Below are 57,671 nucleotides of genomic sequence, written 5' to 3' on the forward strand. Positions count from 1 at the left end.
CGCCGTCGTCATCGGCAAGGTGGCCAAGAGCGTCAAGGCCGAGGACTACGCCGACTACGTGTTCGGCTACACGATCGCGAACGACGTCTCGGCGCGCGACCAGATGTTCGCCGACGGCCAGTGGGCACGGGCGAAGGGCTACGACACGTTCTGCCCGATCGGCCCGGTGATCGAGACGGAACTCGATCCGGGCGACCAGCACATCGAGACGTTCGTCGACGGGGAGCCCCGTCGCAAGGGCGACACGAAGGACATGCTGCACGGCATCCCGGAGATCATCGAGTTCGTCTCCGACGTGTGGACCCTGCTGCCGGGCGACCTCATCCTCACCGGAACGCCCGCGGGCCTCGGCGGCTTCGTCGACGGTCAGACCGTCGACATCACGATCTCAGGGATCGGCACCCTGTCGAACCCGGCCCGCAACCGTCCCTGACCGAAGGAGCGCCGCGATGCACGATCCCATTCCACACTGGATCGGCGGGCGCGCCTCCGCCGGGCACACGGAAGACCTCGGCCCCGTCTACGACCCGGCGCTTGGAACTGTCGCGCGTCAGGTGCGACTGGGTGGATCCGCCGAAGTGGATGCCGCCGTCGCCGCCGCGACCGCTGCGTTCCCGGCGTGGAGCGACACCTCGATCGCCCGCCGCACGCAGCTGCTCTTCGCCTTCCGCGAGAAGCTCAACGCGCGCAGCGACGAGCTCGCCGCGATCCTCACCGCCGAGCACGGCAAGGTGCTGAGCGACGCCGCCGGCGAGATCGCCCGCGGACTCGAGGTCGTCGACTTCGCGTGCGGCATCGCGCACTTGAGCAAGGGCGAGTACAGCGAGAACGTGTCCACCGGGGTCGATGTGTACTCCCTGCGTCAGCCGCTCGGGGTGGTCGGCATCATCAGCCCGTTCAACTTCCCGGCGATGGTGCCGATGTGGTTCTTCCCGATCGCGATCGCGGCCGGCAACACCGTGGTGCTGAAGCCGAGCGAGAAGGACCCGTCGGCGTCGATCTGGCTCGCCGAGCTGTTCTCCGAGGTCGGTTTGCCGGACGGGGTCTTCAACGTCGTGCACGGCGCCAAGCCCGCCGTCGACCGGCTGCTCGAGCACCCGGATGTCGCATCGATCTCGTTCGTCGGCTCCACGCCCATCGCGAAATACGTGTACGAGACGGGAACCTCGCACGGCAAGCGCGTGCAGGCCCTCGGCGGCGCCAAGAACCACATGCTCGTGCTGCCCGACGCCGACCTCGACCTCGTGGCGGACTCCGCGGTCAACGCCGGCTTCGGGTCGGCGGGGGAGCGGTGCATGGCGATCAGCGTCGTCGTCGCCGTCGAGCCGGTCGCCGACGCCCTCGTCGAGAAGGTGACCGAGCGGATGACGCGACTCACGGTCGGCGACGGCCGTCGCGGCTGCGACATGGGCCCGCTGGTGACCCGCGAGCACCGCGACAAGGTCGCCTCGTACATCGAGCTCGCCGAGCAGGACGGCGCGACGGTCGTGGTCGACGGCCGCGGCATCGAGGTCGACGGTGCGGCGGAGGGCTTCTGGCTCGGCCCGACCCTCGTCGACAACGTGCCGACGTCGTCGCGCGTGTACACCGAGGAGATCTTCGGACCCGTGCTCTCCATCGTGCGCGTGCAGTCGTACGAGGAGGGCGTGCAGCTCATCAACGAGGGCGCGTTCGGCAACGGCACGGCGATCTTCACGAACGACGGCGGTGCCGCGCGGCGCTTCCAGCGTGAGGTGCAGGTCGGCATGATCGGCATCAACGTGCCGATCCCGGTGCCGGTGTCGTACTTCTCGTTCGGCGGCTGGAAGCAGTCGCTCTTCGGCGACGCGAAGGCGTACGGCGAAGACGGCGTGCGCTTCTTCACGCGGCAGAAGGCGGTGACGAGCCGCTGGCTCGACCCGTCGCACGGCGGTCTCAACCTCGGCTTCCCGCAGAACGCCTGACGCTCTCGCAGAAGAGCCTGACGCGCATCCGCCGCCCTCGTCGGCGACGGATGCGCGTGGCGGTCAGGCGCGGGTGAGGTAGGCCTCGATCCGGTCGAAGGCGCCGCCCCAGGCCATCGAGGCGAAGAAGTCGCGCACCTCGGGGGTCGGGAAGCCGGTCTGGACGACGGTCATGAGGGTCTTGCCGTCCTGTTCCTCGAACGTCACGGTGATGTGCGTCGTCATGGTCTCGCCGTCCGGGGTGCTGCCGACGGACTCGGTGACGAGGCGGTGCGGGCGGTCGATCTCGAGGAAGGTCTGCGTCTCGCGGAACAGGGTGTCCGCATCCGGACCCCAGACGGCGGTCTGCTGGCCGCCGACGCGGAGGTCGACCTCGATGTCGACGATGCCGGGTTCCTCGTCGAGGATGCTGAACCAGATCTTCTGTTTCTCGGCGTCGGTGTAAGCGTCGAACACCTCCTCGGGGGTGGCGGGGAGCACCCGCTCGAGCCGCAGTGCGAGGGTGTCGGTCTGTTCGGTCATGATTCCGTGCCTTTCGTGAGGGTGAAGTAGGCGTCGAGACCGTCGAGGCGACGCTCCCAGAGCCGTTGATAGAAGGTGATCCACGCCATGGCGTCGTCCAATCGCTCCGTGCCGAGCCGGCACTGCCGCGTGCGGCCGACCTTCTCGGTGGTGACGAGCCCGGCGTCTTCGAGCACACGCACGTGCTTGCTCATGCCGGTGAGGGTCATGCCGCTCGGCTCGGCGAGTTCGCCGAGCGTCGCAGGTCCTCTACCGAGACGCTCGAGCACGTCGCGACGAGTCGCGTCGGCGAGAGCGGCGAACGCCCGGTCGAGTTGCTGTTGCTGAACCATGTGGTTCAGCGTACGACACTGAACCGAAAGGTGCAACGTTCAGTTCCGCTGGTCGAGTAGGCGCGCGAAGCCGCCGTATCGAGACCGGTCGCGCTACTTCATCCGGCGCACGTCGTTGCCCCGCTCCGCGAGCCGCGTGAGCAGGGCGGGACGGGCGACGAACCAGCCGAGCACCATGACGACGAGCGAGACGGCGAAGATCGCAAGCCCGATCCAGCTCTCGTCGTGGCGTCCCGCGTACATCGCGTTGAGGTTGCGCAGTGCGCCGGTGGTGACCACGAGCGTCACGTGCACGACGGTGAAGGCGAGGAAGTAGACCATGATCGCCCAGTGCAGGCGCCGGGCGGCCGTCTCGGTGAACCGCCGGGTGAACCAGGAGTCCCGCTGGGTGAAGATGGGGGAGAGGCGAAGTCCGGTGACGAGGGCGAGAGGGCCGGCGAGGAAGACCGTCGCGGCGTAGAAGAGCTGCTGCAACGCGTTGTAGTGCACCCATCCGTCGTGCAGCGGCCACTGGAACGCGGCGTACTGGATGCCGGCGGAGATCGCATTCGGGATGACATCCCAGGTGAGGGGCACGAGTCGCAGCCACTGCCCGCTCGCGAACAGCAGCACGAAGTAGATGACGCCGTTGAGTACCCAGAGCGTGTCGACGACGAGGTGCCACCACACGTGCAGGCCGAGCCGACGCGGCGGGCGCTTCGTGGTGATGAGGCCGGTGTTCCGGCGGGTGACGAACGCCGGTGGGCGCTGCTTCGCGCGGATCTGCAGGCCGGACTTGACGATGAAGACGAGCAGGAACGCGTTGAGGAAGTGCTGCCACTGCAACCACGCGGGGAACCCGTACGGCGCCGCCTCCGGCCGTTCGGTCGTGCCGGGGTAGCGGGAGAAGAAGTCGCGCAGGGCCGGGGCGTCCAGCACGGCGCGGGCGGCGAGCACTCCGACCACGGCGATGGCGAGCGCTGCGGCGACGAGTGCGACCAGTCGCCACCCTCGAACGACGCCGGATCGCCTCACGGATCCACCCTACCGAGCGGCGCCCGTGCGGCTGTCCGGGCGTGCGGGTGCCCGCTCAGGTCTCGATCGCGCCGCCGCGCTCTGCAAGATGCCGACGCAGCGTGTAGGTGGGGTCCTGGCGCTGCCTCCGACGGTAGTCGGCGAAGTCGAGCTGCTCGCGCAGGCTCTCGCCCAGGGTCATCCGCTCGGCCTGGGCCTGCTCCGTGTGCTGGATGCGCGCAGCGAGCTCCGCGAGCTCGGCCCACCGTTCCCCGGGCACCACGAGCACCCCGTCGTCGTCGGCGACGATCACGTCGCCGGGCGTCACGCGCACGCCGTCGAGCATGGCCGACCGCATGGCGGAACCGGCCGGCGGAACGCGCCTCGGACCAGAGGGCGTGGCGCCGAGACTGAACACCGGAATGCCGATGTCGCGCAGCTGGGCGGTGTCGCGATGCAGGCCCCAGATGACGATGCCCGCGAGTCCCGCCTCCCGCGCCTCGAGCGCCAGCAGGTCGCCGACGCACGCCTCGTCGAGGCGTCCGCCGCTGTCGACCACGAGCACGGAGCCGGGCTCCGCGTCGTCGATGACCTCGAGGATCACGTCGACGCTGCCGAGGTGGGTGACCGGCTCCGCGCGTCCCGCGATGATCCGCCCTGGGAGCAGCGGGCGGATGGCGGGCGTGACGAACCCGAGCGGGACGCCCAGTCGCAGAGCGGCGTCGGCGACCGGGGCGGTCGCGAGCTGATCGTCGGTCATGCGCTCAGCCTGACGCGTTCATGGCACCGGGGTCGCGGGCCACCCGCCGCGCGCTGGACTGCCGCTCCGACCGGGTGATGGCCTCGGGCGTGCGACGGACCGAGGTGAGCCGCCGGGTAGGGTAGAGTACATAGTCGGTCCGGCTCCGGTCGGAACCGGTGGGGTATGGTGTAATTGGCAACACGGCTGATTCTGGTTCAGTTGTTCTTGGTTCGAGTCCAGGTACCCCAGCCATAGCGTCGATGGGTACATCGAAGCGGTGGACGTTGGCGTGCCGGACTGCGGCGGCACGACCTATGTCAACGACGAGGGGCTTGTTCGGCGGCTGCCGTCCAACTCGCGGGCGTCGTTCCTATGGTGGTACTAGGTGCCTGCCGCACGGGAGTCGCTACTCGTCGGGGACGCCGTGATCGTCGGCTGGCCTGACGTTGATGGCGGGAGTACGCATCTCCCCGAGGTGGTTGTGCGGTCACTGACCGAGCAAAGTGAGCACGGCATTGCGGCCAGGCTCGATGCCCAGCCCGCTCGTGAACTGCATCCGCGCAGCAAGCTGGCCCAGATCGTCCTGCCACTCACGGCGGGAAGTCCGAGCGTGCTCATGTCGTCAGCGCGCTTCGCGAGCTACGCCGACTCCCTGGCGTGGGCCGTGATGATTCCGGAGCGCTGGCCGGATGCCGAGCGGATTGAGGTCGTGCCCGTCGTGAACGGACGGCCGCGATCAGGCTCGTGATCCGTCGCCGCCTCGCCTCGCGGCAGGCAGACAATCTGGCGGCACCGACTGCATAGAGCGCCTTAGCGCACTCCAGCCGATGCCGCCTTCTTCATGTCTGATAGATGCGTGTCGGCCCGCTGGTGTTGACTGTGTCTCAACGGGCTCTGGGGGAGTACATGGTCAAGATCCACGGGTATTTCGAGTACGACGACGACTCGCTGACGCCGGGACAGGCGAAGGACGGTGGCCTGAGTCAGTTGCTTCTCGATAGCGAGGGGAAGCTATCGGATCATGCGTCGTTCCATCCCGAGGATCCGGACGACGAGGACGAGCAAGGCTATGACTCGGCGTCGCCGAGTAGCGTTTCCGATCCGGAAGCCGACGCACAGGCCGCGGCGCTCCTCATCCTGGCCGTGATCGGCGCAGCGGCGGGCGGGTACGTGCTGATCCGTAAGGCGACGCCGCACGTGCAGCGCATGATCAACGAGCAGGCGCTGCCAGCAGTCCGGTCATTCTGGAAGAAGGTGCGCGGACAGGGGAGCGAAGCCGATTTGTCTGACGCGGACAAGGCGAGCGTTATTGTCGTGCAGACGCCGCCCGCCCATGAGGACCCAGCGGCACCCGGAACCGACGTCGCTGTCGCGAAGCCTCAGATGGACCCGGACGAGTGGTACGCCCGCTTCCGGGCGATGTTCGAGGCGCGCAAGTTCGCTGACGAGCAATGGAAACTCCTGTCGTCGGTGCAGGTCGCCGATGACGAAGCGATCGCCGAGCTGCAGCGCGAGATGGCGCGTAACCGTCCGGAAGCGATTGTTCGGCAGGTCACGCTGATGCTCGAGGCAGCGCCGTATTGACTAGGGGACGGAGACAGAGTCGTGATCAAGCGAGTGAAGGACTACTTTAAGGACCGGCGCGCGAGGAAGGTCGACAGCGCTCTCCGTGATGAGCCTGTGGCTCCAGCCTGGGACTTGACCGCTCTGACGCCCGAGTTCATCGAAACTGAACACGCGCAGTACGCCAAGGCCATCGCCGAGAACCTGAAGAAGGACGATGTCCTGAACATCGCACTCTCCGGAAACTACGGCGTCGGTAAAAGCAGCATCTTGGGACGCGTGGCCGAGGATCATGACGGCCGCGTGGTGGAGCTCTCGCTGTCGACGCTTTCGCCAATCGACGACTCCGAGGTCGATGATTCGGTTCCGGCTCAGGCGAGGACGCCGACAAATCGCATCCAGCAGGAGATCGTCAAGCAGCTGCTCTACCGAGAAGAGCCGAAGTCCGCGCGGGCTTCGCGCTTCCGCCGAATCGAACGCTTCAGCTGGGGGAGGGAGGTCGTGCTCGCCCTCATGGGCGGCGTTGTCGTTTCGCTCGCTTTCATGATTCTGGGGTGGGCGGGGACGATCGAACGAACACTCCGACCGCTGCTTGAGCTGGGTCTTTGGGTGTACCCGATCATCGCTCTTCTTGCAGCAGGCGCGATCGTTGCCGCTCGCGCACTTCTTCACGGCCGGATCCACATCCGCCAGTTCTCTGCTGGCCCTGCCGCCGTGACGCTGGATGAGAAGTCGGTGTCGTTCTTCGACCAGTACCTGGACGAAATTGTCTACTTCTTCGAGACCTCGAAGCGCGACATCGTGATCTTCGAGGACATCGACCGCTTCAACGATTCACACATCTTTGAGACGCTGCGCTCTCTCAATGCGCTTCTAAACGCATCGCCGCAGATCAAGAAGCCGATTCGCTTCATCTACGCCATCAAGGACAGCATCTTCGACCGGGTGAGCCTCGAGCACGAGAAGCGGAAGGTTGACGTGGCGCTCTTAGAGATCACCGATCCGGCGCAGGCTGAGGTCGTGCGTGCGAACCGCACTAAGTTCTTCAACCTCGTCATCCCAGTCGTCCCGTTCATCACGCATCGAAGCGCGCGCAATCTGACCACGCAGATTCTCCGCGGCATCGAGCACGACGTGTCGCCAGACCTGATCGACCTCGCTGGCAGATTTGTCCCGGACATGCGTCTGCTCAAGAACGTGCGCAACGAATTCATCGTCTTCCGGGATCGGATCTTCGCAGGAGATGGGGAGCAGCTCAAACTGAGCGAGACGCAGCTGTTCGCGATGATGCTTTACAAGAGCACGCACCTCAGCGACTTTGAGGTCATTCGCCTCGGCAGGAGCAAGCTCGACAAGCTGTACGAGATCAGTCGGACGCTGGTGTCCCAGAACATTCGGCGGGTCGAACGAGAACTCCGCTCTGCTCGCATGGAGATCTCGCGACGCACAGCCGCGAAGCAACGTGCGTCGCGGCTGGGAAAGCTTCTCGTGTCGCGTATCGACTTGATGTTGCGCGCAGGGAGCTACCAAAGGCCCAATGGCTACTACGTGCTCGAAGGCCAAGCCGTCGAGCCCGTCCAGTTTGAATCACTCGAGTTCTGGCGCAAGCTCGCGAGCGATGAAGGAAATCCCACAGCTGGCTGGTATAACCCCCACTACAGCCGCCAACGTATCGAGCTGAGCAGATCCGACATATCTGCGCTCGTCGGTGACGCACTCGACGAGGATGCTTGGCGCCAAGCCGACGATGAGGCGGAGTCCGAGCAAGTGCGCGAATTGCATGAGCAGCTCGCATTCCTGCGTACATCGGACATGGGCGAACTGATGAGTCGGCCCGATTTCCTGGTCGACTATGAGGGCACCTCGCAGTCGCTCGCGGACGTGGCAGAGAAGCAGCTGACCAAGGGGCTCGCGTTCAACCTGATCCGGGCGGGCTACATCGATCGCAACTTCACGCTCTACACATCGACATTCCATGGGGACCGAGTCAGTCCGGCGGCCACGAACTTCATCATCCATCACGTTGAGCGCGGGATCATGGACGAGCAGTTTGTCCTAACAGCCGAGGACGCAGAGGCAGTGATCCGCGAGCGCGGAGCCCGATCACTCGCGGACCCAGCGCTGTTCAATATCGCGATCCTGGACTACCTGCTGGGAACAAATAGCGCGGACGCGGACATTATGATCACGGCTCTGGCACGCTTCGACGCCGACAGCACGCGATTCCTGGAGAGCTACCTGAGCAGCGGTGCATCGCGCGAGGCTCTGGTGAACGAACTCACGGCACGGAGTCCACGCGTGCTCAACTACTTAGTCGCGGACGTCGACCTGGACGACGAGACGAGGATCGCGCTCGTCAGCGCCTGCCTTGAGAGCTTGGCGACAAAGCCGAAGCAGACCGTGACAGAGAAGGCGAAGGCCTTCCTCGCTGCGAACTACGCGCAGCTGCCCGCAATCGCGAGCACTCCGTTGCCTGCTGCGCGAGCCGAACGCATCGCACTCCTGTTCAAGGATGCCGGGCTGTCGCTGCCCGATCTGTCGCGAACCAGCGACGTCCTGCGGCCGGCGTTCGTGAAGCTCGGCCTCTATGAGATGAGTCTGTCGAACCTCCAGGCGGCGGTCGGCGACGAGGCCGGCCTTGGCCTCGACCAGCTCAGGGCTACTCACCGTGTAGACGTCTACGCCAAGGCGCTTGCCGAGCTGCGAGGCTACCTCGACGCTGTCGACGGTCACGCCGCAACAAATCGTGCTGCCGAACGGTTCCATGTAGTTATCGGCGAGGTGCACGAAGCGGCGCCGGATCTCCTCGAGCGCTTCATTGAGGGGGTCTCGGACGAGAGTCGAATCGCGGACGTCGAGGATGTGCCAGAGGAGACCTGGGCCGTGCTCGCGGCGCACGACAAGTTCCCGGCCACGTTCTCGAACGTGACGCGATACATCGAGCGAATCGGCAGTGTGGACTTGAATCTCGCCGTGGTGCTCGCGTCGGCGGAGGAAATCACCGAGCACGAAGATGCGGACGAGGGCGCGAAGCGCAGCCTGGCTACCACCCTGATTTCGACCCCGTCGACCATAGGCGCCATTCTCCGTGCGAAGCTCGCCGAGAGCCTGAAGCTGAAGAAGTACATCGCGGCGAGTGAGCTGCCAGTTGAGTCGGGGGATCTGTACCCAGAGCTAATTGCTCGAGACGTGATATCGGGAACGGTCATGACTTATGAGCATCTCGCTTCGGCGGACTGGGCGACGCGAGAGCGCGTCATCGCCGTGTCGCCGAAGTTCGCCGAGTGGCTGACGCCGGAACTCGTCGGTGCCGACCTGGCAAAGTTGCTTGCAAGCGCTTCGGTGACGGACGAGGCGAAGCGGGTAATTATCGAGAACTCTGACGAGTACACGTCAGCCGGTGGGGCAGCTGGCCTTGTCGAAATCGGGAAGGCTGCACGAAGGCTCGGAATCGTATTGAGCTTCTCGGTCGTTGAACAGATGGCGAATCACCGGATCGGAAAGAGCGAGGTACTACATCACCTCGTGCCGTATCTAAACTCGACATCAGACGCGGAGCTCTTCGGCGTTCTGAACTCCCTTGGTGGTGACTACGGTCAGCTGACGCGATTCGGCCGCGACAAGCCGAGGGTGCCGAACACTGCCGACAACCTCAGGCTGCTCGAGTCCCTGAAGCAGCGGGGCATCGTTACGAAAGTTGAGGATGATCGCAATCCGATGAAGGTGCACAAGCGATACGGCAGCTGAGCGACGTCGTCCTGACAAGTTCGGTGGCTCTCAGTCAAAACGGTGTAGCGCTCGGAACGCAGCGCCATGCGAGAGGTTGTGACGACGTTCGAGCTGAGCCAGCGTTGCGCCAGCTGCGTGCTCCGTCATCATCGTCCGGGCAAGACCGTCAGGCACAGCTGGCTGGCGCACCTTCGTATGCTGCCGGATGAGTCGAAGGAGGGCTGATGTCCGAATCGCCACCACAGCACCTGGCCGGCCATCGCGGTGACGAGCGCGAGGATAACCGGTGCTGCGATCAAGGGGTCGAGCATCCGCTCAGGGTGATGCTCGGCCACCAGCGAGACGTACGGCGGGATGAGGGCCGCCCCGGCGAGTGAGCAGATGTACACGACGATGGCGCGGAGGCGAGTTCGCCGCCGTTCCCTCCACCGTGCGACGAGGTTGGCCGTGTACCGGTCGTCCTCGTCTCCGTTCACCGGCTTCGGCTCTGGTGCCGCACCACGAGCAGCTGCGCGATTGCGCCGAGAGCGCAGCTGACGCTGACGTACGCGGCAAGCAGCCCGTTCGCGTCTCGGGCGTCTAGGAGGAGGGTCACCGACACCGCCGCCGCCCACGGCAGGAGGATCGCCCGTATCTGGATCGCCCATCCCACCGCGGAGAGGTGAGCGAGGGCGGACGACAGCACGGCACCCATGAGGCTGAAGACGAGCGGGTACGCCGAGAACCGCGCGGCGCCGTAGACGATCGCGAAAAGTCCGAGTGGCTCGCCCTGGACGACCTGCGCGCTGCGAAGGGAAGAGTCGGCAGCAGTTCGAGGCCGATCAGCGACACCGACGCGACCGCGCCCCCGATCAGGAGCGGCACCCGCGGCACTGTCCCGCGTTGGCTGCCGTACCAAGTGCGAGCACCTCCGCCGTCGATCGCGCGGTCCGGTGTCGTCAACCGACCAACCGTCGGGCCGCTCACCCTCTGTGGCCTAGTTCGCACCGCTTGACTGCTAGCGCTGGGCGGTTGATGTGCAACCAGTTGAGTTTGTGACGACCCAGGACGCGCGCGCGAGGTCCACCCGCACGTCGTCGATCAGCGGGGTCGACTCCTCGAGGTATTTCGCGTGCATCCTGCGCCGCCGCCGAAACCGGGCGGCCATCTGCTCGCACCACGCGCCACCAGGCGACGTCGTGGCCATTGTTGTGCAGGATGCGCCCCACCGCCCGCGCTCCGTGCCGGTCGCGTGCGCGACATCGCCCTAAGTCATCACGCGCCCCTCGGGAATCGAGGACACCGTGCTCAGAACTCGGTCGGTCACGTCACTCATGGGTGCTCCCTTCGCTGTGGTGTTGCAGGATGAAATCCGCCCGCGGGGAGGGCACCCCGTTCGCCTGCACCATCACGAAGTGGGGCCCCGGATAGTACGTGCGCGTGGTGATCGGGCGGAAGGAATGCGTCTTCGTGAGGGCGACCGTCTCGCCAGGGGCGAGGCGTCTCGACGCGAGCTTGAAAATCTTCGGGCGCACCGTGCCGTCGGCTCGCTGGAAGCCGATCGCGTAGTCGATCGCGACGACCGCATCCGTTTCGCCGCGGTTGCTGACCTCGGCGGTGAATTGCACGGAGCCGTCCCGCGGCACGGTGTCGCTCGCGACGCGGGGTTGCGCCACCTCGATGCTGTCGCCGACGAAGCCCAGCAGCCGCAGTGCGGCGGGGTCCGCCTTCTTCACGAGAGTACGGAGGCCCTGCCGAAGCACCCGGGGCGTGGCGGCGTCGGGTTCGCCCGCCCACGCGGTGGCGGTTCGGATCACGACGGCGGGATCGACACGGCTGAGGTCGTTGAGGTGGTTCGCGACCGAACGCCGCACGTACTCGGCGGGGTCGCGGTAGGTGGCGTCGAGGATGGGGCGCGTCGCGCGCGGATTCACCAGCAACCAGGGCACCCGCTTGGCCCAGGGGAGGTAGGCGCGCGAGCCCTCGGTCGCGAGACGTCGGACCTGCTCGTTCTCGTGCCCGGTCCATGACCGCATGATGTCGAGAGCCCGTTCGGGCCGGGCGATGAGCATGTCGCGGATCGCGAATTCCCCGGTCAGCCCGACCGTGAGACGGGCGAGCAGCGCCATCGCCGCATCGAAGTCGGTGGTGGATCCGGTCTCCAACGCCCTCGAGGTGACGAGTTCCGTGGTGGGCCAGATCATCCAGCCGGCGAATCGTGGTTCCTCGAGCAGATCGAGCGCGATCCGCTCGACCGCGGGGAACTCGGCAGGCAGGTCGCTGCGGAGGGCGTCGCGCACGAGGTCGACCCGCTGACGCAGCCGCGCTCCGCAGACGGCTTCTTCGGCCCGTGCCAGGGCGGCGAGGTCCACGGTCGGGGCGACGTTCTTCAGCGCGGCTCGCAGCTGCGCCACGATAGCGGGACTGATGAGTTCGTCCATGCTTCCCACGGGTGCTCCGTTCCCGGCCGGAGCGGTGTCCGCCGCTCCGGCCGAGTTCTCGGTCAGGCCAGTTCGATCGACAGCGCGGTGATGGCATCGTCGCGCGTGGTGAAGGTGAAGGCGAACTGCAGGGGTCCGCCGGGGAAGTCGCCGTCGACGGATGCCACGAGGCGGTCGCCCTCGAAAGAGGTCGGCGTGATGACGATCTTCGGGTCGATCTGGTGCACCTTGATCCACTCGCGCACTTCGGCCTCGGTCGCGTAGGTGGTGCCGTCGTCGACGACAGAAGCTCCGGGAGCGAAGACGGCGAACAGGGCGTCCGCGTCGTGGGCGTTCGTCGTCGTGACGAACTTATCGACGGCCTCGGGCAAAACATTGACAGTCATGATGTCTTCCTTCTTCCTTCTTGGGGGGTGGGGCAACTGCCTTCACACTAAACCGAAATACTGTCCTGCAGGACAATATCTCTGACAGCGAACCGCACCCGCGTCGACCGTTAGAGTCGTGCAATGCACGAAGGTTCAGGCGCAGAGGGCGGGCCGTCGCTGGCCGCGGGAGACTTCCCCTATCGGTCGCGACTGCTCGCCAATCTGAGCGCTTTGATCCTGCTCTGGGATTCGCCCACCTTGCAGGGCCAGATCCTCGCGAAAAGCGGTGAGTCGCTCGATCAGCCCTCGCACCAGACCCTGCGGCACTTGCTGGCGTGGGGTGCGATGCGGCCGACCGCTCTCGCCGAAGTGCTCGGCACCGGGCCTTCCTACGTGAGCAAGATCGTGCGCCGGCTCGAGAACGACGGGCTGGTGGTGCGGTCGGCGGATCCGCGGGATCGTCGCGCCACGCTCATCAAGCTGACGGACGCGGGGGAGTCCGCTGCTCGCGGCGTCTACGCGCTCGGGGATCGGATGATCGCCGAGGTGCTCGACGGCTGGTCCGCCTCCGATGTGCGCCGCTACACCGACCTGACGGAACGCTTCGTCGCCGACGCGATCACCGCCGCAGCGCGGATGCGCGAGCGGGGGCTCCGGCCGGAAACCTCCTGACGGACCGGGGATCCGGCCGGATCGGACGGCGCGACATGGGCGCTCTCGATACGGATCGCGGCGTTCAGCGAGTCGGCACCGCGGTGGGTGGTCGCCCCACCGCTGCCGCGATCAGGATGCCGGCAGAAGTTGCCGCCGCGACGGTGATGCCTGGTTGGGTCGCGGCCGCCGCGATCGCGGACGCCGCGGCGGCGAAGGAGCAGAGCGCGGCAGCTCGCGGCGACACGAACGCGGCGACGATGGCGAATACCACGGTGGCAAGCAACCAGGTCGCGGCGGCGCCCATCGTCTCGAGCCAGTGCTCTACCACGTTGTCTTTCGGCCAGGTGTTGTGCGCGGCGACCCACGTGCCGCCGGCGATGAAAAACGCTGGCGCCAGGGCGATGAGGTTCAGCGTCGGGCGCGCGCGATCCGACGCGGCCATGAGAGTGATAGCGGCTGCGATGAAGCAGGCGACGAGCGATACACCGAGCAGGGAGAATACCGGCAACAGGTACCCGATGCCGTCCCCGCAGTAGTACTCGCCGGGCTCGTCGCCCATCGAGAGCAATGAACATCCGACGTGCAACTCCTCGCGCAGCATGATCATCGGCGGCGCCCACGACCAGAGCAGCGACAGGACGAAGCCGATGATGATGGCGGCGAGCATGAGGTTGCGTCGAAGGCGTACGCCCGTGAGCGAGGCGCGATTCACTCGTGAGACCATTCCCGCCACTGAGTGACTCCTTCAAGAGGTACGCGGCCGCACGGCCGTTCGGCGTCACAGTACCCGGAGAATCGCTCAGTACGCCGGGCGACTGGGTCCTTGAGCGGGCTCAGAACGGGACCATCTCGGGCGGGGCGCCGGTGAGTGTGATGGTGCCGAACAGGAACGGGTACACCGCGGCCCCGGTGCCCTGTGCGTCGAGCGGGACGCTCCACAACCAGAGATGAGCCGCCGCGAGCGCGATCGCGGGGATCAGGAGTACCGCCACGCGGGCTCGTTGCAGGCGACGTGCCGCCTCTGCCTCGGTGGCTGCCCACCGCAAAGTGTTCGTAATCGCGATCAACGCCGCCACGGCGATGCCGGCGTAGACGAAGCCGGTGGGTGACAGCGTCAGAGTGTGGCACCCGGGCTCAGCGGGAACGGGGCCGGAAAAGACGATCGACTGGTCAGGCGACACCCCCTGCCAGCACACCGTCCTGGTGCCCGCAGCGAGGAGTCCATATGCCCACGCCGCCCCGAGCGCCCAGACCAGCAGCCGGCGCACCGCTGCTAGCGCCGAAGCTCCGGGCAGCGTGGCCAAGGCCGCGGGCGGCACGGATTCGATGCGTTGCGGCATCCGGCCCTCCCACTGTCTCGGAGCCATGCTGACAGGTGCTCATTGATCCCACAACGGACGGATGAAGCCGCGGCCTGCACTGAGCAGTTGGAAATGCCGGTCGGGACCATGAGCCACGCCGAGGGGAGAAACGAACGTGCTTACACAGAGGTGCCCCGGATCGATGGCTCGATCCGGGGCACCCTCAGCGTCGTGAGACAGCGCGGTCAGCTGATGTTCGACAGATCCTGCGGATCCCAGGCCAGGAACGTAAAGATCTGCACCATGCCCGCGTTGTCGAGCGTGGCTGCGGGTCGCGAGGGGTTGTAGTCGCCTCCACCCGAGGGCTGGAAGTGGAACAGGCCGGTGGCCGGATCGCGGTTCGCGTTCCAGGTGGATTCTGCGTACTGCTCGATGGCGGCGCGGTACGACGGGTCGTGGCTGACCGAGTCGAGCAGCAGCAGATCACGGAAGTAGAACGCGTTGAAGATCGCCGGCTGCTGCTGCAGACGGTTCTCCGCCGTCCAGTACTGCAGCGATCCCCGTGCCGCGGCCTTCGCCTGGCGCAGGTACGCCGGGTCGTCGGTGGCGCGGTACAGGATCGTCGCCGTCGCGATCATCGCGCCCGAGTTGTAGGTCCAGAGCGTCGGGTTGATCTCGCCGGCGTCGTTGATGCTGTTCGCGTACAGGCCGGGCGAGGTCTTCAGGCACCGGTTGTTCCAGTTGTAGAGCCTCTTACTCCACGTGAGATACGACTGCTCGCTCGTCTGCTCGTAGAGGTGCGCGGCGAGCTGGGCCGTCAACCCGGTGATGTTCGCACCGCGGTCTGCGTTGTCGGCACGGTCGATCCAGTCCATCCCGCCGGGGCAGGTGAGATTCGGGTCGGTGTTCCAGCCGCGGGAGACGATGTCGAAGGCCTGGCGCGCCTTGTCGAGGTAGGTCGCGTCGCCGGTGATGCGGAACTGGCGCACGTTCGTCAGGCCGACGATCGCGTTGTCGTCGTAGTAGACGTCGCCACCGGTTCCGAGCGGCGCGGGCACGTAGGACTCGTAGCCCGCGCGGCCGCCCTCCCGCACGTTGAAGTACAGGTCGAGGTTCGCGATGCGCTGCCGGGCGACATTCGCGTAGGCCGGGCCGATGCCGCGCACCCCGTGCAGGTCGGCGGTGGCCTGCGTCGCCTCGCGGTACTCCCAGAGATACGAGTACGGATTGCCCTCGCCGGCGGTGTTGAGTCGGTACAGCTGGTGGCCGGCCGCGCCGAGATACAGATGGTCCTGCATGGCGTCGTAGGTGAAGATCGCCCGATCGGCCCACGGGCTGCTCGCGGAGGCGGAGGCGGCATCCGCCATCGGTGGAGCGGCGGTGCCGGCGAGCACGGCGGTCGCCGCGCCGACGGCGAGCGCCGCCATGGCGACGCGCCGGGGTCTGCGTACGAGATGTGACCTCATTGTTCATCCTTTCGCCCTGGTTGATATCGTTATCAACGCGTCGACAAGCCTCCCCCGAATGGGGGTGGACGTCAAGGTCTACGTCAGATTCCAGTCCACCAGCGCGGCAGTCAGCGTCGGACGATGAGCGCCTGCGCGGTGAACGCCGGCACAGGCACCGCGAGGACCCCGTCGTCCATAGGCAGGGGATCGAGCTCGTCACCGAAGTAGGTCGCCGCGGCTGCCGCGGAGGCCGGCACGCGCATCCGCACGGCCGCCTCGACGTGCTCATCGGTGAACGACTGCAGCCGCACCAACAGACGTTCCGCGTCGAGCGCCTGCACGCCGACCAGGCGGATGCGCGGGTCGTCGACCGAGACGAGGGACCACTCCGCGGGGGCCGCCCCGGTACCGTTCGCCTGCACGACGACGGGCGGAGTCACGAGCGTCGCCGCCGTCGCGATGGCGATCTGTTCCGCGCTCGCGCCCGTCGACGTGGCATCCGCGACTCCGATCGCGTAGGAGAACGTCGTCTCGAAGCCCTGCTGCACCGGGAAGTTCGTGTCCCACACGTTGTTGTGCAGCCAGGAGAGGATCGTGCCCGGCTCGACCGGGCTCGTGCTCGCCGGGAAAGGCGCGTAGGGGAGGGCGATCGTTCCGCGCTCGACGAGCGGAGCGTCACGGGTGACCCAGGCGACCGAGCCCTCGGCGGACTCGACGGTGACCCAGTCGCGCACGGCGCGCATGTGCTGAGGGGCACCCGGCACGTGCTCGATCCCGTCGCCGGTGACTCCTCCGCTCACCTCGTAGCGCACGACGGGGTCCGAGCCCGAGAACGGGAAGGCGAAGAACGCACTCTCCTTCTCCGTCGTGGTCGGTTTGGCCACCCGGTTCTCGACGAGGAGGGCCGGCTCGCCGCGGCGCAGGCGCAGCGTGACGCGCACCCACTCGACCCCCTTCGCGGGGAACTCGTAGACGAGACGTTCCTCGAGGGCATCCGATTCGCGCGCGATGAGAGCCGCCGGGCGGGCGCGCTGCCGGTCGCCCAGCAGCTCGAGCTCGGCGGAGGTCGACGTCTTGTTCGACTGGTGGTTGAACCCGCCCGCGCTCGTGTACAGGTCGTAGATGTACTCGTTGCCGCCGAACAGCGAGTCGCCGTTGAGCAGCTCACGCCCCGTCGCCAACTCGACGATGGAGGCGATGACGCTCCGCGAGAGGTCGACACGCACGCGCAAGTGCTCGTTCTCGATGACCAGGGGGTCGGATGCGCCGGTCGCGGCCGCGGCAGCGACCTCGTCGGCGAGGCGCAGGTCGAGCCGCACGAAACCGACGGGCGGCAGACCGGGAACGCGCACCGAGACGAAACGCCCCGACTCGCGGTGCCGGTGGTTGCTCTGCGCCTCGATCTCGAAGGGGAGACGCTCACCCGTGCGTCCGTCCTCGATCGCGAAGCCGGTGTCGAACGGCAGCGTGCTCTCGCGCACGAAGAAGCGCACGGTCGCGTCGCGCTCGACGCCCGAGGTGTTGACGGCGTAGAAGCTCGCGACCGCATCCTCGGCCGTGCCGAGGTCGGCAGCGAGGAACGCGCCGGCGCGTTCCAGGTACTGTCCCGCATCCTGCTGGGCCCGGATGGCGTGCGCGACCTTCCACTGCCACTGCACTTCGCCGGAGTCGAAGCCGTGGTCGGACTGCCGCCACGAATTGCCGGCACCCCAGGTGTGCTCGTTGAACATCGAGATGACGCGGTACACCTCGCGACGCTCGGCGGCATCGCCGGGCAGCGGCTCACCGGAGACGGCGCAGCGGATCGCGGCCATCGTCTGTGCATCCGTGACCCGCGCCTGCGCGTCGCGCACGAGCGTCATCGGGTACGCCGCCGATCCGACGCCCTCCACCCACCAGTCGCCCCAGTCGCCCTGATAGCTCTGGATCTCGCCCTCGTAGCGCTCGAGTGCGTCGTCGAAGAACTCGGCGTTCGTCGAGATGCGCAGCTTCGGCGACTCCCACGTGGCGTTCCACTGCTCGGCGATGGCGGATGCCTGCAGTCGCGCGGGAGCGTTGTCGCCGACGAACCCCTGCGTGCGCACGTGCACGATGTTCCACGGATACGGCTCCCGGTCGACCGCCTGCGCGGTGCCGTGCCAGCCGAACACCCCGGGCGGGAACGGGTACGGGTTGTTCGCGAGCGAGGAGAGGTAGATCGGCAGGTTGTCGACGACGTCGTCGTAGCCGCTGTGGAACCCGAGCAGCGGACCCTCCATGTACGCCATGCCGTGCGGGCTGTCGGTGAGCCAGACGAGCACGGAGCGACCCGAGGGCGCCGTCCAACGGAACAGGCGCGGCAGCAACTGCCCGCCGTTGGTCTGCGGCATCGACCGGCCGGCCCAGTTGTGGGCGACGGCGAGGAACTCCACGCCGTTCTCGGCGAGGGCGTCGGGCAGCCCGGCGACCGTGCCGGGCACGTCGGTCTGCATCGCCGCCCGCAGCCGGATGCCGTAGCGGTCGGCGATCTCGCGACCGGTGCGCATGAGTTCGTGCAGCTCATCGGTCGAGCACGTGTCGGTGTGGAGGTTGTACGGCAAGGCGGTCAGTTCGGCCCGACCGCGGCGCACATAGTCGACGAACTCCTCCACCAGGCGGGCGGGCCGCGTGGCGGCCCAGTCCTCGAAGGTGAAGATCGACTCGACGACCCAGCGGAACCGGGTCTCCTCCGGCGCGTCCTCGGTGGAGCGCAACAGCTCGAGTGCCGAGTCGAGGAAAGAGCGCTGCTGCGCGAGCACCACCGCCTGCGGGTCGGTGTATCCGATGTCGAAGTGCGAGTGGTGCACGACGTGGATCGTCCAGTCGCGCACCGGCGACAGGGTGAACGGGATGGTCGTCGCCGGACCGAGCGACGGGATGAGCAGCTCGACCGCGGTGACCGCCTCGACGGCCGGCACGAAGACGCGGACGGCGCCGCGCGGCCCGTCGGCCACCTCGATCGGCACGGCGACGCCGTCGACCCGGAGCTCGAGCCCGGTGAGGTCGACGCTCACGACCGCGGACGACTTCTCCCGCGCGTGCCGGAACGCGACATCCTCGTCGTGCTGCACCGCCGATCCGTGGTCCACGCGGCGTTCGAACTCGCCGATCTCGAGTCGGATGCTCTGCTGTCGCTCGCCGGTCGAGGCGCGACGCACGAGCTGCTCGGGCAACACTCGGACGGGTGTGCCGCCGAGGCGGGCCGACGCGGCCGCGGCCGCGTCGAAGAGACCGGCGATCGCCCCCGAATCGGTCCAGGGGCGGGCGGCGATCAGGGCCGGGACAGTGCTCATCATCGAGTCCGTTCGTTCGTGGGTGGTGGGGAGGTCAGGTTCCGCGCACCGAGGCCTTCACCGTGGCGAGGGTCTGCCCCTCGCCGCGGCCCCAGGGCCGGATCGTGTAGGGGCCCACGGAGGCGGGCACGATGAAGGTCTCGGCGTAGTGCACGACCCAGGGTTCGAACGCGCCGGTCGGGCTCTCGACGATGGCTTCGGCACCCTCGACGAGGTTGAGCACGTTGACCGTGCCGTGCGTGTCGTGCGGCACGACGTCGGTGAACCAATGCCGCCGCACCTCGATGAACTCGAGCTCGTGGAGGCCGGTGCGCTCCTCGCGCCAGCCGGGACCCTCGGCCACCGTCTCGACGCGGTCGACGAGCTCGCGGCGGCTCCACTCGGTGTCGCGGTCCCACTGGATGTTCGCGGCGGCGTGGTCGAGGTGGATGGGCCGCGGCACTCCGTCGAGGCCGACGCGGCCCCAGTCCCACATCTTGAAGGTGAAGATGTACGGCGTCGCGGAGATCTCGAGCACCATCGAGTCCGCGCCCGAGCAGTGCACGGTGCCGGCGGGGATGAGGAAGTGGTCGTGCTTCTTCGCCGGGAAGCTGTTGACGTAGTCGTCGGTCGGGAAGTCCGCGGCGCCGGTCGCCGCCGTCGCGAGGTCGTCGAGCATCCGCTGCCGGTCGATCCCGGTCTTCAGCCCGAGGTAGACCACCGCATCGTCAGCCGCATCGAGCAGGTAGTAGCTCTCGTCCTGCGTGTAGTGCATGCCGAACGTGTTCTGGATGTAGTCGGTCAGCGGATGCACCTGCAACGACAGATTGCCGCCCTCCATCGTGTCGAGGAAGTCGAAGCGGATGGGGAACTCGGCGCCGAAGCGCGCGAACGTGCGCTCGCCGAGGAGTTCGCGCGGATGCCGGAACACGAGGTCGATCGCCGGGATCTCGACGATCTCGCCGTCGACGTCGATGAGGAGACTGTTCTCCTCCGGCACGCAGTCGAAGCACCAGGCGTAGTTCGACTCGCCCTCGAGGCCGAGCACGTTCTTCATCCACTGACCGCCCCAGACGCCCGGGTCGAAGAACGGCACGACCCGGAACGGGGCCGTGACCGCCTGGTCGAGCGCGGCGTGGAACGTGTCGGCGGTGATGAGTCGTGCATCCGCCGCCGAGCGGTTGGTGTCGAGCACGAAGTCGATCTCGTCGAACAGGTCGCGCTTGTGCCGGTCGGCGACGCGCCAGTCGACGAAGAATCCGCGCTTCACCTTGCGCAGCGCGTCGTCGTCTTCGTTGCCCGCGCGCCAGTTCGGGGCGCCGGCGCGTTGGCGCTGCTGGATCTCCCAGCGCGCCAGATCAGCGAGCACGATGGTGGAGAACGTAATGGGCACGAGGGCGGCGCCCCAGCCGACGACGATCACCGGGCCGGTGGCGGCATCGACGGTGCGGGCGACCTCGGCGAGCCGGTCGGCGTCGTAGAAGTCCGGCAGCGTGTGGTGGCTCATCACGCCGAAGACGCGATCGTCGGTGAGATTCGCGTCGATGAGGGCGTCGATCTGCTCGCGCGGCCGGGCGGCGAGCGCTTCGACGTCGAGCAGCAGCGCGTCGGGGAACGCCCGCTCGAGTTCGGCGAGCAGTTCGGGCAGGTCGACGCCGGGGTAGGTGTCGATCGCCATCGTCGCGGGGTCGTTCTCACCGAGGGCGCGGCGCAGCCGCTCCCACACCGCGTCGCCGCGCCAAGCCCGGTGCTCGGCGGAGACCCGGATGGCGGGCGACTTGTCGTACGACGAGCCGAGCCCGTCCGCGGGGCGGTGAGTTCCCATGACGCTCCTTCTCGCGACGCGCGACGCCGCGGGTGATCCGTGCGAGCGTCATCCGGTCACGGACGCGGCGCTGCGCGGCTTGGTAACGATATCATTACCGTCGAGCGTCAGGATGTCCAGCCCGCCGGGGAAGACGGCTCAGGGCATCTGCCGGAGCGTCACCGGCAGCTCGATGACGCGCGGGGATGCGCTGTTCGACGTGTTCTCGAGTCGGTCGAAGAGCATCTGAGCGGCGCGACGCCCGAGCTCGCGGGCGTCGTGATCGACGACGGACAGCTGCACGGGCGACATGTCGGCGAAGTCGAACGTGTCGAATCCGAACAGCCGCAGGCGCGACGCGGCGGGCTCGGTGCCGGGGTTCTGCTCGAGCTGGCGCCGCTGCAGGTTCACGATCGCCCGGATCGCGCCGATGGTGTTGCGGTTGTTCGCCGAGAACACCGCCGTCGGGGGAGAGGGCAGCGCCAGCAGCTCCGTCATGGCGATCTCCGCGGAACTGACGTCCTGCTGGCCCAGTCGCACGAGCTCGTCGATCGGCGTGAGTCCGCGGGCCTGGTGGGCGAGCCGGAATCCGTCGAGTCGGCGTTGGCCGGTGAAGACCGAGAGCCGGTTGCCGAGAAAGGCGATGCGGCGGTGCCCTTCGGCGAGGAGCGCCGCCGTGGCCTGCCGTGCGCCGTTGACGTCGTCGATCAGCACCGTGTCGGCGTCGACGTCGGCCGCGGCCCGGGATGCGAGCACGATCGGCACGCCGCCGAGGCGGTCCGGGCGCAAGTGGTCGGCGGTGCCGCTTCCGGAAGGAACGACGATGAGCCCCTCGACGCGGCGGCCGATGAAGTCGGCGACGAGCTGGCGCTCGAGTTCGGCATCCTCGTTCGAGTTGCCGACGAGGATGCGGCGCGAGTGCTCCGAGGCGACCTCCTCGACTCCGCCGAGCATCTCCGCGTAGTACGGGTTCGCGATGTTGGTGATGGTCACGCCGACGAGGCCGGAGCGTTGTCCTGGGCGCAGGCTGCGGGCGTTCTCGTTCCGGTGGTAGCCCAATTCGGCGACCGCCTTCTCGACGCGCTCCTGCACCTCGATCCGCACGTTCTTGCCGCCGGAGAGCACGCGGGAGACCGTCATCGGGCTGACGCCGGCGCGTTCGGCGACGTCGTGCACCGTCGGATCGGACGAGCGGCGTCGCCCGTTCCGGGGTGCGGTCGGCTCCGACGTGGTCATGGGGCCACGGTATACCGACCCCCGCGATCCGCCGGGAAGGGCCTCTTGTGACTGCTCGGGTGCCGTGTTATCTTCACGGAGCGTTGGTAACGATAACAGTACAAACGCACCGCCCCACCCTCAGCATCGGACGCGGCCGCCTCCCACGGCGCGGAACAAAGGAGTTCAGCTTGAGATCTCTTCGAACCATCTCCTCGGTGGCGGCGCTCGCCGTCGCGGGAGTCGTACTCGCCGGGTGCGCCGGCTCCGGCCCGTCGGACGCCACGACCGGCGACCTCACCTTCATCAACGACAAGACCTGGGACTTCAAGAAGTTCTCCAAGGTGTCGGAGGAGGACATCGACGTGAAGCTCGTGCCCACGAGCTACGCCGACCAGGAGGCGTTCCAGGCCTTCGTGAAGCAGTCCTTCCGCACCAACAAGAGCCCGGGACTGTTCACCTGGCACACCGGCGGTCAGCTCGAAGAGCTCGTGGCCGAAGACCTCGTCGCCGAGACGACCGACATCTGGACCGAGGCGATCGAGAACGGCGACGTCGCCGAGTCGGTGCGCGACCTGTACACGATCGATGGCAAGCAGTACTGCACGCCGATCAGCGTGGACGACTGGGTCATGTACTACGACAAGCGCACGTTCTCCGACCTCGGCCTCGAGCCTCCGACGAACTGGGATGAGCTCATGGACGTCGCCGACGCCCTCGTCGACGGGGGAGTGGCCCCGTTCTGGAACTCGAGCGGCAACCCGTGGGCCTTCGTCTGGTTCCAGATCCTGACTGCCGGCACCGACCTCGAGCTGTACCACGACCTCACCACGGGAGAGGCGAGCTTCACCGACCCCCGCGTCGTCGACATCATGAACACCTGGCTCGACATGAAGAAGAAGGGCTACTTCACCGACCCCGGCTCCAAGGTGGCGGCCGAGACGCAGATGAAGGATCAGCAGGTCGCCATGATCCCGTTCGGCACCTGGTACGCGAGCACGCTCGACACGGTCGGGCTGAAGAGCGGCGAGGACTGGGGCGTGTTCCCCATCCCGAACGTCAACCCCGAGCAAGCGGTGACTCCGGTCGCCATCGAGACCGCTCCCGCCTGCGTCGCGGAGACCTCGAACCAGAAGGCGCTCGGCCTCGAGTACTCGAAGTGGTGGATGAGCACGGAGGCGCAGACGGCGTGGTCCGAGCAGCAGGGCAACCTGCCGTACAACCCCCACGCCGAGGCGTCGACGGAGGAATTCAAGGCCATCGGCGAAGAGTTCGCTAAGCCCGACTACGAGTTCTACCTGCGCTACTACGAGGCCGCGCCCGCGCCCATCCTCACCGCATCCCTCGATCAGTTCACCGGGTTCATGACCAACCCGGGTGACCCGACGCCGTATCTCGAGGGCATCGAGAAGGTGGCCGCGGAACACTGGGCCGGCGACTAGTCCCGGATGTCAAAGCGCACCTCGACCGACTACCAGCGCGCCGCCTGGGCCTTCGTGGGCCCAGGCGTCGCCGCGGTCGTCCTCGTCCTCTACCTGCCCGTCGTCTACACCGTCTACCTGAGCTTCACGGACTTCAACGGTCTCGGCGATCCGGAGTTCATCGGCGTCGGCAACTACGTCGACATGTTCGAGGATCCGGCGTTCCTCACCTCGGTGATCAACACGCTCATCTGGGTCGTCGGCACGCTGCTCGTGCCGGTCGGGCTGGGTCTGCTCATCGCCTACCTGGCCTACGGCCTGCCGGGGGCGGCCTGGTTGCGGGTCCCGTTCCTCGTGCCGTACGCCCTCTCGGGTGTCGCCGTCGGCGTGGTCTTCTCGTTCATCCTGCAGAACGGCGGAGCGCTCTCCCAGGCGCTCGAGTTCCTCGATCTGCCGGGCAGCGAACTGCGCTGGCTGCAGGATGCCCCGCTCAACACGATCGTGATGGTGCTCGCCGCCGCGTGGCAGGGGGTCGGCGTCAACGCGCTGCTCTTCACCGTCGGTCTGCAGTCCATCCCGAAGGAACCGCTCGAGGCCGCGAGGCTCGACGGCGCGACCGGATTGCGGCTCTTCGGCTCGATGATCTGGCCACTGCTGCGGCCCTCGACCACCATCGTGGTCGGCCTGTCGATCGTGAACAGCCTCAAGACGTTCGACGTGGTGCAGTCGATGACCCAGGGCGGCCCGAACCGGGTCTCGGAGACCCTGGGCGTCACGATGTACCGCGACACGTTCCTCAACAGCGAGTACGGGCTCGGCGCCGCGGTCGCGATCTTCTTGAGCGTCATCACCGTCGCCGCGTCGATCCTCTACCTGCGCCGACAGCTCGCGATCGGCGACGCCGCCGGAAAGGGGGCGCGCTGATGGCCGCGCGTATCGCCCGCTATGGAATCCTCGGTCTGCTGGGCATCCTGTGGCTGCTGCCCATCTACCTGCTGCTCGCGAACGCCGGCAAGCTGACCTCCGAGTACTCCGGCGCGGCCCTGTGGGCTCCCGGCAACCTGCCCGCGCTGTTCTCGAACATCGCGTCGGTCTTCACGACGACGGACGTGCCGACCGGCATCGGCACGACCCTGCTCTACGCGACGGTCGCCCCGATCATCGCCGTCGTGCTCGGCGCCACGGTCGGATACGCGGTGATCGCCCTGAAGCTCAAGAACGGGTTCTTCTGGTTCTTCATCGTCTTCTGCGGCACGGTGTTCCCGCTGCAGATGATGGTGATCCCGCTGTTCTCCGCGTTCTCGCAGATCGGATTGTTCGACACGACCGTGGGCATGATCATCGTCTACTCGGTGGTCTGCACCCCGTTCTCGGCGTTCGTGATGCGCAACTTCTTCGCCGGAATCGCGGAGTCCGTGTTCGAGGCGGCGGTCGTCGACGGGGCGGGACCGGTGCGGATCTTCACCCGCATCTTCCTGCCGATGTCGAAGAGCGCGCTCGTCGTCGTGTTCATCCTGCAGGCCACCTTCGTGTGGAACGACCTGCTGCTGGCGCTGATCCTCACACAGAGCGCGGAGACGCGTCCGGTGATGCCGCTGCTCGCCTCGCTGCAGTCCGTGCAGGGCGGCGGGGCGGCCTACACGGTCGTGCTGACGGCCGCGCTGCTCGTGTCGATCCCGACCGCGCTGCTGTTCATGTTCACGCAGAAGTTCTTCCAGCGGGGCCTCGCGCTCGGGCAGTACTAGGGGCGAGACGACAAGAGGCGGGGCTCTTCGGCCCCGCCTCTCGCGTCTCGAGCCGCGGTCAGAGCGGACCGAGCACTCGGCGCGGGTCCGCGTCAATGACCAGCGTCTCGAGCACAGGGAGCAGGCGGCGTTCCTCGAAGCGGAAGTGGCTCTCCATGATCGCCGCGATGCCCTCCAGGTGCCGCTCGAGGTCGGCAGGCGTCGCCGCCGACGAGATGGCCGACTGCATCCCGGCGATGAGGTGGCCGATCATCGAGTGGTCCTGCCGCAGGTGTCGCAGGGTGTCCCGCAACTCCGGATGGGCCGCGGCGATCGCAGGGAACAGTTCGCGGTCCTCGCCCTCGTGATGGCCCGTCAGCGCGACACAGAATCCGTGGCAGAACAGCAGCAGGTCACGTGACGCGGCCTGCGCGGATACTCCGGATGCGAGCGCGTTCTTCGCGATCGCTAGCGCTTCACGCAGGCGCGCATGGACGTCTCGCAGTTCGTTGCTCCAGGCGACGAGCCTGGTCATCTCGCCCTCAGTCACGTGAGGGCGAAGGGGCCGACGCGTTCATCGTCGTGCTCCTTCCGATCCCACGCCTCCATGCCTGGCACGGTCTGCCACCGGCACGCGACGCTTCCCCGACGCTAGCACCTGGGGTACGCGCGCCGGCGGGAGGATGCGTCCTGCGCGCCGCATCCTCCCGCCTCTGCGTCAGGCGCGGGTGACCAGTACCGCGGGGGCCTCGAGGGGGGCGAGCCGCAGCGTGACCGCGTCGCCGTCGCGCTCGAGCTCGCCGGCCGGATCGCCGAGGTAGCTGACGCGGGCGGCGTCGGCCAGGCGCGTGCCGAAGCGGAGTCGCACCTCCACCGGCTCGGCGGCGAGCGACTGGAGGCGCACGATGGAGCGGTCGCCGCCGCCGGCCGCGATCACCGACACGAGCTGCACGCGGTCGTCGTCGAGTTCGACGAAGGATGCCGTAGCAGGCGCGTCGTCGTGGGCCGTGCCGCGCGCGATGGCGCTGCGCAGCGGATGCACGAGGGCGGCGGTCGTCGACACGGCGAGCCCTTCGACGCTCTGCCCACCCGACCCGCGCACGCCGATCGAGTACGAGAACGTCGCCGTGAACCCCTGCTCGATCGGGAAGTTGGTGTCCCAGACGTTGTTGTGGAACCACGAGTAGATCGTGGCCGGCTCGTGCGGCGCCGTGCTCGCGGGGAAGGGCGAGTAGGGCACGACGATCGTGCCGGGCTGCACGAGTGGGGCGTCCTTGGTGACCCAGGCCACCGCATCCGGGCCGTCCGCGACCGTGACCCAGTTGCGCACGGCCCGCATGTGCTGCGGAGCGCCGGGGATGTGGGGGAGCCCGTCGCCGGTCACGCCGCCGGACACCTCGAAGCGCACCACCGGATCGTTCGCGGCGAACGGGAACGCGAAGTATCCGCTCTCCTTGACCCGCGTCGACGGCTTCGCGACGCGGTTCTCGATGAGCAGGCGCGGCTCGCCGTGGCGCAACCGGAGTGTCACCCGCACCGAATCGACGCCGTCGGCCGCGTATTCGTACACGAGCCGCTGTTCGACCGGGTCGTCGGTGCGCTCCACGAGCACCGCAGGCCGCGCGAGCGTGCGCGAGGCGAGCAGCTCCAGGCGGTCCGAGACCGCGAGCTTGTTCGAGAGGTGGTTGACGCCGGCGCCGGAGCTGCCGTAGGTGTCGTAGATGTAGGCGTTGAATCCGGCCACCGATCCGCTGTTCACCCACTCGCGTCCGGTCGACTTCTCGACGAGCGAGGAGATCGCGGAGGTGTACTCGTCGACGACCACGCGCAGGTGCTCGTTCTCGAGGGTGAGCAGCTCGGCGCGCGGAGTCGTGCCGAGGTCGTGCGAGGTGGGGGCGACCGGCGGGGTGTCGTGCTCCACGATGTCGAAGCGCACGAACCCGAAACCGGGCGCCGCGGTGACGGGGAAGGTGATCCACCGCCCGGACTCGCGGTGCAGCGAGTTGCCCTGCGCCTCGACCGCGAACGGAACGCTCTCGCCGGTGCGCGCGTCGACCACCCGGAATGCGGTGTCGAAGGGCACGAATGCCTCCTTGAGCAGCAGCCGCGCGACGGAATCCCGCACGACTCCGCTTGCATCGGCGACCACGAAGCTCGCGAGGGCACCCGGGGCCGGCGGCACGGCCGCGGCGAGGTAGCTCAACGCGTGTTCGGCGAGATCGCCTGCGCGCTGGTGGGCGAGGATGCCCTGCGCCACCTTCCACTGCCACTGGCGCTCGCCGGAGTCGTAGCCCTCGTCACCATGGGTCCAGGAGTTGCTCGCACCCCAGGTGTGCTCGTTGAACATCGAGATGGCGTCGTAGGTCGCCCGCGCGTCGACCGCCTCGGTGGGCATCGCCTCTCCGCCGCTCCACGCGGCGAGTTGCGAGTACGACCGGGCGTCCGTGACGGTGGCCTGCGCCTCGCGAGCGAGGGCGAGGGGCACGGCCGCCGATCCGACGCCCTCGACCCACCAGTCGCCCCAGTCGCCTTCGACCGTGATGAGGTCGTCACCGAACCGCTGCTCGGCCTCGGCGAAGAAGTCCTCGTTGCGCGAGACCCGCAGCTTGGGCGACTCCCACGTCTCGTTCCAGCGGCGCACGAGTTCGGCGAGGTGCAGTCGCGCCGGGCCGTTGTCGCCCATGTAGCCCTGCGTGCGCACGTGCAGCACGTCCCACGGATACGGCTCGCGCCCCTCCGTCTTCTCGCCGTGGGCGCCGAACACTCCGGGCGGGAACGGATAACCGCGCGTGGCGAGCGCGGTGAGGTAGGCGGGGAAGTAGCCCTCGACGGTCTCGTACGACTCGGTGAAGCCGATCATCGGGCCCTCGAGGTAGGCGAGTCCGTGCGGGCTGTCCGTCATCCAGACGATGACGGAGTTGCCCGCCGGGGTCGTCCAACGGAACATCCTCGGCAGGTTGAGGGCACCGTTCGTGTGCGGCTGCGACCGGCCGGCCCAGTTGTGGGCGACGGCGAGGTACTTGACGCCGACCTCCGACAGCGCGTCGGGCAGACCGGCGACCTGCCCGGGCACATCCGTCTGCATGGCCGAGGCGAAGCTGATGCCGTAGCGGTCGCGGATGCGCCGGGCCTCCGAGAGCAGTTCGTGCAGCTCGTCGGTGGAGCAGGTGTCGGTGTGCAGGTTGTACGGCATCGCGCTGAGGCCGATCGAGCCCTGCTTCACGAGGCGCACGAACTCGTCGACCTGCGCCTGGGGACGGTGGCGCTCCCAGTCGCTGAATGCCCACAGCGCCTCCGCGTTCCAGCGGAACCGCGCCTCCTCGGGCCAGTCCTCGGTCTGCCGCACGAGCTCGACGACCGTGTCGAGGTAGGAGCGCTGGTTGGCGATGACCGCGGCCTGCGGGTCGGTGTAGCCGAAGTCGAAGTGCGAGTGGTGCACGAGGTGGATGCTCCAGTCGCGCACCGAGTCGAGCTCCACCTCGATGCCCCCGTCGCCGAGCGACGGGAGCGTCACGGTGGCGCGGGTGGGCGCGTCGACCGTCGGCACGAGCAGACGCACGGACCCGGCCGGCGCGTCCGCGGTGCCACGCACCAGGCTGCGGCCGTCGATGTCGACCACGCGGGCCTCGAGCGTGCTCGCGTCGGCGTCGTCGACCAGTACCCGCACCGCGCGGGTGCGTTCCCCGTCGACCGTGCGCTGCAGCGGTTCCGGGATGACGCGCACGCGACGGCCGCCGATGGTGCCCTCCGCTGCGACGGCACGTTCGATGAGGCCCGTGCGGGCCTCATCGAGCCCCCAGGGTTGCGCGGAGATGAGGGTGGGCTCGGTCATCGGTTCTCCTGAGGTGTCGGGTGGAGGGGTGCGGTCTGAAGCAGCCAGTGGGCGGCGCCGAGCAGCGGAGCCGAGTCGAGCAGGGTCGACGGCCGGACGACAGCCGCAGAACCACGCAGACCCTCGCGGAGAGGGTCGCCGAGCACATTCCATGAGCGGCTCATCGAGCCGCCGACGACGAGGGCCGACGCTTCGAAGCGGCTGAGGCAGGGCGCGAGCGCGCGGCCGAGCGCGCGCATCGTGGAGGCGAGGAGATCGGTGGCTGCGTCGTCGCCGGCCGCGGCGGCCGCGGCGATCTGCTTGACGGTGAGTTCCCGACCCGTGCGCCGCGCGAAAGCGGCGACGATCGCGCGCGTCGAGACGGTGTCTTCGAGTGGACGACCGTCGAGCTCTAACAGGTGCACGTAGCCGTGCGGCGGCACGTCGGCGCGATCCGTGACGGCACGGCCCTCGTCGACGAAGGCGGAGCCGACGCCCGTGCCGAGCGTGATGCAGACGAGGCGTCGTACGCGGCCGACGTCGCCGAACGCCCACTCGCCGAGCCCGTAGGCGTCGGCGTCGTTCACGAAGCGGATGCGGTGTGCATCCGTGCCCAGCCGTTGCGCGAGCTCCCCGCGCAGGTCGACGCCGGCGATGGCGGCGAACTTGGCCACTCCCGCGAAGTCGCCGCTGCCGCGCTCGTAGTCGAACGGCCCGGGCAGTGCGACGGCCCACTCGGCGCCCGGCGTCGCACTCGTCAGAGCGGTCGCGGGTGCGGCGAGCGTGGCGAGCAGGGTTGCCCGGTCGGCATGGGCGTCGAGCGGCACGGTGACGCGTTCGACGACCTCCGCCTGCACGCCGCCGAGAGCCACGGATGCGGCGGTCACGTGCGATCCGCCGACCTCCAGCACGCGAACGGGCCGGGTCATCGGCGACCGCGCGTCAGCCGTCGACACGGCGGAGGGGGCGCGGTCATCGAGCACTTGATAACGATACCAATCGGGCCCTTCGAGCGCGAGACCCTTCTCGGATTCCACGTTGCGGAGTCGTGCCGACTCGGCGGTGCATCGCACCGCCGCACCGTTGACAAGACTCCGCAACGCGGACCGGGCGTCCCGAGGCGGAGGCACGATTTCCCGTCGCAAAGTGCGGGTGCGAACCGGCCACACCCGCACTTCGCGACGGGAAATGAGGAGGCGTGAACCGGCGCTCCGCCCGTCAGGCGCCCGCGATGCCGCCGGCGCCAGCCTCCGTCTCGAAGGCGGCCCGGCGCTGCTGGATGGCCCGGACGCGCTCGAGGTCGAACTTCGGCGTGCGGTCGAAGTCGTAGACGCCGTTCTCCTCCTGGAACACGTCGGTCAGCTGCGTGTAGCAGTACCCGAACATCCGCGGATCATCGAGCAGCACATCCGTCAGCCCCTGGAACCGCTCGTACCACTCGTCGAGGTCGCGCACGCGGTCGCCGTAGCCCCACGAGGTGTCGCGGTCGGGGTCGCTCGAACTGGGCCGCGGACCCGCGTCGGCGAGCGACGCGTTCCACCAGATGCCGCCGTACTCCGAGACGAAGTACGGCTGCCCCGCATACGGGATCGAGATGGCGCGACCCTCATGGTCGTTCGTCCACGGGCGGCCGTCCTTGAGCCCCTCCTGATTCCGCAGGAAGCCGGCCGGGTCCTGCTCGTAGTCGTGCGAGTCGTAGACATCGGCACCGCGCACGCGGTGGGAGTATCCGGACGCGTCGAGCACCGGCCGCGACGGATCGGCGAGCTTCGTGGCGAGGTACATGCCGTGGGTCACGTCGTCGAGGTCCGTGATCTCGTCGCCGATGTGCTGGTACGTCTCGTTGAGCGGGCACCACCCGACGATCGAGGGATGCGAGTGGTCGCGTTCGAGCACCTCGAGCCACTGCGTGATGAACGACGCATCCGGATGCTGGTGATCGTGGCTGGGACCGACGCCTGCCGCGCCCCAGTCGCCGAACTCGCCCCACACCAGGTACCCCATCCGGTCGGCGTGGTAGTAGAACCGCTCCTCGAACACCTTCTGGTGCAGCCGGGCTCCGTTGAATCCGGCGGCGAGGGCGAGCTCGATGTCGCGCACGGTCGCCTCGTCGCTCGGCGAGGTCATGAGCGTGTCGGGCCAGTACCCCTGGTCGAGCACGAGCCGCTGGAAGATGCGTTCGCCATTGAGCAAGATCTGCGTGCCCGAGACGGACACGGAGCGCAGCCCGGCGTAGGAGGTGACGCGGTCGACGGTCGACCCGTCCGCGCGCTCGATCGCGACCTCGAGGTCGTAGAGGAACGGGTCGGCGGGGCTCCACGCACGCACCCGGTCGTCGGGCACGACGAGCGTGAGCGTGGGCGCCATGTCGAGTGTCGCGTCGACGGTCCGTTCGACGACGGTGCCGCGGTCGTCGGCGAGGGTCACCCGCACCCGCAGGTCGTCCCGTCCGGCGGGATCGCCGGCAAGCGGCACGACGACGGCGAACTCGCGCGCCGCGAAGTTCGGCGTCACCTTGACCTGCCGCACGTGTGTGCGCGGCACGGCCTCGAGCCACACGGTCTGCCAGATGCCGGTCGTGCGGGTGTAGTGGCAGTCGGTGTTCAAGTAGCGGACGGCCTGCTTGCCCCGAGCCTGCGGGCCCTGCGGCGTGTCGCGCGCCCGCACGACGATCGTCGCCTCGTCGCCGGGTGCGGCGACGCCGGCGAGGTTCGCGGTGAACGAGCTGAAGCCGCCGCGGTGTCGGGCGACCTCCACTCCGTTCACCCAGACGGTCGCGTCGTGGTCGACGGCCCCGAAGTGCAGCAGCACGTCGTCGCCCGCCCACTCCGTGGGCAGCGTCACCGTGCGGCGATACCAGACGGCGTGCAGGAAGTCGACGTCCCCGATTCCGCTGGCCGTGCTCTCGGGCGCGAAGGGCACGAGGATGCGCCCCTCCAGCTCGCGCTCACGCAGGCCGCGGTGGATGCCGGAGTCGCCCCGGTCGATCTCGAACTGCCACTCGCCGTTGAGGGTGAGCCAACGGTCGCGCACCAGGTGCGGTCGCGGATGTTCGGGTTTCGGAACGCGGGAATCGGTGACGGTCACAGCGACCTCTCTGTCGTGGGTGGGAGCTGCGTTGCTACGCAGCAAAGAGATGTTCGCACACATCGAAGCGAGTCGCGAGCGGGTCAGTCGAGGTCGGCGATGGTGCTGCCGCGCACCTTGAGTTCGAACCCCACGTAGCGGTGCTGGTGCTCGCGCTGCGCGCCGCGGGCGGCGAACTGCTCGGCGATGAGCTCGAGCGCGACGACCGCCGTCTCGCGGTACGAGGCCGAGATCGTGGTGAGCGACGGCAGCGCGTGCGCCGACTCCCAGATGTCGTCGAAGCCGACGATCGCGACATCGTCGGGCACCCGCACGCCCGCACGCTGCAGCGAACGCATCGCGCCCATCGCGACGGAGTCGTTCATCGCGAAGATGCCGTCGGGCAGCACGCCGCCGGCGGAGAGCAGTTCGTCCATCGCCCGTTCACCGGCCACGCGGCCCCAGCCGACCGGGATCTCGAGCACCACGTCCGGTGCAAGGCCGGCGGCTTCGAGCGCCTCGTCGACCCCGCTGCGGCGCAGCGCGAAGATGTGCGGCGGATTGCTCGGCCCGCCGAGCACGGCGAGGCGGCGCCGGCCGATGGTGAGGAGGTGCTCGACCGCCGCGCGCGCGGCCGGACGGTTCGGGATGCCCACGTGGTCGACGCCGCCGACGGACTCGCGGTCGCCGATCACGACCACGGGGAATCCCGCCCGTACGAGGTCGTCGTCTTCGGGCTCGATGGTTCGCGCGGCGATCACGAGTCCGTCGGTCAGCTGCCCGCCGCCGGTGGCCAGCAGCGCGCGCTCCCGCGCGGCGTCGCCCGCGGTCGTCTCGATGAGCACCCGCTGCCCGATCTCGGCGGCGCGCTCGACCACCGCCTCGGCGAGATCGACGAAATAGCGTTCCTTGAAGTCGGGGATGGCGAGGGTCACTGTGCCGGTGCGACCGCCGCGCAGTTGCCGGGCGGCGACGTTGGGCCGGTAGCCGAGCGCCTCGAGGCTCGCCTCCACGCGGCGCCGCATCTCGGGGGAGACGTGCTTGTAGTTGTTGACCACGTTGGAGACGGTGCGTTGCGACACTCCCGCGTGTCTCGCCACGTCGTGCATGCTGACCGCCATCGCCGCCTCCCGATCCGAGCCTAGGACCCGGAGTCCGCTCGTCAACGGCCCGCGTCCGAAGCGCGTCGGGGCGGCCGTGATGAGCCGCGTGATGATTCCGGTGATGAAAGACCTCGGGCGCGAGGTCGAGGACCCTCGTCGACCACCACAGTGAATCCGAGCCGGCGGGGGACCGGGGCACGCGGAAAGAACCGTGCCATCCCTCGCGGCTGATCCTGAGGGGGATGACTGAACGTGGCACGATCTCGACCGACCATGGCCGCACCGGGGCGGAGCGGCCGATTCCGCCGCGGTCTCACCATGCTGCTCACCGCGACGCTCGCCGCCGGCAGCTGGGTCGCGGTGACGGCGACGCCCGCAGCGGCAGCTCCGTTCGACCCCCAGGTGCCGATGGTGTACCTCTCGCAGGGCAGCCCCACGCAGTTGCAGGGTTCGGAGCAGAACGGCGGCCGGGTCGTGTTCTCGAACATCGGCGGACCCGCTGATCCCTCGTACAACGCGATCGGGTATCGCGTGAGCGACAGCTACGTCTACGGCATCAGCCGGCCCGTAGGCCTGAACCCGGCGGCACAGCAGCACCGGATCGTCCGGATCAACGCGGACGGGTCCGTCGACGACCGAGGCGGCATCCCCGAGCAGCCGAGCGGACTCATCGCGGGCACCTTCGGTGAAGGTGCGCTTGCGAACACCCTGCTCGTCATGACCGTCGAGAACGACACGCTCTACCGCGTGAACGTCGACGCGGGCACCTTCACCACCCAGGCGCTGTCCGGGGCGGACACGAGCTTCAGCGACATGACCGCGGCGTACGGCTACCTGTGGGGTGTGAATCAGAACGGCGGGTCCATCGCTCGCGTCGATCCGGCGACCGGCGTCAAGACCTCGTACCCCGTCGCCGGGATGCTCACCGATTCGGGCGCCTACGGCGGCGCGTGGACCTACGGCAACGGCAACCTGGCCTTCTCGAACAACGGCACGGGCACCATCACGCAGATCCGCGTGACGAACCCGGCGTCCCCGGTGTTCAACCTCGTCTCCGCCATCCCCGGTCCGCAGAGCGGCAACAACGACGCGACCGCCGCGCCCGGTGATCCGACCGACCTGTCCGTCACGAAGAACGGGCCCGCGACGGTCGCCGCGAACGGCACGATCACCTGGACCGTGCGCGTGCGCAACCTCGGCCCCGGCACCTCCTCCGGATTCGTGCTCAACGACACGGTGCCGACCGGCGTGACCGCGATCACCGCGGCCGACCCGCGTTGTACCGTGACGGGCCGCAACATCGCATGCGTCGGCGACAACCTGCTCGCGAGCAGCAATGTGCTCTTCACCTTCACCGGCACCGCGCCGAACGCGGCGGCGACCCTCGTCAACACCGCGACCGTCGTGCCGAACGAGGTCGACACCGACCCCACGAACAACACCGACGACGCCACGACGGTCGTGCAGGTGGCGCCGCCGCTCGTGCCGCACTCGGCGATCACGAAGACGTCGAACGCGCAGGTCGACGTCCAGGTGGGCGACGTCGTGACGTACACCGTGACGGTGCGCAACGACGGCACGGCCCCGTACACCGCGGGCGCGCCGGCGACCATGAGCGACTCCCTCGCCGACGTGTTCGACGACGCGACCTGGAACGCCAACCCGACCGTCACCTTCAGCGGCGGTTCGACGTCTGCTCCGCCCGTTCTGAGCGGCTCGACGCTCAACTGGTCGGGCCCTCTCGCCGTCGGTGAGACGGCGACCATCCGCTACAGCGTGACGGTCACCGGTGCCGGGAACGACCAACTCCTCAACACCGCGTGCGCCCCGAGCCCCGGGCAGACTCCCGCGTGCATCACCGTCACCGACCTCGTGCCCAACCTCGTCGTCTCCAAGAGCGTCAACCCGGCATCCGGCACGACGGTGCTCGGCAACCAGGTGCTCACCTACACGCTGACCTTCTCCAACACCGGCGGGAGCCCGGCGACGGTGAACTCGGTCGACCACCTCGCGGGTGTGCTCGACGACGCCACCGTCACGGCCGCCCCCACCGCATCCGCGGGGTTGACGGTGTCGTCGATCACCGGTGGCACGTTCACCGTGCAGGGCAGCGTGGCCGCGAACTCGTCGGCCACCGTCAGCTACCAGGTGACGGTGATCCCTGATGCCACGCGCACCGGGGACGACTCCGTCGTCAACTGGGTGCTCCCGGCCGGAGTGCCGGTGCCCGCCGACTGCACCCCCGGTATCTGCACCATCAACCCCGTGCCGTCGATCGCGGACTCGAAGACCGTGAACCCGCTCTCCGGATCGACCGTGCGTCCCGGCCAGGTGTTGACCTACACGCTCATCTTCACCAACAACGGAGACGGCCCCGGCACGGTGGCGAAGGACGACGCGCTCACCCGCCTGCTCGATGACGCCGACATCACGTCCGGCCCCACGGTGCAGAACGGCGCACTCACCGCTGTCCGCGTGGGCGATCGCATCCGCATCGACGGAACGTTGCAAGCCGGTCAGACCGAGATCGTGTCCTACCAGGCCACCGTGCGCGCCGATGGGGCGAGAGGAGACGACGTCCTGTCCAACTTCCTCGTGCCGCGCGACTCGACGATCCCCGACACGTGCGTCGAGGACTGCTCGGTGAACTTCGCGCCCGAGATCGTCACATCCAAGAGCGTGAACCCCACCTCGGGCTCGACGGTGCTCGCGAACCAGGTGCTGACCTACACCCTCACGTTCTCGAACAACGGCGCGGCCCCCGACACGATCGCCCATGACGACGTGCTGGCCGACGTGCTCGACGATGCCCAGCTCAACGGAGGCCCGACGGTGTCGAACGCGGCCCTGACCGCGACGATCGCCGCCGACCGTCTGCTCATCGACGGCACGCTGCAGCCGGGACAGACGGTCACGGTCACCTACTCGGTCACCGTGCGAGCGGACGGCGCGCGCGGCGACGATGTCATCGGGAACTTCCTGGTGCCGCGCGGGACGACCGTTCCGGACGACTGCGTCGGGCCGAACTGCTCGGTCAACTTCGTGCCCGAGATCGTCGACTCCAAGACGGTCGACCCGGCCTCCGGGTCGACGGTCCTGCCGCAGCAGGTGCTCACGTACACGCTCACGTTCTCGAACAGCGGCTCGGCCACGGGACCGGTGGCGCGGGACGATGCTCTCGCCGGCGTGCTCGACGACGCGGACCTCACGAGCGGACCGACGGTGTCCAACCCGGCGCTTGCGGTCACCCGCGTGGGCGACCGGTGGCGGATCACCGGCAACCTGCAGCCCGGCCAGACCGTCACCGTGAGTTACACGGTGACCGTGCGTGCCGACGGCACCCGCGGCGATGACGTGATCGAGAACTACCTCATCCCCATCGGCTCGACGATCCCCGACGACTGCACCGGCGGAGATTGCGCGGTGAACAGGGTGCCCGAGATCGTCGACTCCAAGTCGGCGGACCCGGCATCCGGCGGTGTGGTGCTCCCGCAGCAGGTGATCACGTACACCCTCACGTTCGGCAACACGGGTGCCGCAGAGGGCACCGTGGCCAAGGACGACGTGCTCGCCGGCGTGCTCGATGACGCCGACCTCACGAGCGGACCGACGGTGTCGAACGCGGCCCTCACCGCGACCCGCGTCGGTGACCGCATCCGGGTGACCGGCATCCTGCAGCCGGGCCAGACCGTCACCGTCACCTACCAGGTCACGGTGCGCGCCGACGGTGCGCGCGGCGACGACCGACTGGTGAACGCGATCGTACCGCCCGACTTCCCGCCGCCGCCGGCGTGCGCGCCGGGCGACTGCGTCGAGCACTTCATCCCGCACGTCGTCGACACGAAGACCAGCGATCCCGGCACCGATTCCGTCGTCGCCGTCGGACAGGTGATCTCCTACACGCTGACGTTCTCGAACCTCGGCACGGCGGTCGGTCCGGTCGCCAAGGACGACGTGCTCACCGACGTGCTCGACGACGCCGGCATCACCACGCCGATCGCGGTCTCGAACCCCGCCCTCACCGCGGTGCTCACGGGCGACCGCATCCGGGTGACCGGCACGCTGCAGCCCGACCAGACGATCACCGTGACGTACGCGGTCACCGTGCGCGCCGATGGCGAACGCGGCAACGACCTCATCGCCAACGCGCTCGTGCTGCCGGGCGAACTGGGTGGTTGCACGGATCCGCTCGACTGCACCGTGCAGCGGATGCCGCACCTCGTCGACAGCAAGAGCGTCGACCCGGCGACGGGAACCGGCGTCTCGACGGGAAGCGTGGTCACCTACACGCTCACCTTCGGCAACATCGGCACTGCCGCGGGAACCGTGCTGAAGGACGACGTGCTGACCGGAGTGCTCGACGACGCGACCCTCACCACGCCGCCGACCGCCTCGAACGGCGCGCTCACCGCGACAGTGAACGGCGACCGCATCCGGATCACCGGCGCGCTCGACCCCGACCAGACCGTGACGGTCACCTACGCGGTGACGGTCAACGACGACGAGGTGCGCGGAGACAACGTGCTGCGCAACTTCCTCCTGCCGCCGGACACCACCGTGCCCGACGAGTGCGTCGGCCCTGACTGCACCGAGAACCCGGTGTCGCAGATCCTGGACTCGAAGACCTCCGATCCCGCCGATGGTGCGACCGTGCTCGAGAACCAGGTGGTGACCTACACGCTCACCTTCTCGAACACGGGCGAAGCCGAGGGGCCCGTCGCGCGCACCGACTCGCTCGTCGCGGTGCTCGACGACGCCGACATCACCTCGGGTCCGACGGTCTCCGACGCGGCGCTCACCGCAGTGCTCGACGGCACGTCGCTCGTCGTGACCGGCGACCTGCAGCCCGATCAGACGGTGACGGTCACGTACGCGGCGACCGTGCGGCCCGACGGCGAACGGGGCGACAACACGCTCGTCAACCACCTGCTGAAGCCCGGCGAGATCCCCGGAGACGAGTGCGTGGAGGGCGACGACGACTGCACCGTGCAGCGCGTGCCGCTCATCACGAGCGCGAAGTCGGTCGACCCGGCGTCGGGCACGAGTGTCGTGACCGGCACCACCCTCGCCTACACGCTGACCTTCGGCAACGAGGGCGCGGCGACCGGACCGGTCGCGTACACCGACCGTCTCGCCGACGTGCTCGACGACGCCGACCTCATCGAGGACTCCCTCGTCACGAGCGACCCGACCCTCACCGCGACCGTCGTCGACGACACGATCGCCGTCACCGGACAGGTGGCCGTCGGGCAGCTGGTGACCGTCACCTACGAGGCCGTCGTGCGCCCCTTCGCGGAGCGCGGCGACTCGCGGATCGGCAACTTCCTGCTCAAGAACGGCGACGAGCCATCGGAGGAGTGCACGGATGCCGACGACTGCACGGTGAATCTCATCCCGCACCTGTCGGTGCTGAAGACGTCGGATGCGACGCCGCTCGCCGAGGTGGGCGACACGATCACCTACGTCGTGACGGTCATCAACGACGGCACCGCCGACTTCACCGAGGAGTCGCCGGCCGCGGTGGCGGACGACCTGTCGAGTGTGCTGGATGACGCCGACTACAACGGCGACGTCGTCGGTGAACGCTCCGACGGCACACCCGTCGAGGTCGACTACACCGCGCCGGTGATGTCGTGGACGGGCCCCCTCGAGGTCGGCGAGACGGTGGAGCTCACCTACTCGGTGACCACCCGTCTGGGCGGCGACCTCGAGGTCGAGAACGGCGCGTGCGTGCCGAACGGCGGGGAGGACCCGACGTGCGTCGCCGTCACGACCGGCCTCGCCGACATCGGCATCATCAAGACGGTCGACCCGACCTCGGGCACGAGCCTGCGCCCGGGTGCGACGGCGACGTACACGCTCACGATCGCCAACTCGGGCACCGGGGCGGGCGCCTACGCGTACACCGACTGGCTCGCGGGTGTGCTCGACGATGCGACGCTGAGCGCCGGGCCGACGGCCACGGGCGGTGCGATCGTGTCGCCCGTGCGGGAGCAGAGCTTCGACGTGAGCGGCATCCTCGAGGCGGGGGCGAAGGTCGTCGTCACCTACTCGGTGCAGACCCGCGCGTACGCCGACCAGGGCGACCACCGGCTCGGCAACTGGGTGACCGCGGCGGGCGAGCGCCCCGACGGGACGTGCGCCCCGGGTGCCCTCACCTGCACGGTCAACCCGCTGCTCGACCGTCTGGCCGCGACGGGCGCGACCGTGAGCGCCGCGGTCGGCGGACTGGCCGGGTTCCTGCTGCTCGCGGGACTGGTGCTGGTCGTCATCCGTCGCGCCCGATCGGGGTCACGCGCCGTCTGACCTCCCGAGACCGGATGCCGGCAGCACGTCCCCCCTGGCGAGCTGCCGGCATCCCCATGCGCCCGCAACCGCGATCCCTTGGCGAACCGCTCGGGTGCCCGTAGGGTGAATGCGGGTCACGTTGGGACCGTGCCCGTCCGCTTTTCACATCGCCTGCTGGGGGGCACGGGTCGCTGACCCGCGAGCGCATCGCAAGGGGAAGTCGTGACGACCAGTTCGGTCCTGCGCGCATCGCACCAGCCCTGGCCGTTGATCGAGCGACGCCGGCTGCTCACGTGGCTCGATCGCCCTCGCGGCCTCTCGATCCTCGATGCGACCGCCGGTACCGGCAAGACGGTGCTCCTCGACGCCTGGAGCGAGCGGATGCGCGACGCCGGGTGGATCGTCGATCGCTCGCGCACCGATCAGCTGTCGACGGAGCAGTTGCGGGCGCAGGCCCGAGGGGCGGTGCTCATCGTGGACGGCGTCGACCATCCGCTTCGCCGTCGCGCGGCCGAGGCGATCCTCGAGGCGGTGGGCGGCGGGGTGCGGGTGGTCGTGTCGGGCCGTGCGGCCGCCGCGCTCGAATCGCTCGCCCATCGTCGTCATCTCGACGTCGCGTCCCTCTCGACGCCTGATCTGCTGCTCGACGCCGAGGAGCTCGCCACCCTGCTCGCGGCCGTGGAGGTGCCGCATGGGATGACGGCGGACGTGGTGCTGGACCTCACGGGTGGGTGGCCGTCGCTCGTCCGCGCACTGCTCGCCGACGTGATCGACGGAGAGTCGGACTTCCGGCGTGCGGAGCGCTGGCTCGCCTCCGCGGCGCTCGGGGGACTCGCGCCCGACCTCCGGCGGGCGGCGAAACGCCTCTCGATCCTCGATGTCGTGCATCCGGGCGCCGCGGGACTGCTCATCGACGCGGACCCGCTCGGCACGGTCGCCCGGCTGCTGGATCGGGCGCTGCTGCGACCCCTCCCGCGAACGGACCCCGACCGAACTCCGCCGCGCCGTTCGGGTGCGGTCATGCCGGGTCTCGTCCGGCGGGTGCTGCACGAGGACGAGCACGACGACACCGAGATCCGCGCAGCCCACGCCGACCTCGCGCTCGGGACCCTCCACCTCGATCCCGCCGCCCACGCCCCACGCGTGCTGTCGCACGCCCGCCGCGGTGAGGCGTGGGATGTGCTCAGCGCGTTCTGGGCGCTCCGCGGTCCGGAGGCGCTCCGCCAGTTCCCGGAGGAGACGCGCGCCGCCTACGCCGACCTGCCGCACGACGTCGTGCGGGAACGGCCGGCACTCGCCTTCGCCCAAGCGCTGTCGTCGCTCGATGCGGAACCGGATGCGGTGTTCCACCGTCTGGCCGGCACGGGCTTCCATCCGCCGACCCTCGAATCGGCGCGCCATGCCGGGGATCCCGACCGGTTCGTCGAAGCGGTCGTGCTGCGGATGCTGCATCTGCGGCACGTGGGCCGGGTGGCCGAGGCTGATGAGCTCGGCGCGCTCGCCGCGGGGGAACTCGACCGTCGCGTCGATCGGGGCGAATCCGCTCCGAGCCCCATCTACGTCGCCCTCCTGCAGGTGCACCGGACGCTCGCCGGCATGCTCGCGCGGAATGAGCGCGGCTCCACGGCGGAACTCGCCACCCGCGCGGTCGAGGCCGCACGCCGGAGCGGAGCTCTGCCGATCGCGTCGAGCGCCTCCGCGTCGCTTGCTGTGCTGCAGAGCGCCGCGGGCTGGAATGTGACCGCTCGTTCGCTCGTCGACGAGCTGCACCGTACCGTCTCGGCGGGAGACTCCCCGTCTGCGACCGCCGCGCAGCATGTCGTCGAGGCGATGCTCGCCGTCGACGCGCTCGACGGGCGCGCCGCGCGGACCGCACTCGAGCGGGCGGATGCACTCCCATCGGGCGATGAGCTCTGGCCGTTCCGCGTGCTCGCGTGGGGCCGCTACAGCTTGTTCTTCCTCACTCGCGACGAGATGGACGACAAGCTGCGTGAGGCGGTGTGGTCGAAGCCCTCCGCGCTCCAGCGACCGGGTACGGCGCGGATGGTGCTCGACGCGTTCGCGGTGCTCGCTGACGTGCACGCGGGACGCGTCGCCGAAGCGGCCCGTCGCATCGCCGCAGCACCCGACAACAGCGACTGGATGGAGTCGTTGCGCGCCCGGCAGCGGCTCTCGGTGGGCGACGCGCGCGGGGCGCTGCAGCAGGTGTCGACCGCGATCGCCGACGACCTGCTCGGCAATCGCGAACGCGCGCAATTGCTCTTCATCGGCGCGTCCGCCGCGCTCGACGAGGGCCTCGACGATCTCGCGAAAGACCTGTACGGGCGCGCGATCGGTCTTGCGGCGGCACACCGCCTCTACTCCACCCACCTCATCGTGTCGCACGCGCGGCGGGATGCCCTCCGCGCCGCGACGACGCTCGAGCCGACGGCCGAGGTCGTCGAGCTGCTCGCCGCCTTCCCCGACATCTACCCCGAGGCGCCGACGGTGACGCTGTCGTCGCGCGAGGCGGACGTGCTGCGGGAACTCGCGGGCGGTCGCAGCCACCGGGAGATCGCGGCGGCGCTGTTCATCAGCGTGCCGACGGCACGCACCCACCTGCGATCGGCGTACGCGAAGCTCGGCGTGAACACCGGTCCGGCGGCGGTCGCGAGAGCGGTCGAGCTCGGTCTCCTCGGGGGCTGACGCGGGCCATCCACAGCTGTTTCCGTCCTCGCAACCCTCGTGTGCGACACTCGGGGGCGTGAGCAGCCTGGCGCGAGCGGTCGAGATCGCCACACGCGCTCATGAGGGCCGCGTGGATGCCGCCGGACGACCGGCGGTGGAGCACTCGTTCGCCGTCGCGGCGCTCGTGCGAACGGTCGAGCAGAAGACCGTCGCCATGCTGCACGAGGTGGTCGAGCGCGGCGACCACACCGTCGCGGAGCTGCGCGAGGAGGGCTTCGACGCCCACGTGCTCGCCGCCCTCGACGCGCTCAGGCCGCGGGACGGCGAGCGACTCGAGCACACCGTCGCCCGCATCCTGCACGGCAGCGCCGGATGCGCCCTCGAGGTGAAGCGGGCGGACATCGCCCATGAGGCCTCGCGGCTGCACGAGTTCGACGAGGTCACCCGTCGTCGGCTCGAACCGCAACTGGATCGCACCGCGCGACTGCTGGGCACCACACTCGACGCGCTCGTCGCCCGCGTCGGCTGAGCCGACCGACGCTCAGCGCAACCCGGCCTCGTGGGCGAGCAGGGCGGCCTGCACGCGGTTCCGCACCTCGAGAACGCGCAGTATCGCGCTCACGTGCCCTTTGACGGTGCCTTCGGAGATCACCAGCTCCCGGGCGATGTCGGAGTTCGAGCGACCCTGCCCCACCAACGCCAGCACGTCGCGCTCGCGCTCGGAGAGGCGATCGAGGCGAGCGAGGGCGTCCACCGGCACGGCGGAACGGCTGTCTCGCACGGCACGGATGAGCACCCGCGCGATCGTCGGTGACAGAGCCGCACCACCCGCGGCCACCGCGCGTACCCCGGTGATCAGATCTTGTGGCGCCGAGGCTTTGAGCAAGAACCCATCGACGCCGCCCTCGAGCGCCCTCAGTACGTTGTCGTCGGTGCCGAAGGTGGTCAGCATGATGGTGCGGACGTCGGGGAGCAGCCGCCCGATCTCTGCGGCCGCCGCGACGCCGTCGAGCGCCGGCATGCGCAAGTCGAGAACGGCCACGTGCGGACGGGTGGCGCGCACGATGTCGACCGCAGCCGAGCCGTCCGCGGCCTCGCCGACCACCTCGATCCCGGCGTGGGACTCGAGGATCGCCCGCACACCGGCACGCACGAGGGGATCGTCGTCGGCGATCACGATCCGTACAAGCCCATCGTCGCTCACAGCGTCTCCTTCACGACCAGGACCTCGTCGCGGAAGCAGAGGCGGTACAACGAGTCGTCGAGAGAGAACGGTTGACGCACGGCGCGGTAGTACTCGCACGACGCGCCCCGCGGCGGGGCGGGAGCGTGCGCCGGTGCGCGATCGATGTGGTCGGCCGGCAGCAGCGCGGCGGCTTCGGAGCGCGACTGCCCGATCCGCAGCTCCGAGAACGCCCGTTCAGAGAGGCCCACTTGGGACGTCGTCGTGGCGTCGAAGACCGCCAGGGCGACCCCGACCGCGAGCACGAGCACAGCGGGGAGCAGCGCGGTGCGCAGGTGCGCCCTGCGCATCCCGTGTCGTTCCTCGTCCGCGGTTCGAACGGTGGGGTGGAAGGACTCCGTCGAGTCGTCACGCCCGGGCGGGCGATGCTCCGGAACGGTTGCTGACACGACGAACTCCGCGTCCTCGACCCCGGCGGCGAAGGTGCCTCCCGCGACGCGCACCCGTTCCCGCATGCCGATCAGTCCGTATCCCCGCCTCGGGTCGGTGTCTGCCCGGGCAGGGTCGGCGACCGGGTTGCGCGCGACGATGCGCACGGCGCCGTCCGCTTCGTCGATACGTAGATCGAGAGTCCGGCCGGGCGCGTGTCTCGCCGCGTTCGCGAGGAGTTCCTGCACGAGGCGTTCGACCGTACGTGCGGTGGCGGGCCTCCAGCCGGAGGCATCAGCCCTGACCTCGGCCCGGACAGCGAGTCCTGAGCGCGCCGCCTCCGCAATGAGTTCCTCGAGCGGGCGGACGTCGCGCGACTCGTCGTCGCCGTTGGAGCGGAGGACGTCCACGATGCGATGCAGCGTCTCCATGCCGGCTACGGCCCGCTCGCGCACGAGCGCAGCGCGGCGGCGGGTCTCGTCGTCGGTACCGGTCGCGACTTCGAGCGCGCCCGCGGTCAATGCGAGGAGGCTGAGTTCGTGCCCGAGCGAGTCGTGCATGTCCCGGGCGATCGAGGTGCGCTCATGCTCGCGCGCCTGCCGCACGGCGAGCTGCTGTCGTTCCTCGAGCAGCCGCGCACGCATCCACCCGGCCTCGACGAGCTGTCGTCGCTGTCGCAGGAACGCCCCGAGCCACCACGGCACGACGCACGCGAACGTGAGGGCGAGCACTGCGGTCACGAAGAGGCTGAGCAGGGTGCCGGATGCTCCGCTCAGCGCGAAGGCGACGACGAGGACGGCGCCCGAGGCGACGAGCACCGCACGGGCCGATTCGGCGATTCGTCCCACAAAAAAGGAGGTCACCGCCGCGACCACGAACGCCCACTCGCTCGACGATGCACCCGGTCCGTACACCGCGGCGAGCACAAGACCCGCCGCGAGCGCGAGCGACCAGGTGGGCAGGGGACGCAGCGACAGCGGCAGGGTCACGGCGATCACCAGCAGGATCTTCTGATCTGTCGCCGACGAGAGGATGGTCGTCGACTCGACCATCACAGCGATCAGCACGACCGCCCCGACGACGAATGCCGGCGTGTTCTCGCGCGTGAAGAGTCGACGCATGCAGCCCAATGTAGGAGGCGACCCGGGTGCGGCGCCCCTGACGAAAGTCATGTTCCCCGCTCGCGGAACATGTCGGAAGAGGGGGACTCGTCCGGTCGAATGGCGGGCGCGGCGTCCGCATCGGGATTTCTAGCGTGGCCCGCATGGAGTTCATGAACGACGTGCTGATCGACCTGGCCGGGTCGCCGTGGGTCTACCTCGTCGCAGTGCTGGTGTGCATCATCGACGGATTCTTCCCCCCGGTGCCGAGTGAATCCGTGATCGTGGCGCTCGGTGCTCTCGCCCTGTCGACCGGCGAGGTGCATCTCGCCGGGCTGCTCGCGGTGGCGGCGACGGGCGCCTTCGTCGGCGACAACATCGCGTACCTGGTCGGCCGGACGATACGCGCTGAACGCGTCGGCTGGATGCGCCGGCCCCGCGTCGTGGCGGCATCCGGCTGGGCACGCGCCCGGTTGGAGAGCCACGGGGCCTTCGTGATCTTCACGGCTCGGTACATCCCCGTCGGCCGCGTCGCTGTGAACATGACGGCCGGGGCGACGGGGTATCCGTGGCGGCGCTTCGCCGCGATCGATGCCGCCGCGGCGGTCACCTGGGCGCTCTACTCGGTCTTCATCGGAGTGGCTGTGGGACATGTGCTCGGCGACCAGCCCCTCTTGGCCGTAATCGTGGCGGTCGTGCTGGCGGCCGTGCTCGGTCTCGCCGTCGACACGACGCTGCGCACGATCGCTCGCGGGCGGGCGGCGCGCGTGACCGACCGATCAGGGATCACTTGAAGCCGGAGGTCTTGATCGACTCGACGATCTGCTTCTGGAAGAAGAAGAACAGCAGCAGTGTCGGTAGCGCGGCCACCGTCGAGGCGGCGAGCACGTAGTTCCAGTCCGACGCGTACTGCTGCTGGAACGTCGAGATGCCCACCTGCACCACCCGCAGATCCGGGTTGGAGGTGATCGTGAGCGGCCACACGAACGCGTTCCAGTTCGCGAGGAAGAAGAAGACGCTCAACGCCGCGAGGATGGGGCGCGACAGCGGAAGCACCACGCTCCAGTAGATCCGCCAGTAGCTCGCGCCGTCGACGAGAGCCGCCTCCTCGAGCTCGTTCGGCAGTCCCAGGTAGAACTGCCGCAGCAGGAAGATGCCGAACGCGCTGAAGATCGACGGAATGATCAGGCCGGCGTAGCTGTCGAGCATCCCGAGCGTGCGCACCACGACGAACGACGGGATCAGGATGACGGGGGCGCTCACCAGCAGGGTCGAGAAGATGATGAGGAACACCGTCTCGCGGCCCTTGAACTTGAGCCGGGCGAGCGCGTACGCCGCCATCGAGTGGAAGAACAGCGCCACGACCGTCACCACGGCGGAGACGAAGAAGCTGTTGAACAGGTACCGCAGGAACGGCACCTCGGTGAACACGTAGGCGAAGTTGTCGAGCGTCGGGTTCGGGGGAAGCAGCGCCGTGCCGTTGACGTCCTCCGCGGTCTTGAACGAACTCGTGACCATGTAGACGAGCGGGAAGATCGTGATCAGGGCGATCACGACCCCGACGATCACGAGCACGGTCGTGCGGGGCGTCCATCTCCGGTCGCGGCCTCGACGCACCCGCGGTGCCCTCGGCCGACCGGTCGTCAGTGCGCTACTCGCCATCGTCGATCCGTCCTCCCCGGGTGATGCGGAACATGAACGCCGACCAGAGCAGCAGCACCAGGATGAGCACCGAGCCGATCGCGGCCGCATAGCCGTATTCGCCGAACAGGAACGCCTGCTCGTACACGTAGTAGATGAGCAGCGACGTCGACCCCGCCGGACCACCGCCGGTCATGATGTAGATGAGGTCGAACCCGCCGGTGATGACCGCGATCGTGACCGTGATGAACACGAACAACGACGTCGGCCGCAGCAGCGGCAGCGTGATCGAACGGAACCGCTGCCACGCGCTCGCCCCGTCGATGCGCGCGGACTCGTAGTACTCGCTCGGGATGTCCTGCAGACCGGCGAGGAAGATCACCATGTAGTAGCCCATCTGGAACCAGATGCTGATCACCACGACGGTGCCGAGCGTGTACTGCGGATCACCGAGCCACGAGACGTCGCGCACGCCGAACGCGGCGAGGAACTGGTTGAGCACGCCCACCCGGTCGGCGAGCATGAACTGCCAGATGAGGCCCACCACGACGATGCTCACGACGTAGGGGGCGAACAGCGCGCTGCGGATGAACCCGACGAGCGGGATCCTCTGCTGCACGAGCAGCGCGAGCGCGAGAGAGATCACGAAGATGAGCGGCACGAGCGCGACGAGGTACACCGCGGTCACGGCTGCGCTCTGCAGGAACTGCGGGTCGCCGAACATGCGCACGTAGTTCGCGCCGCCGATGAACTCGAGGTTGCCGAACCCGTCGAGGCTGAAGAAGCCGAGCGCGATCGCGAGCAGCATCGGAACGAAGACGAACACGAGCAGGCCGAGCGAGTCGGGCAGCAGGAAGAAGAACGCCGCCCGGGCTTCCCGCTTGCGGCGCGCGGCACCCGCGTCGGGGCGCGGCCGGGTCGAAGCGGATGCGGTGGGCACGGGGCGCGCAGCGGCGCGCGATCCGATCGCGGTCATAGCAGCGGTGCTCCCTCGTAGGTCGTGAGGTACGCCTCGATCGCGCTGTGCGCGATCGCGGCCTGGTCGGCGGCGTCTCCGCCCGCGCTCTGCACGCTCTGGATGGCGTTGGAGACGGCCTTGTAGAGCACGGGTGGGTACCTCGGCTCGCCGCGCCCGGTGTCGAAGATGACGTCGCGGAAGTACGCCATCTTCGGGTCGTCGTAGGCGCCCGTCTCGCGCATCCGCTTGTCGACGGAGATGCGGGTGGGCATGTCGGATTTCGCGACGGCCGCCCATTCGGTGAGGCGGTCGACGCTCGCGTCGCTCGTGCTGCCGACCGTCTCGACCACGAATCGCGCGGCCGCCTCCGGGTTGCGCCCGCGGGCGTTGACGGCGAACGCCCACCCGCCGAGCACCGTGCGCGTCTCGCCTCCGGGCGGCGTGGGGAGCGGGAACACGCCGTAGTCGAAGTCGGGCGCGTTGCCCCGGAAGTTGGCGACCTGCCAGATGCCCGACTGCCACATCGCGGCGAACCCCTCCGTGAAGGCGCCGACGAGGTCGCCGGCCGCGGGCATCGTGCGCGGCGCGAGCCGTCGGCGGGTCGCCTCACCGAAGAGTTCGAGCGCCTGGATCGCGCCCTCGCTGTCGAAGGCCGCCCGTTGCGTGCGTGGGTCGACCACCTCGCCGCCGCCCTGCCACATCCACGGGTACCAGGTGAAGTTCTGGTAGTAGCCGGGGATCGTCTCGAACACGACGCCCGATTGCGTCGGAGTGGTGAGCTTCTCGGCCACGTCGAACATCTGCTCCCACGTGGTGGGGATGTCGCCCTCCGACAGCCCCGCCGCCTCCCACGCGCGCGGGGAGTAGTACATCGCGAGCGGCTCGTTCTCCATCGGCAGCGCGTAGATCTTGCCGTCGACGCTCCGCGTGGCGAGGGACCCCTCGGTGTAGTCGTCGACCGCCTCCTGCGTCATGTAGGGCCGGAGGTCTTCGAGGGCGCCGCCGTTGTAGTACCGCGAGAAGTCGCCGGGGCTGATGAGGAAGATGTCCGGGCCGCTCCCGGAGGCGAACGCCGTGGCGAGCCGGGTGTTCGTCGGGTCGGTGTAGGCGGGGATGAACACGGCCTCGACCTGTTCCGGGTGCTGACCGTTCCAGTCTGCAATCGCTTTCATGAACCAGTCGTTCTGCGCCTTCAATTCGGGCGCCGTCTGGGTCGAGGGGGCGTAGAAGTTCCAGAACTGCAACGGCTCCCCGGATGTGCTCGCCCGGTTCGAGCATCCGCTCAGCAGGAGGGGGGCCGACGCGGCCGCGAGGCCGCCGAACAGCAGCGATCTGCGGGAGACCTGGGCCGCGCTCAGGCGTGAGGTGGCGCGGTGCACGGCGTCGTGTCCACTCATCGTTCTTCCCGTCGTCGGGACCATCGTCCGGTCACTTCTTCGTGTCGTCGATCGATGAAATCGATTACACGCATCCGACCACGGATGGCCCGGCGCGTCAAGAGTCAGTTGCGTCGCCGGTCAGGCCGGGGGAGAAGCGGGTGGGCCCTCGTTCCAGAGCGCGGCGGCGACCGCCTCGACCTCCGGCGCCACCTCAGGGTTGAGCATGAACCACAGCTCATCGCCCGGGCGCCCCGGCGCGAGTCCGTCGGCGTCGTAGACGATGCGGGTGCTCGAGGGCATGAGGCCGAGGTGGTCGTAGATCTCGCCGACGAGTCGGGGAGGGGCGGCGTCGACATCCCATTCGAGGGCGACGTGCACCGACGCGGGTCCATTGCAGGCCCGGATGCGTCGCGGTCCGCGCGTCAGCCGAGGCGACTCGTCGCCGAGTTCGCGCCAACCCTCCGGGAGCATCCGCCCGCCCATGCCGCACATCATGCCACCACGAATTGCTACTCGGATGCCGCGGTTCGAATCGGCTCTTGTCTCCGTCCGATTGGATAGTTACGCTATCCAACATGACCGCATCCGTCGTTCCGACGTCGTTCCGCTCGGCCGCGCGCCGCGCCTACTCGTGGCATCCGCCGCTCATGACCCTCGCTGCCGCGACGGTCGTGCTCACCGTCGTGGCTCTCGCCGGGTACCTGGTCGACCCGCGCGAGCTGGTCGGCGTGCCGCTGTGGGAGAAGCCGCTCAAGTTCGCGATCTCGACCTTCCTGTACGCGGTCACCTTCGCGTGGCTCATCTCGCTGCTCACCCGCGGACGCCGGTTCGCCTGGCTGGTCGGCACCGTGTCCGCCGTCGGCCTGGTCATCGAGCTCGTGGTCATCGTGGGTCTGCAGGTCGCGGGTCAGACGAGCCACTTCAACGTGTCCACCCCGTTCGCCGCCGCGATGTGGGCGGTCATGGCGACCTCGATCGCCGTGGTCTGGGTCGCCGCCCTCGTCGTGGCGTTCGCGCTGCTGCGCGCGCCGCTCGGTGACCCCGCCCGCAGTCTCGCCATCCGGGCCGGCGCGTTCATCGGCGTGATCGGCATGGCTCTCGCGTTCCTCATGACGAGCCCGACGGCGCAACAGCTCGCCGACTACCAGGGCATCGTGGGAGCTCACGCGGTCGGCGTCCCCGACGGGGGACCCGGACTCCCGCTGCTCGGCTGGAGCACCGTCGCGGGCGACCTCCGCATCCCGCACTTCGTCGGCATGCACGCCCTGCAGTTGCTGCCGCTCGGACTCCTCGCGCTCGAACTCCTCGCCCGTCGCGTGACCCCGCTGCGCTCGGCGCGCGTGCGGCGCGACCTCGTCGCGATCGCGACGGTCGCCTACCTGGCCGTGCTCGGGCTTCTCACGTGGCAGGCCCTGCGCGGGCAGTCGATCGTCGCTCCGGACACGATCACCGCCGTCGTCACCGCCGGCCTCGCGGCCGCCGTATCGGCCGCCGTCGCGCTCGTGCTCGCTCGGGAGGTGCGACGGCCCGCGGTCGACGCGGAACCCGCAGTCCCGTCGCCCGCGCCGACGCCGACCGCGGTCGGCTGAGCGTTCTCAGGGGTCACGGATGCGCGCCGCCGAGGATGGGAGGGGCCGCACGGCCCGGACCGGAAGGACGCGACATGGCATTCGGCGACATCACGAAGAAGGCGCAGCAGCTGCTGCGCGACGAGCGCGTGGCGAAGGCGCTCAAGAGCGAGAAGGCCGAGGGCGTGAGCGACAAGCTCCTCGACGGCGTGGCCGGTGCCGCGAACAAGGTGACCGGCGGCAAGCACGCGGACAAGATCGACGGCGCGCGCGACGCCGCGGACAAGAGGATCGGCGACCGCTAGGCCCCGGCCGAGGCCGCGCCGCTCAGTCGGAGTGCACCCGGCCGAGGAAGTCGCGGCTGAGGGCGACCACCTCGTCCAGGTGGGTCTCGAGCAACCAGTGCCCGCCTCCGAGCAGGTGCAGCTCGGCGTCGGGCAGGTCGCGCAGGTAGGCCCGCGCCGACTCCTCGGGCATGTAGCCGTCGTGCGGTCCCCAGACGATGAGCGTGGGCGGCCGATGCTCGCGCAGGTACGCCTGGATGTCGGCGAAGAACGGCAGCGTGGTCGCCTGGTCCTCGAAGAGGTCGACGATCAGCTCCCGCCGACGGGGCGTGTCGAGCTGTCGCCAGGCGAGCGTCCACAGGTCGGGCGTCAGACGGTCGCGCAGCTCCTCGGGCAGTTCGCCGAGGAACTCATCGCGGAACCCGTCTTCGCTGACCGCCTCCGCGAGTCGCGCGCGTCCATCCGGAGTCGGGTTCCGCCAGTGCTCGAGCAGGGTCGCGTACTTCGGTCCGAGCGCGTCCTCGTAGACGTCGCCGTTCTGGATGATGAGCGCCGTGACCCGCTCGGGACGCGCGAGGGCGAGCCGGTATCCGAATTGCGAGCCGTAGTCGTGCAGATACAGCGCGTAGCGCTGCAGTCCGAGCGCGTCGGCGAAACGGCCGAGGAACGCGCCCTGCCCGGCGAAGCTGTAGTCGAAGTCGTCCGGGGTGGCGCTGTAGCCCCAGCCGGGCAGGTCCGGTGCGACGAGGTGCCACCGGTCGCCGAGCTCGGCCATGTATCGCCGGAACTCGAAGGACGAGCACGGGTACCCGTGCGGAAGCAGCACGACCGGCGCGTCGGCGGGCCCCGCCTCGCGGTAGAACACGTCCACCCCGTCGACCTCGATGCGGCGGTGGTGGACGATCGCGCTCACAATTCGAGCGTATCTCCGGGTTCGAGCGGATGGAAGACGCCGCCCGCCGCCTCGGTGGCCGATTGCAGGCGCGCGTAGTACATCTGCTTGCCGAGCACCGAGAGCAGCATCTCGTGGGCGGGGAACGAGCGCTTCGGCGCGACGGCGGTGACGTAGTCCATGGCCTCGGCGACCTTCATCCACGGTGCGTTCGCGGGAGCGGCAAGCGTGTCCACCGGCTTCGGCGGCACGGTGAACGCGTCGCCGGGGTAGAACAGCGAGTCGTTGACCATCACGCCGACGTTGCTGATCACCGGGATCGTCGGATGGATGACCGCGTGCTGCGAGCCGAAGAATTCCAGTCGGAAGCCGCCGACCTCGTGCACGTCGCCCTCGTGAACCGCGTCGATCTCGAATCCCTCCGCTTGTGCGACGACGCTCGCCGGAGCGAAGATGCGTGCTCCCTGATTGAGGTCGAGGATCCGCGTGAGCTGTTCGGGCGTCCAGTGGTCGGGGTGTTCGTGGGTGATGACGATGGCGACCACCCCCAGCACATCGATGAGCGGAGTCGTGAAGTTGCCGGGGTCGATGACGACGCGCTCGTCGGCGATCTCGACCACCATGCAGGCGTGTTCGTGCTTGGTCACTCGCATCCTCCGAGCGTATTGCGCACCGCCGACCCGGCTCGGTGCATCCGGTGTTCTCCAAGTGGAGCCGCCCCCGGGACGCGGGGCGGCGGCGGGCGACGGCGACTGGGATGATCGGGGGATGACGTCGACGCCGCCGAAGCGCCTCGTCGTCGCCGTCAACCCGGCGGCCTCGTTCGGTCGGCGGCGCGGCGTGGGTGCGGATGCGGCGGGCCGGTTGCGCGCGGCCGGTCACGACGTCGTTGAGCTCGAGGCCCCGGACTACGCGATGCTGCGATCGCGGGCTCGCGATGCTCTCGCAACGGCGGACGCCCTCATCGTGGTGGGCGGCGACGGCATGGTCAACCTCGGCGTCGGACTCGTCGCCGAGACCGGCATGCCGCTCGGGATCGTGCCGTCAGGCACGGGGAACGACACGGCCCGGTCGCTCGGATTGCCGCACGACGACCCGGGCGCCGCGATCGAGCGGCTCCTCGTCGCGCTCCAACGCGAGCCACGCAGCATCGACGCCGCGCGGGTGTCCCACGCGGCCGGAACCCGGTGGTACGCGTGCATGCTCTCGGCCGGGTTCGACGCGATCGTCAACGAACGGGCGAACCGCATGTCGTGGCCGAAGGGCCCGAGACGGTACACGATCGCGTTGCTCGTCGAGCTCGCCCGCTTGCGGCCGATCCGCTACCGCCTCGAACTCGACGGGGTGGCGAGCGAGCGCGCCGCAGTGCTCGTGTCGGTCGGCAACGGCGTCTCGCTCGGCGGGGGCATGAAGGCGACCCCGGATGCGGTGCTCGACGACGGGCTGCTCGACGTGCTCGTGGTCGAGCCGCTGTCGCGCTCGAGCTTCCTGCGGATCTTCCCGCGCGTGTTCGCCGGCACGCACGTCACCGACCGCCGGGTGTCCATCGAGCGCGCCCGCCGCATCCGCATCGACGCCGCGGATGTGGTGGCCTATGCCGACGGGGAACGCATCGCCCCGTTGCCGATCGAGATCGAATGCGTGCCCGGCGCGCTGCGCGTGCTCGTCTGAGCCGAGCGGGTCAGCCCTGCGCTTCGGCCTTGCCGAGGCGCCAGTAGCCCATGAACGACACGCGGGTGCGGTCGATGCCCGTCTCAGTGACGAGGAACCGGCGCAGCGCCTTGATGACCGACGCCTCACCGGCGAGCCACGCGTAGAAATCGCCGGGGCCGGCTTCGGGGGCGTCCCACAGCAGGTCGACGTCCACGTCGATGTCGTCGAGGGTCTGCGGCGCGAGGATCGCCGGGTCGATAGCCGCGCGGTTGCCCGCCACCCATGCCCGCACCGCCTCCTGCAGCGGCGCCCCGAGCTCGCGTTCGCCGCGCGGCAACCAGGTGATGCTCTGCGCGTTGCGGGCGAGGGGGAGGGCGTCGGCGGCGTCCGGGATCTCGATGAACGCGTGCGCGCGGCATCCGGTGGGCAGGGTCTCGAGGATGCTGCAGATGGCGGGGGCGGCGGTCTCGTCGCCGACGAGCAGCACCTCCTTGGCCGCGCCAGGCTTCCAGTCGAAGCCCGAGGAGCAGTAGAGGCTCCGCGCGTCCGGGCCGATGATCATGACCTCGTCGCCGGGCGTCGCCGCCTGCAACCACCGGGCGGCGGGACCCCCGTCGCCGTGGTTGACGAAGTCGACGTCGATCTCGCGGGCCGCGGGGCGCACGCCGCGGATCGTGTACGTGCGGAACGGCGGGCGCAGGTGGTCGGGCATGGCGCGCCACGCCTCGTACCAGGTGGCGCCGTCGAGGTCGTCGAACGTGCTGAGCCCGAATTCCGGTACGGGGAACACGATCTTGATGCGCTGGTCGAGCCCGTCGGTTCCGAAGAAGGAGAGGTCGTCGCCACTGAAGGTGACGCGCGTGAAGTGCGGGCTGAGCGCGACCACGCGGCTGACGCTCACGCGGAAGAGACAGTAGCCGGGACGCTCGTCCTGGAGCACGGCACTGGTCGTCGCGACTGAGGTAAGCATTACCTAAGTATGCACGAGCTCCGCCGATGTCGCGAGCGGAAGTCACCTGCACCGTGACCCCGGCCCGCTCCCTGAGCCTGTCGAAGGGAGCACCCCGGTCGAGGCCGCTCCCGCTCCCTGAGCCTGTCGAAGGGAGCACCTCGGTCGAGGCCGCTCCCGCTCCCTGAGCCTGTCGAAGGGGCACCCCGCGCGACGCATCAGTGCACGCGGTCGGGGAACAACGCCTCGTCGACCTCGAACACCTCGACGGACTGCGGCTCGCGCAGGAACCCGGCCGCGCCGATCGCGGCGACCGTCTCGCGGTAGTCGCTCGACGCATCCAGCCGTGCCACCGACTCGGCGTCGTCCCAGAACGTGATGACGACGCGGCCCTCCGCGGCCCGGGCGAACACGAGCCCGCGGAATCCGGGCTGCCGCCGGAACATCGGCAGCGAGCGCTCGGTCGCGAAGGCGGTGTACTCGTCGGCGCGGGACTCGTCGAGCCCGGTGCGCCAGATGCGTGCGATCACCCCTCCATTGTGGCCGGAGGCGTTGTACCTCCCGGATCGCTGACCGGATGCGGTCGGACGTGCGATCCGCGAGCCGTGCTGCTTACCGTGGCGATATGGCAGCACGACCGGAGCGCGTTCTCGAGACCCTCGACGAGCTCGAGCGGCTCGTCGTCGACGACCCGGAGTTGTGCATCCGCTATTCGGAGGGGCCCGAGAAGGACGGCACGAGCAGCACCGACACGGAGAGCGGGCTCGAGCTGCCGGGCCTCTCCGTCAATCCGTTGAGGCCGGAGGAGTGGTGGAGCCGCCCGCTCGCCGACTGGCTCGCGCGCCAGCTGTGTCAGTACAAGCACTTGAGCGAGAAGAACCCGGACCGCTTCGCGTGGGTGCTGCGGGGTCGCACCGTCGGCCGCGGACCGGACAACGAGCCGCTGCTCGCCGATGTCGAGCCGGTGGCCCGGCTCTCCGATGCCCTCCTCGATGAGGCGGAGCGACGCTACGAGGAGCGCTTCGAGGCGGGTCAGGGTCCCGAGGACTGACGCCGAGCCCGCCGCGCGCATTCGCGCCCGCCCGCGCGGTCGGCAATCACCGTCGCGCTACACATCTGCGCTCGCGCGCCGGAACAACGTGCCGCGCGAGCGCGGAAATGGAGCGCGACACGGGGCGGACGCGCGAAACGTCTCGAACGTTGGGTGGTGACCGGCCTGACCGGTCGCCCACACTGGTCCCATGAGGCACCCCTGGTCAGTCCTGGCGCTCGGCGCCGTCGTTCTCACGCTCGCGGTGAGCGGATGCGCGGGGTCGACCGAGCCGGCATCCGTAGGGTCGGGCGGCGGGGCCGAACCGCCGACCACCGACGCGGCCGCGCCGGGCGAGCTGCGGGCACAGGGAACCGTGCTGCAAGTCGACGGCGAGCCCGCGATGCTGTGTCTCGGACCGATCATGGAGTCGTACCCGCCGCAGTGCGACGGGCCCGAGATCACCGAGTGGGACTGGTCGAGCGTCGAGGGGGTCGAGTCGGCATCGGGTGTGACGTGGGGCTCGTACGCGGTGCAGGGCACCTGGGACGGCACCGCGTTCACGCCGACGCAGCCGCCCATCATGCTCGCCCTCTACGACCCCATCCGCGAGGTCGACCCCGCCACGCAGCCCGAGAACAAGGGCGACGCGAGCGAGGAGGAGCTTCTCGAGGTGCAGGAGCGGCTCGGCAACGACGAGTTCGTCGAGCCCCTCACCTCGTGGCCCGAGAACGGCTACCTCTTCGTCAGCGTCGTGTACGACGACGGATCGATCCAACGCTACGTCGACGCGACGTACGGCGCCGACGTGGTGCAGGTGCGCTCCGCGCTCCGCGACGTCGAGGGCTGACCGCACGTGCGGAGGGCGCCCGGCGCTCACCGGGCGCCCTCCGGGTCACACCTCGACCGAGAGTTCGTAGACCTGTTCGGTCGGATGCCCGGCGCGCTCGTGGATGCGCATGACCGCCTCCTTCGACGGCCCGGTCGAGAGACAGAACACCTTGCCCGACTCCGGGTCGAGCCAGGCGCGCTCGAAGTGCACGCCCTCCTCGCCCTCGATCGCGAGGTCCGCCTCGTGGGCTTCCGACAGCTGGGCCTCCGTGACTCCGACGAATCCGTCGTGCACGTCCATGAATCGCGCCATGATGGCACTCCTTCCGTGTGGTTGTGCGTCAACCGTCCTCCGCGCGACCCGGCGTCGACATCGGTCGAATGACGGGTTCCCCGGCTGAAACGACGGATCTACACTTCGTGCATGTCAGCCGCCGTCGTGGTGGATCGGGTCAGTCCGGTCGTCGTCGGGCGCGACGACGCACTGGAACTCGTCGCGCGCCGGTGGGCGGCGGCGCGGCTCGGGCGGGGCCACATGCTGCTCGTCGCGGGGGAGCCGGGCATCGGCAAGACGCGCCTCATGCACGAGGCGAGCCGTCGCCACAGCACCCGCTCGCCGCGCGCACTGGCGTTCCCGCGGGAGCTGGACGCGCCGGGCGGTCTCCTCCTCAATCTCGGCGACGAACTCGCCCGCTTGGGAGACGACGCCACGGCCGAGCGCCTCCGCAGCGCCCTGCTCGCCGGACCGGCCGACGGTGACGACGCGCGTCGCCGGCGCATCCTGCTCGGGGAGCTGACCACGACCATCCTCGAGGCCCTCGCGACTCCGGCGCTGTGGCGGCTGGAAGACCTGCACTGGGCGGATGAGCTCAGCCTCGACGTGCTCGAACGGGTCGCCGCCGCCATCGCGGAGACGCCGTCGATGGTGATCGCCACGTACCGCACGGTCGACGCGCCCGCGCCGTGGCTGCCGGACTGGCGCCGCCGCATGGTGTCGCGCCGACTCGGCGAGGAGATCATCCTCAGACGACTGACGACGGCGGACACCGCGCGCATGGTCGAGGCGATCACCGGCGAGGTGCCGTCCGCGGCGTTCGTCGACGACCTGCACCGCCGGTCCGACGGCATCCCGCTGCACATCGAGGAGCTGCTCGGTGACGCGTCGGGGGTGCCGGAGTCGATCGCGGAGGCCGTGCTCGACCGGGTCGAGACACTGGATGACCGGCATCGACGGCTCTTGCAGGCCGCGTCGGTGATCGGCCGCACCTTCGACTGCGCGCTGTTGAGCAGGATCACCCAGGCGAGCGACGACGACGTGCGCCAGGCGATGCGGGTGCTGGCCGAGCAGCAACTCGTCGTGGCGTCGCAAG

Annotated in this window: 49 protein-coding genes and 1 tRNA gene (2 of these 50 only partly in view); 20 read left to right on the plus strand and 30 right to left on the minus strand. The window is 69.1% G+C overall.

What is annotated here, in order from left to right; genetic code table 11:
• Both CLV46_RS04350 and CLV46_RS04355 read left to right on the plus strand, forming a co-directional pair.
• Positions 1–433, plus strand: partial view of a fumarylacetoacetate hydrolase family protein gene (locus CLV46_RS04350; protein ID WP_100363639.1) — the 3' portion only. The gene continues 335 nt to the left of window position 1, outside the view; only the last 433 of its 768 coding nucleotides appear in the window; its start codon lies beyond the left edge, outside the window; the stop codon is at positions 431–433.
• A 16-nt stretch (positions 434–449) separates the two neighbouring features.
• Positions 450–1,943: a CoA-acylating methylmalonate-semialdehyde dehydrogenase gene (locus tag CLV46_RS04355; RefSeq protein WP_100363640.1), complete on the plus strand. Its 1,494-nt coding sequence runs from the start codon at positions 450–452 to the stop codon at positions 1,941–1,943.
• 63 nt (positions 1,944–2,006) lie between these two features.
• On the opposite strand, the gene CLV46_RS04360 is transcribed toward CLV46_RS04355, so the two are convergent.
• The 4 genes from CLV46_RS04360 to CLV46_RS04375 form a co-directional block, all read right to left on the minus strand.
• The gene (locus tag CLV46_RS04360) at positions 2,007–2,465 is read right to left on the minus strand and encodes an SRPBCC family protein (protein WP_100363641.1); all 459 of its coding nucleotides are present in this window, start codon (positions 2,463–2,465) and stop codon (positions 2,007–2,009) included.
• Entirely contained in the window at positions 2,462–2,797 is a 336-nt protein-coding gene (locus CLV46_RS04365) for an ArsR/SmtB family transcription factor (RefSeq protein ID WP_100363642.1), read from the minus strand. Before CLV46_RS04365 ends, CLV46_RS04360 begins: the two co-directional genes overlap by 4 nt.
• Before the next feature lie 93 nt (positions 2,798–2,890).
• The gene (locus tag CLV46_RS04370; RefSeq protein ID WP_100363643.1) at positions 2,891–3,811 is read right to left on the minus strand and encodes a cytochrome b/b6 domain-containing protein; all 921 of its coding nucleotides are present in this window, start codon (positions 3,809–3,811) and stop codon (positions 2,891–2,893) included.
• 55 nt (positions 3,812–3,866) lie between these two features.
• Complete coding sequence (locus tag CLV46_RS04375) at positions 3,867–4,550, minus strand: RraA family protein (RefSeq protein WP_100363644.1); 684 nt, start codon at positions 4,548–4,550, stop codon at positions 3,867–3,869.
• Positions 4,551–4,709: 159 nt separating this feature from the next.
• Here CLV46_RS04375 and CLV46_RS04380 point away from each other — a divergent pair.
• From CLV46_RS04380 to CLV46_RS04395, 4 genes are all read left to right on the plus strand, one after another.
• Positions 4,710–4,784: transfer RNA gene (locus CLV46_RS04380), tRNA-Gln, on the plus strand.
• A 172-nt stretch (positions 4,785–4,956) separates the two neighbouring features.
• Entirely contained in the window at positions 4,957–5,280 is a 324-nt protein-coding gene (locus CLV46_RS04385; protein WP_157802219.1) for a hypothetical protein, read from the plus strand.
• A 158-nt stretch (positions 5,281–5,438) separates the two neighbouring features.
• The gene (locus CLV46_RS04390) at positions 5,439–6,116 is read left to right on the plus strand and encodes a hypothetical protein (RefSeq protein ID WP_157802220.1); all 678 of its coding nucleotides are present in this window, start codon (positions 5,439–5,441) and stop codon (positions 6,114–6,116) included.
• A gap of 21 nt (positions 6,117–6,137) precedes the next feature.
• Positions 6,138–9,842, plus strand: coding sequence for a YobI family P-loop NTPase (locus tag CLV46_RS04395; RefSeq protein WP_245866504.1), 3,705 nt, complete (start codon positions 6,138–6,140; stop codon positions 9,840–9,842).
• A gap of 128 nt (positions 9,843–9,970) precedes the next feature.
• Here the strand turns inward: CLV46_RS04395 and CLV46_RS04400 are convergent, their stop codons facing one another.
• From CLV46_RS04400 to CLV46_RS04420, 4 genes are all read right to left on the minus strand, one after another.
• Positions 9,971–10,300: a hypothetical protein gene (locus CLV46_RS04400; RefSeq protein WP_100363647.1), complete on the minus strand. Its 330-nt coding sequence runs from the start codon at positions 10,298–10,300 to the stop codon at positions 9,971–9,973.
• Positions 10,297–10,518 carry a hypothetical protein gene (locus CLV46_RS04405; RefSeq protein ID WP_100363648.1) on the minus strand — a complete coding sequence of 74 codons (222 nt, stop codon included), beginning with the start codon at positions 10,516–10,518 and terminating at the stop codon, positions 10,297–10,299. The genes CLV46_RS04400 and CLV46_RS04405 overlap by 4 nt, the downstream gene beginning before the upstream one ends.
• Positions 10,519–11,131: 613 nt before the next feature.
• A complete protein-coding gene (locus tag CLV46_RS04415) occupies positions 11,132–12,244 on the minus strand; it encodes a DNA alkylation repair protein (RefSeq protein ID WP_245866506.1) in 1,113 nt (370 codons plus the stop codon).
• Between the two features lie 62 nt (positions 12,245–12,306).
• Complete coding sequence (locus CLV46_RS04420; protein ID WP_157802221.1) at positions 12,307–12,630, minus strand: nuclear transport factor 2 family protein; 324 nt, start codon at positions 12,628–12,630, stop codon at positions 12,307–12,309.
• 123 nt (positions 12,631–12,753) lie between these two features.
• Between CLV46_RS04420 and CLV46_RS04425 the strand changes: the two genes are divergently transcribed.
• The gene (locus tag CLV46_RS04425) at positions 12,754–13,284 is read left to right on the plus strand and encodes a MarR family winged helix-turn-helix transcriptional regulator (protein WP_100363652.1); all 531 of its coding nucleotides are present in this window, start codon (positions 12,754–12,756) and stop codon (positions 13,282–13,284) included.
• Between the two features lie 64 nt (positions 13,285–13,348).
• On the opposite strand, the gene CLV46_RS04430 is transcribed toward CLV46_RS04425, so the two are convergent.
• The 6 genes from CLV46_RS04430 to CLV46_RS04455 all read right to left on the minus strand — a co-directional run bounded on the left by CLV46_RS04430 (position 13,349) and on the right by CLV46_RS04455 (position 22,345).
• The gene (locus CLV46_RS04430; RefSeq protein WP_157802222.1) at positions 13,349–13,933 is read right to left on the minus strand and encodes a hypothetical protein; all 585 of its coding nucleotides are present in this window, start codon (positions 13,931–13,933) and stop codon (positions 13,349–13,351) included.
• 166 nt (positions 13,934–14,099) lie between these two features.
• The gene (locus CLV46_RS04435; RefSeq protein ID WP_157802223.1) at positions 14,100–14,606 is read right to left on the minus strand and encodes a hypothetical protein; all 507 of its coding nucleotides are present in this window, start codon (positions 14,604–14,606) and stop codon (positions 14,100–14,102) included.
• Between the two features lie 206 nt (positions 14,607–14,812).
• Positions 14,813–16,033, minus strand: coding sequence for a glycoside hydrolase family 76 protein (locus tag CLV46_RS04440; protein ID WP_211282145.1), 1,221 nt, complete (start codon positions 16,031–16,033; stop codon positions 14,813–14,815).
• A 110-nt stretch (positions 16,034–16,143) separates the two neighbouring features.
• The gene (locus CLV46_RS04445) at positions 16,144–19,326 is read right to left on the minus strand and encodes a glycoside hydrolase family 38 N-terminal domain-containing protein (RefSeq protein ID WP_157802224.1); all 3,183 of its coding nucleotides are present in this window, start codon (positions 19,324–19,326) and stop codon (positions 16,144–16,146) included.
• 34 nt (positions 19,327–19,360) lie between these two features.
• Positions 19,361–21,130, minus strand: a complete 1,770-nt coding sequence (locus CLV46_RS04450) for a class I mannose-6-phosphate isomerase (protein ID WP_100363657.1) — start codon at positions 21,128–21,130, stop codon at positions 19,361–19,363.
• A 138-nt stretch (positions 21,131–21,268) separates the two neighbouring features.
• Positions 21,269–22,345, minus strand: coding sequence for a LacI family DNA-binding transcriptional regulator (locus tag CLV46_RS04455; protein WP_100363658.1), 1,077 nt, complete (start codon positions 22,343–22,345; stop codon positions 21,269–21,271).
• 170 nt (positions 22,346–22,515) lie between these two features.
• Between CLV46_RS04455 and CLV46_RS04460 the strand changes: the two genes are divergently transcribed.
• From CLV46_RS04460 to CLV46_RS04470, 3 genes are read left to right on the plus strand one after another with little or no spacing between them, the layout of a single operon-like run.
• The gene (locus tag CLV46_RS04460) at positions 22,516–23,766 is read left to right on the plus strand and encodes an ABC transporter substrate-binding protein (protein WP_100363659.1); all 1,251 of its coding nucleotides are present in this window, start codon (positions 22,516–22,518) and stop codon (positions 23,764–23,766) included.
• A gap of 6 nt (positions 23,767–23,772) precedes the next feature.
• Complete coding sequence (locus CLV46_RS04465; protein WP_100363660.1) at positions 23,773–24,669, plus strand: carbohydrate ABC transporter permease; 897 nt, start codon at positions 23,773–23,775, stop codon at positions 24,667–24,669.
• Positions 24,669–25,490 (plus strand): carbohydrate ABC transporter permease, encoded by an 822-nt coding sequence (locus CLV46_RS04470; protein ID WP_100363661.1) that lies wholly within the window; start codon positions 24,669–24,671, stop codon positions 25,488–25,490. The genes CLV46_RS04465 and CLV46_RS04470 overlap by 1 nt, the downstream gene beginning before the upstream one ends.
• Positions 25,491–25,548: 58 nt before the next feature.
• On the opposite strand, the gene CLV46_RS04475 is transcribed toward CLV46_RS04470, so the two are convergent.
• The 5 genes from CLV46_RS04475 to CLV46_RS04495 all read right to left on the minus strand — a co-directional run bounded on the left by CLV46_RS04475 (position 25,549) and on the right by CLV46_RS04495 (position 33,455).
• On the minus strand, positions 25,549–26,004 hold the full coding sequence (locus tag CLV46_RS04475; protein WP_245866508.1) for a hemerythrin domain-containing protein: 456 nt from the start codon (positions 26,002–26,004) through the stop codon (positions 25,549–25,551).
• A gap of 183 nt (positions 26,005–26,187) precedes the next feature.
• Positions 26,188–29,301, minus strand: a complete 3,114-nt coding sequence (locus CLV46_RS04480) for a glycoside hydrolase family 38 N-terminal domain-containing protein (RefSeq protein ID WP_100363663.1) — start codon at positions 29,299–29,301, stop codon at positions 26,188–26,190.
• Positions 29,298–30,263 carry an ROK family protein gene (locus tag CLV46_RS04485; protein WP_211282146.1) on the minus strand — a complete coding sequence of 322 codons (966 nt, stop codon included), beginning with the start codon at positions 30,261–30,263 and terminating at the stop codon, positions 29,298–29,300. The genes CLV46_RS04480 and CLV46_RS04485 overlap by 4 nt, the downstream gene beginning before the upstream one ends.
• Positions 30,264–30,498: 235 nt before the next feature.
• Complete coding sequence (locus tag CLV46_RS04490; RefSeq protein WP_245866509.1) at positions 30,499–32,367, minus strand: glycoside hydrolase family 2 protein; 1,869 nt, start codon at positions 32,365–32,367, stop codon at positions 30,499–30,501.
• A gap of 83 nt (positions 32,368–32,450) precedes the next feature.
• Positions 32,451–33,455: a LacI family DNA-binding transcriptional regulator gene (locus CLV46_RS04495; protein WP_425430420.1), complete on the minus strand. Its 1,005-nt coding sequence runs from the start codon at positions 33,453–33,455 to the stop codon at positions 32,451–32,453.
• A 267-nt stretch (positions 33,456–33,722) separates the two neighbouring features.
• On the opposite strand from CLV46_RS04495, the gene CLV46_RS04500 reads away from it, so the two are divergent.
• The 3 genes from CLV46_RS04500 (at position 33,723) to CLV46_RS04510 (ending at position 42,933) form a co-directional block, all read left to right on the plus strand.
• On the plus strand, positions 33,723–39,755 hold the full coding sequence (locus CLV46_RS04500) for a DUF11 domain-containing protein (protein ID WP_100363666.1): 6,033 nt from the start codon (positions 33,723–33,725) through the stop codon (positions 39,753–39,755).
• A 204-nt stretch (positions 39,756–39,959) separates the two neighbouring features.
• Complete coding sequence (locus CLV46_RS04505) at positions 39,960–42,422, plus strand: helix-turn-helix transcriptional regulator (RefSeq protein WP_100363667.1); 2,463 nt, start codon at positions 39,960–39,962, stop codon at positions 42,420–42,422.
• A 58-nt stretch (positions 42,423–42,480) separates the two neighbouring features.
• Positions 42,481–42,933 (plus strand): HD domain-containing protein, encoded by a 453-nt coding sequence (locus CLV46_RS04510; RefSeq protein ID WP_157802225.1) that lies wholly within the window; start codon positions 42,481–42,483, stop codon positions 42,931–42,933.
• A 12-nt stretch (positions 42,934–42,945) separates the two neighbouring features.
• Here the strand turns inward: CLV46_RS04510 and CLV46_RS04515 are convergent, their stop codons facing one another.
• Both CLV46_RS04515 and CLV46_RS04520 read right to left on the minus strand, forming a co-directional pair.
• Positions 42,946–43,581, minus strand: a complete 636-nt coding sequence (locus CLV46_RS04515; RefSeq protein ID WP_245866510.1) for a response regulator — start codon at positions 43,579–43,581, stop codon at positions 42,946–42,948.
• Between the two features lie 23 nt (positions 43,582–43,604).
• Positions 43,605–45,137, minus strand: coding sequence for a sensor histidine kinase (locus CLV46_RS04520; protein ID WP_157802226.1), 1,533 nt, complete (start codon positions 45,135–45,137; stop codon positions 43,605–43,607).
• A 143-nt stretch (positions 45,138–45,280) separates the two neighbouring features.
• On the opposite strand from CLV46_RS04520, the gene CLV46_RS04525 reads away from it, so the two are divergent.
• Positions 45,281–45,910: a DedA family protein gene (locus CLV46_RS04525; protein WP_100363671.1), complete on the plus strand. Its 630-nt coding sequence runs from the start codon at positions 45,281–45,283 to the stop codon at positions 45,908–45,910.
• On the opposite strand, the gene CLV46_RS04530 is transcribed toward CLV46_RS04525, so the two are convergent.
• From CLV46_RS04530 to CLV46_RS04545, 4 genes are all read right to left on the minus strand, one after another.
• Positions 45,903–46,778: a carbohydrate ABC transporter permease gene (locus CLV46_RS04530; RefSeq protein ID WP_100363672.1), complete on the minus strand. Its 876-nt coding sequence runs from the start codon at positions 46,776–46,778 to the stop codon at positions 45,903–45,905. The genes CLV46_RS04525 and CLV46_RS04530 overlap by 8 nt on opposite strands.
• Complete coding sequence (locus tag CLV46_RS04535; RefSeq protein WP_100363673.1) at positions 46,768–47,733, minus strand: carbohydrate ABC transporter permease; 966 nt, start codon at positions 47,731–47,733, stop codon at positions 46,768–46,770. Before CLV46_RS04535 ends, CLV46_RS04530 begins: the two co-directional genes overlap by 11 nt.
• Positions 47,730–49,112: an ABC transporter substrate-binding protein gene (locus CLV46_RS04540; RefSeq protein ID WP_157802227.1), complete on the minus strand. Its 1,383-nt coding sequence runs from the start codon at positions 49,110–49,112 to the stop codon at positions 47,730–47,732. Before CLV46_RS04540 ends, CLV46_RS04535 begins: the two co-directional genes overlap by 4 nt.
• 120 nt (positions 49,113–49,232) lie before the next feature.
• Positions 49,233–49,577, minus strand: coding sequence for a hypothetical protein (locus CLV46_RS04545; protein WP_100363675.1), 345 nt, complete (start codon positions 49,575–49,577; stop codon positions 49,233–49,235).
• Between the two features lie 92 nt (positions 49,578–49,669).
• On the opposite strand from CLV46_RS04545, the gene CLV46_RS04550 reads away from it, so the two are divergent.
• Together CLV46_RS04550 and CLV46_RS04555 are read left to right on the plus strand one after the other, a co-directional pair.
• Positions 49,670–50,683, plus strand: a complete 1,014-nt coding sequence (locus CLV46_RS04550) for a hypothetical protein (protein ID WP_100363676.1) — start codon at positions 49,670–49,672, stop codon at positions 50,681–50,683.
• A 74-nt stretch (positions 50,684–50,757) separates the two neighbouring features.
• Positions 50,758–50,967, plus strand: coding sequence for an Rv0909 family putative TA system antitoxin (locus tag CLV46_RS04555; protein WP_100363677.1), 210 nt, complete (start codon positions 50,758–50,760; stop codon positions 50,965–50,967).
• 22 nt (positions 50,968–50,989) lie between these two features.
• Here the strand turns inward: CLV46_RS04555 and CLV46_RS04560 are convergent, their stop codons facing one another.
• Positions 50,990–51,859, minus strand: coding sequence for an alpha/beta fold hydrolase (locus tag CLV46_RS04560; protein ID WP_100363678.1), 870 nt, complete (start codon positions 51,857–51,859; stop codon positions 50,990–50,992).
• Positions 51,856–52,491 carry an MBL fold metallo-hydrolase gene (locus CLV46_RS04565; protein ID WP_100363679.1) on the minus strand — a complete coding sequence of 212 codons (636 nt, stop codon included), beginning with the start codon at positions 52,489–52,491 and terminating at the stop codon, positions 51,856–51,858. Before CLV46_RS04565 ends, CLV46_RS04560 begins: the two co-directional genes overlap by 4 nt.
• Before the next feature lie 115 nt (positions 52,492–52,606).
• On the opposite strand from CLV46_RS04565, the gene CLV46_RS04570 reads away from it, so the two are divergent.
• Positions 52,607–53,509 (plus strand): diacylglycerol kinase family protein, encoded by a 903-nt coding sequence (locus CLV46_RS04570; RefSeq protein WP_100363680.1) that lies wholly within the window; start codon positions 52,607–52,609, stop codon positions 53,507–53,509.
• Between the two features lie 10 nt (positions 53,510–53,519).
• Here CLV46_RS04570 and CLV46_RS04575 read toward each other — a convergent pair whose 3' ends face one another.
• Positions 53,520–54,461: a siderophore-interacting protein gene (locus CLV46_RS04575; protein ID WP_100363681.1), complete on the minus strand. Its 942-nt coding sequence runs from the start codon at positions 54,459–54,461 to the stop codon at positions 53,520–53,522.
• Positions 54,462–54,658: 197 nt separating this feature from the next.
• Positions 54,659–54,970 (minus strand): antibiotic biosynthesis monooxygenase family protein, encoded by a 312-nt coding sequence (locus CLV46_RS04580; RefSeq protein WP_100363682.1) that lies wholly within the window; start codon positions 54,968–54,970, stop codon positions 54,659–54,661.
• 95 nt (positions 54,971–55,065) lie between these two features.
• On the opposite strand from CLV46_RS04580, the gene CLV46_RS04585 reads away from it, so the two are divergent.
• Together CLV46_RS04585 and CLV46_RS04590 are read left to right on the plus strand one after the other, a co-directional pair.
• Positions 55,066–55,491 carry a DUF6098 family protein gene (locus CLV46_RS04585; protein WP_100363683.1) on the plus strand — a complete coding sequence of 142 codons (426 nt, stop codon included), beginning with the start codon at positions 55,066–55,068 and terminating at the stop codon, positions 55,489–55,491.
• Positions 55,492–55,681: 190 nt separating this feature from the next.
• A complete protein-coding gene (locus tag CLV46_RS04590; protein ID WP_100363684.1) occupies positions 55,682–56,320 on the plus strand; it encodes a hypothetical protein in 639 nt (212 codons plus the stop codon).
• Between the two features lie 45 nt (positions 56,321–56,365).
• Here the strand turns inward: CLV46_RS04590 and CLV46_RS04595 are convergent, their stop codons facing one another.
• Positions 56,366–56,614, minus strand: a complete 249-nt coding sequence (locus CLV46_RS04595; protein ID WP_100363685.1) for an SCO4226 family nickel-binding protein — start codon at positions 56,612–56,614, stop codon at positions 56,366–56,368.
• A 111-nt stretch (positions 56,615–56,725) separates the two neighbouring features.
• Here CLV46_RS04595 and CLV46_RS04600 point away from each other — a divergent pair, with 111 nt between their 5' ends.
• Positions 56,726–57,671, plus strand: the 5' end (the start) of a protein-coding gene (locus CLV46_RS04600) for an ATP-binding protein (RefSeq protein WP_100363686.1). It continues 1,709 nt past the right edge of the window; only the first 946 of its 2,655 coding nucleotides appear in the window; its start codon is at positions 56,726–56,728; its stop codon lies beyond the right edge, outside the window.

This window comes from Diaminobutyricimonas aerilata (assembly GCF_002797715.1).
Lineage (GTDB): Bacteria > Actinomycetota > Actinomycetes > Actinomycetales > Microbacteriaceae > Diaminobutyricimonas > Diaminobutyricimonas aerilata.

Coding starts and splice junctions, on each gene's coding strand:
- CLV46_RS04525 (WP_100363671.1), top strand. CDS start 45,281: ATGGAGTTCATGAACGACGTGCTGATCGACCTGGCCGGGTCGCCGTGG.
- CLV46_RS04590 (WP_100363684.1), top strand. CDS start 55,682: ATGAGGCACCCCTGGTCAGTCCTGGCGCTCGGCGCCGTCGTTCTCACG.
- CLV46_RS04585 (WP_100363683.1), top strand. CDS start 55,066: ATGGCAGCACGACCGGAGCGCGTTCTCGAGACCCTCGACGAGCTCGAG.
- CLV46_RS04575 (WP_100363681.1), bottom strand. CDS start 54,461: ATGCTTACCTCAGTCGCGACGACCAGTGCCGTGCTCCAGGACGAGCGT.
- CLV46_RS04390 (WP_157802220.1), top strand. CDS start 5,439: ATGGTCAAGATCCACGGGTATTTCGAGTACGACGACGACTCGCTGACG.
- CLV46_RS04405 (WP_100363648.1), bottom strand. CDS start 10,518: ATGGGTGCCGTGCTGTCGTCCGCCCTCGCTCACCTCTCCGCGGTGGGA.
- CLV46_RS04425 (WP_100363652.1), top strand. CDS start 12,754: ATGCACGAAGGTTCAGGCGCAGAGGGCGGGCCGTCGCTGGCCGCGGGA.
- CLV46_RS04465 (WP_100363660.1), top strand. CDS start 23,773: ATGTCAAAGCGCACCTCGACCGACTACCAGCGCGCCGCCTGGGCCTTC.
- CLV46_RS04470 (WP_100363661.1), top strand. CDS start 24,669: ATGGCCGCGCGTATCGCCCGCTATGGAATCCTCGGTCTGCTGGGCATC.
- CLV46_RS04450 (WP_100363657.1), bottom strand. CDS start 21,130: ATGGGAACTCACCGCCCCGCGGACGGGCTCGGCTCGTCGTACGACAAG.
- CLV46_RS04415 (WP_245866506.1), bottom strand. CDS start 12,244: ATGGACGAACTCATCAGTCCCGCTATCGTGGCGCAGCTGCGAGCCGCG.
- CLV46_RS04440 (WP_211282145.1), bottom strand. CDS start 16,033: ATGAGGTCACATCTCGTACGCAGACCCCGGCGCGTCGCCATGGCGGCG.
- CLV46_RS04570 (WP_100363680.1), top strand. CDS start 52,607: ATGACGTCGACGCCGCCGAAGCGCCTCGTCGTCGCCGTCAACCCGGCG.
- CLV46_RS04545 (WP_100363675.1), bottom strand. CDS start 49,577: ATGGGCGGGCGGATGCTCCCGGAGGGTTGGCGCGAACTCGGCGACGAG.
- CLV46_RS04530 (WP_100363672.1), bottom strand. CDS start 46,778: ATGGCGAGTAGCGCACTGACGACCGGTCGGCCGAGGGCACCGCGGGTG.
- CLV46_RS04365 (WP_100363642.1), bottom strand. CDS start 2,797: ATGGTTCAGCAACAGCAACTCGACCGGGCGTTCGCCGCTCTCGCCGAC.
- CLV46_RS04445 (WP_157802224.1), bottom strand. CDS start 19,326: ATGAGCACTGTCCCGGCCCTGATCGCCGCCCGCCCCTGGACCGATTCG.
- CLV46_RS04430 (WP_157802222.1), bottom strand. CDS start 13,933: ATGCTCGCCGCCATCATCATCGGCTTCGTCCTGTCGCTGCTCTGGTCG.
- CLV46_RS04535 (WP_100363673.1), bottom strand. CDS start 47,733: ATGACCGCGATCGGATCGCGCGCCGCTGCGCGCCCCGTGCCCACCGCA.
- CLV46_RS04420 (WP_157802221.1), bottom strand. CDS start 12,630: ATGACTGTCAATGTTTTGCCCGAGGCCGTCGATAAGTTCGTCACGACG.
- CLV46_RS04455 (WP_100363658.1), bottom strand. CDS start 22,345: ATGACCACGTCGGAGCCGACCGCACCCCGGAACGGGCGACGCCGCTCG.
- CLV46_RS04595 (WP_100363685.1), bottom strand. CDS start 56,614: ATGGCGCGATTCATGGACGTGCACGACGGATTCGTCGGAGTCACGGAG.
- CLV46_RS04355 (WP_100363640.1), top strand. CDS start 450: ATGCACGATCCCATTCCACACTGGATCGGCGGGCGCGCCTCCGCCGGG.
- CLV46_RS04550 (WP_100363676.1), top strand. CDS start 49,670: ATGACCGCATCCGTCGTTCCGACGTCGTTCCGCTCGGCCGCGCGCCGC.
- CLV46_RS04555 (WP_100363677.1), top strand. CDS start 50,758: ATGGCATTCGGCGACATCACGAAGAAGGCGCAGCAGCTGCTGCGCGAC.
- CLV46_RS04360 (WP_100363641.1), bottom strand. CDS start 2,465: ATGACCGAACAGACCGACACCCTCGCACTGCGGCTCGAGCGGGTGCTC.
- CLV46_RS04375 (WP_100363644.1), bottom strand. CDS start 4,550: ATGACCGACGATCAGCTCGCGACCGCCCCGGTCGCCGACGCCGCTCTG.
- CLV46_RS04540 (WP_157802227.1), bottom strand. CDS start 49,112: ATGAGTGGACACGACGCCGTGCACCGCGCCACCTCACGCCTGAGCGCG.
- CLV46_RS04565 (WP_100363679.1), bottom strand. CDS start 52,491: ATGCGAGTGACCAAGCACGAACACGCCTGCATGGTGGTCGAGATCGCC.
- CLV46_RS04475 (WP_245866508.1), bottom strand. CDS start 26,004: ATGACCAGGCTCGTCGCCTGGAGCAACGAACTGCGAGACGTCCATGCG.
- CLV46_RS04435 (WP_157802223.1), bottom strand. CDS start 14,606: ATGCCGCAACGCATCGAATCCGTGCCGCCCGCGGCCTTGGCCACGCTG.
- CLV46_RS04500 (WP_100363666.1), top strand. CDS start 33,723: ATGGCCGCACCGGGGCGGAGCGGCCGATTCCGCCGCGGTCTCACCATG.
- CLV46_RS04520 (WP_157802226.1), bottom strand. CDS start 45,137: ATGCGTCGACTCTTCACGCGCGAGAACACGCCGGCATTCGTCGTCGGG.
- CLV46_RS04480 (WP_100363663.1), bottom strand. CDS start 29,301: ATGACCGAGCCCACCCTCATCTCCGCGCAACCCTGGGGGCTCGATGAG.
- CLV46_RS04495 (WP_425430420.1), bottom strand. CDS start 33,455: ATGCACGACGTGGCGAGACACGCGGGAGTGTCGCAACGCACCGTCTCC.